This is a genomic window from Pseudothermotoga thermarum DSM 5069, assembly GCF_000217815.1.
Classification (GTDB): Bacteria; Thermotogota; Thermotogae; order Thermotogales; family DSM-5069; genus Pseudothermotoga; species Pseudothermotoga thermarum.
In genome coordinates this window covers 1,499,459-1,557,129 of the sequence record NC_015707.1, presented here as the reverse complement: position 1 = coordinate 1,557,129, position 57,671 = coordinate 1,499,459, and the positions used below count along the sequence as shown (strand labels likewise).

At 39.6% G+C, this 57,671-nt stretch carries 56 protein-coding genes and 2 pseudogenes (1 of these 58 cut by a window edge); 22 read left to right on the top strand and 36 right to left on the bottom strand.

The annotated features are described in order from the left end of the window. The 8 genes in view from carB to THETH_RS07780 are tightly spaced (at most 20 nt apart) and all read right to left on the bottom strand, a layout consistent with a single transcriptional unit that may run on beyond the window. Nucleotides 1–1,209, bottom strand: partial view of a carbamoyl-phosphate synthase large subunit gene (gene carB, locus THETH_RS07815; protein ID WP_013932811.1) — the start only. The gene continues 2,061 nt to the left of window position 1, outside the view; the window shows 1,209 of its 3,270 coding nt (coding positions 1–1,209); its start codon is at nucleotides 1,207–1,209; the stop codon falls past the left edge of the window. Continuing rightward, nucleotides 1,209–2,363, bottom strand: coding sequence for a glutamine-hydrolyzing carbamoyl-phosphate synthase small subunit (gene carA / locus THETH_RS07810; protein WP_013932810.1), 1,155 nt, complete (start codon nucleotides 2,361–2,363; stop codon nucleotides 1,209–1,211). The genes carB and carA overlap by 1 nt, the downstream gene beginning before the upstream one ends. Nucleotides 2,364–2,383: 20 nt before the next feature. Next, on the bottom strand, nucleotides 2,384–3,577 hold the full coding sequence (locus THETH_RS07805; RefSeq protein WP_013932809.1) for an acetylornithine transaminase: 1,194 nt from the start codon (nucleotides 3,575–3,577) through the stop codon (nucleotides 2,384–2,386). 2 nt (nucleotides 3,578–3,579) lie between these two features. Beyond that, on the bottom strand, nucleotides 3,580–4,413 hold the full coding sequence (gene argB, locus THETH_RS07800) for an acetylglutamate kinase (RefSeq protein ID WP_013932808.1): 834 nt from the start codon (nucleotides 4,411–4,413) through the stop codon (nucleotides 3,580–3,582). Then, the gene (gene argJ, locus THETH_RS07795; protein ID WP_013932807.1) at nucleotides 4,410–5,603 is read right to left on the bottom strand and encodes a bifunctional glutamate N-acetyltransferase/amino-acid acetyltransferase ArgJ; all 1,194 of its coding nucleotides are present in this window, start codon (nucleotides 5,601–5,603) and stop codon (nucleotides 4,410–4,412) included. The genes argB and argJ overlap by 4 nt, the downstream gene beginning before the upstream one ends. A gap of 16 nt (nucleotides 5,604–5,619) precedes the next feature. After that, on the bottom strand, nucleotides 5,620–6,642 hold the full coding sequence (gene argC, locus THETH_RS07790; RefSeq protein WP_013932806.1) for an N-acetyl-gamma-glutamyl-phosphate reductase: 1,023 nt from the start codon (nucleotides 6,640–6,642) through the stop codon (nucleotides 5,620–5,622). Next, on the bottom strand, nucleotides 6,639–7,838 hold the full coding sequence (gene argH, locus THETH_RS07785; RefSeq protein WP_013932805.1) for an argininosuccinate lyase: 1,200 nt from the start codon (nucleotides 7,836–7,838) through the stop codon (nucleotides 6,639–6,641). The genes argC and argH overlap by 4 nt, the downstream gene beginning before the upstream one ends. Continuing rightward, the gene (locus THETH_RS07780; protein WP_013932804.1) at nucleotides 7,831–9,090 is read right to left on the bottom strand and encodes an argininosuccinate synthase; all 1,260 of its coding nucleotides are present in this window, start codon (nucleotides 9,088–9,090) and stop codon (nucleotides 7,831–7,833) included. The genes argH and THETH_RS07780 overlap by 8 nt, the downstream gene beginning before the upstream one ends. A gap of 381 nt (nucleotides 9,091–9,471) precedes the next feature. Here THETH_RS07780 and THETH_RS07775 point away from each other — a divergent pair, with 381 nt between their 5' ends. The 7 genes from THETH_RS07775 to THETH_RS07745 all read left to right on the top strand — a co-directional run bounded on the left by THETH_RS07775 (nucleotide 9,472) and on the right by THETH_RS07745 (nucleotide 15,888). Continuing rightward, nucleotides 9,472–10,710 (top strand): aminotransferase-like domain-containing protein, encoded by a 1,239-nt coding sequence (locus THETH_RS07775; protein WP_013932803.1) that lies wholly within the window; start codon nucleotides 9,472–9,474, stop codon nucleotides 10,708–10,710. A gap of 107 nt (nucleotides 10,711–10,817) precedes the next feature. Continuing rightward, entirely contained in the window at nucleotides 10,818–11,192 is a 375-nt protein-coding gene (locus THETH_RS07770; protein WP_013932802.1) for a Fur family transcriptional regulator, read from the top strand. A 2-nt stretch (nucleotides 11,193–11,194) separates the two neighbouring features. Then, nucleotides 11,195–12,046 (top strand): metal ABC transporter substrate-binding protein, encoded by an 852-nt coding sequence (locus THETH_RS07765; protein ID WP_013932801.1) that lies wholly within the window; start codon nucleotides 11,195–11,197, stop codon nucleotides 12,044–12,046. Between the two features lie 5 nt (nucleotides 12,047–12,051). Next, nucleotides 12,052–12,774 carry a metal ABC transporter ATP-binding protein gene (locus THETH_RS07760; RefSeq protein ID WP_013932800.1) on the top strand — a complete coding sequence of 241 codons (723 nt, stop codon included), beginning with the start codon at nucleotides 12,052–12,054 and terminating at the stop codon, nucleotides 12,772–12,774. 5 nt (nucleotides 12,775–12,779) lie between these two features. Next, nucleotides 12,780–13,580, top strand: a complete 801-nt coding sequence (locus tag THETH_RS07755; RefSeq protein WP_157723337.1) for a metal ABC transporter permease — start codon at nucleotides 12,780–12,782, stop codon at nucleotides 13,578–13,580. A gap of 98 nt (nucleotides 13,581–13,678) precedes the next feature. After that, nucleotides 13,679–14,203, top strand: a complete 525-nt coding sequence (locus tag THETH_RS07750; protein WP_013932798.1) for a hypothetical protein — start codon at nucleotides 13,679–13,681, stop codon at nucleotides 14,201–14,203. Then, complete coding sequence (locus tag THETH_RS07745) at nucleotides 14,200–15,888, top strand: carbon starvation CstA family protein (RefSeq protein ID WP_013932797.1); 1,689 nt, start codon at nucleotides 14,200–14,202, stop codon at nucleotides 15,886–15,888. The genes THETH_RS07750 and THETH_RS07745 overlap by 4 nt, the downstream gene beginning before the upstream one ends. A gap of 52 nt (nucleotides 15,889–15,940) precedes the next feature. Here the strand turns inward: THETH_RS07745 and THETH_RS07740 are convergent, their stop codons facing one another. From THETH_RS07740 to speE, 13 genes are all read right to left on the bottom strand, one after another. After that, nucleotides 15,941–17,413 (bottom strand): proton-conducting transporter transmembrane domain-containing protein, encoded by a 1,473-nt coding sequence (locus THETH_RS07740; protein WP_013932796.1) that lies wholly within the window; start codon nucleotides 17,411–17,413, stop codon nucleotides 15,941–15,943. Nucleotides 17,414–17,425: 12 nt separating this feature from the next. Further along, nucleotides 17,426–17,926, bottom strand: a complete 501-nt coding sequence (locus tag THETH_RS07735; RefSeq protein ID WP_013932795.1) for a Na+/H+ antiporter subunit E — start codon at nucleotides 17,924–17,926, stop codon at nucleotides 17,426–17,428. Continuing rightward, entirely contained in the window at nucleotides 17,923–18,321 is a 399-nt protein-coding gene (locus THETH_RS07730) for a sodium:proton antiporter (protein WP_013932794.1), read from the bottom strand. Before THETH_RS07730 ends, THETH_RS07735 begins: the two co-directional genes overlap by 4 nt. Before the next feature lie 2 nt (nucleotides 18,322–18,323). After that, entirely contained in the window at nucleotides 18,324–19,085 is a 762-nt protein-coding gene (locus tag THETH_RS07725; protein WP_013932793.1) for a Na(+)/H(+) antiporter subunit B, read from the bottom strand. A gap of 11 nt (nucleotides 19,086–19,096) precedes the next feature. Further along, nucleotides 19,097–19,357 carry a hydrogenase subunit MbhD domain-containing protein gene (locus THETH_RS07720; RefSeq protein ID WP_013932792.1) on the bottom strand — a complete coding sequence of 87 codons (261 nt, stop codon included), beginning with the start codon at nucleotides 19,355–19,357 and terminating at the stop codon, nucleotides 19,097–19,099. Next, nucleotides 19,332–19,688: a monovalent cation/H(+) antiporter subunit G gene (mnhG, locus tag THETH_RS07715; RefSeq protein WP_052295987.1), complete on the bottom strand. Its 357-nt coding sequence runs from the start codon at nucleotides 19,686–19,688 to the stop codon at nucleotides 19,332–19,334. Before mnhG ends, THETH_RS07720 begins: the two co-directional genes overlap by 26 nt. A gap of 1 nt (nucleotide 19,689) precedes the next feature. Continuing rightward, a complete protein-coding gene (locus THETH_RS07710) occupies nucleotides 19,690–19,965 on the bottom strand; it encodes a monovalent cation/H+ antiporter complex subunit F (RefSeq protein ID WP_013932790.1) in 276 nt (91 codons plus the stop codon). Between the two features lie 4 nt (nucleotides 19,966–19,969). Beyond that, nucleotides 19,970–21,205: a complex I subunit 4 family protein gene (locus tag THETH_RS07705; RefSeq protein ID WP_013932789.1), complete on the bottom strand. Its 1,236-nt coding sequence runs from the start codon at nucleotides 21,203–21,205 to the stop codon at nucleotides 19,970–19,972. A 7-nt stretch (nucleotides 21,206–21,212) separates the two neighbouring features. Beyond that, nucleotides 21,213–23,054: a proton-conducting transporter transmembrane domain-containing protein gene (locus tag THETH_RS07700; RefSeq protein ID WP_013932788.1), complete on the bottom strand. Its 1,842-nt coding sequence runs from the start codon at nucleotides 23,052–23,054 to the stop codon at nucleotides 21,213–21,215. Between the two features lie 74 nt (nucleotides 23,055–23,128). After that, complete coding sequence (locus THETH_RS07695) at nucleotides 23,129–24,883, bottom strand: proton-conducting transporter transmembrane domain-containing protein (RefSeq protein ID WP_013932787.1); 1,755 nt, start codon at nucleotides 24,881–24,883, stop codon at nucleotides 23,129–23,131. Between the two features lie 46 nt (nucleotides 24,884–24,929). Further along, nucleotides 24,930–25,574, bottom strand: a complete 645-nt coding sequence (locus THETH_RS07690) for a ThuA domain-containing protein (RefSeq protein ID WP_013932786.1) — start codon at nucleotides 25,572–25,574, stop codon at nucleotides 24,930–24,932. Between the two features lie 12 nt (nucleotides 25,575–25,586). Then, entirely contained in the window at nucleotides 25,587–26,126 is a 540-nt protein-coding gene (locus THETH_RS07685; protein ID WP_407635675.1) for a VOC family protein, read from the bottom strand. A 5-nt stretch (nucleotides 26,127–26,131) separates the two neighbouring features. Continuing rightward, complete coding sequence (speE, locus tag THETH_RS07680) at nucleotides 26,132–26,974, bottom strand: polyamine aminopropyltransferase (RefSeq protein ID WP_013932784.1); 843 nt, start codon at nucleotides 26,972–26,974, stop codon at nucleotides 26,132–26,134. Between the two features lie 54 nt (nucleotides 26,975–27,028). Here speE and THETH_RS07675 point away from each other — a divergent pair, with 54 nt between their 5' ends. Then, entirely contained in the window at nucleotides 27,029–27,970 is a 942-nt protein-coding gene (locus THETH_RS07675) for a hypothetical protein (RefSeq protein ID WP_013932783.1), read from the top strand. 9 nt (nucleotides 27,971–27,979) lie between these two features. On the opposite strand, the gene THETH_RS07670 is transcribed toward THETH_RS07675, so the two are convergent. The 4 genes from THETH_RS07670 to THETH_RS07655 form a co-directional block, all read right to left on the bottom strand. Further along, a complete protein-coding gene (locus THETH_RS07670) occupies nucleotides 27,980–28,918 on the bottom strand; it encodes a YbgA family protein (protein ID WP_013932782.1) in 939 nt (312 codons plus the stop codon). An 89-nt stretch (nucleotides 28,919–29,007) separates the two neighbouring features. After that, nucleotides 29,008–29,250 (bottom strand): hypothetical protein, encoded by a 243-nt coding sequence (locus THETH_RS07665; RefSeq protein ID WP_013932781.1) that lies wholly within the window; start codon nucleotides 29,248–29,250, stop codon nucleotides 29,008–29,010. A 64-nt stretch (nucleotides 29,251–29,314) separates the two neighbouring features. Next, nucleotides 29,315–30,226, bottom strand: a complete 912-nt coding sequence (locus tag THETH_RS07660) for an L-lactate dehydrogenase (protein ID WP_013932780.1) — start codon at nucleotides 30,224–30,226, stop codon at nucleotides 29,315–29,317. A 28-nt stretch (nucleotides 30,227–30,254) separates the two neighbouring features. Then, nucleotides 30,255–30,977, bottom strand: coding sequence for a PHP domain-containing protein (locus THETH_RS07655; protein WP_013932779.1), 723 nt, complete (start codon nucleotides 30,975–30,977; stop codon nucleotides 30,255–30,257). Nucleotides 30,978–31,241: 264 nt separating this feature from the next. Between THETH_RS07655 and THETH_RS07650 the strand changes: the two genes are divergently transcribed. Continuing rightward, nucleotides 31,242–32,294 (top strand): bis-aminopropyl spermidine synthase family protein, encoded by a 1,053-nt coding sequence (locus THETH_RS07650; RefSeq protein ID WP_013932778.1) that lies wholly within the window; start codon nucleotides 31,242–31,244, stop codon nucleotides 32,292–32,294. A 49-nt stretch (nucleotides 32,295–32,343) separates the two neighbouring features. Here the strand turns inward: THETH_RS07650 and THETH_RS07645 are convergent, their stop codons facing one another. The 5 genes from THETH_RS07645 to THETH_RS07625 all read right to left on the bottom strand — a co-directional run bounded on the left by THETH_RS07645 (nucleotide 32,344) and on the right by THETH_RS07625 (nucleotide 38,870). Further along, a complete protein-coding gene (locus THETH_RS07645; RefSeq protein ID WP_013932777.1) occupies nucleotides 32,344–32,898 on the bottom strand; it encodes a hypothetical protein in 555 nt (184 codons plus the stop codon). A 403-nt stretch (nucleotides 32,899–33,301) separates the two neighbouring features. Next, the gene (locus THETH_RS07640) at nucleotides 33,302–35,191 is read right to left on the bottom strand and encodes a cobalamin-binding protein (RefSeq protein WP_013932776.1); all 1,890 of its coding nucleotides are present in this window, start codon (nucleotides 35,189–35,191) and stop codon (nucleotides 33,302–33,304) included. A gap of 21 nt (nucleotides 35,192–35,212) precedes the next feature. Continuing rightward, a complete protein-coding gene (locus tag THETH_RS07635) occupies nucleotides 35,213–36,133 on the bottom strand; it encodes a D-alanine--D-alanine ligase family protein (protein ID WP_013932775.1) in 921 nt (306 codons plus the stop codon). Continuing rightward, nucleotides 36,130–37,212 (bottom strand): NAD/NADP-dependent octopine/nopaline dehydrogenase family protein, encoded by a 1,083-nt coding sequence (locus THETH_RS07630; protein WP_013932774.1) that lies wholly within the window; start codon nucleotides 37,210–37,212, stop codon nucleotides 36,130–36,132. The genes THETH_RS07635 and THETH_RS07630 overlap by 4 nt, the downstream gene beginning before the upstream one ends. 104 nt (nucleotides 37,213–37,316) lie before the next feature. Further along, nucleotides 37,317–38,870, bottom strand: coding sequence for a PatB family C-S lyase (locus tag THETH_RS07625; RefSeq protein WP_013932773.1), 1,554 nt, complete (start codon nucleotides 38,868–38,870; stop codon nucleotides 37,317–37,319). A 79-nt stretch (nucleotides 38,871–38,949) separates the two neighbouring features. Here THETH_RS07625 and THETH_RS07620 point away from each other — a divergent pair, with 79 nt between their 5' ends. From THETH_RS07620 to THETH_RS07610, 3 genes are all read left to right on the top strand, one after another. Beyond that, nucleotides 38,950–40,425 carry a phospho-sugar mutase gene (locus THETH_RS07620; protein ID WP_013932772.1) on the top strand — a complete coding sequence of 492 codons (1,476 nt, stop codon included), beginning with the start codon at nucleotides 38,950–38,952 and terminating at the stop codon, nucleotides 40,423–40,425. Between the two features lie 212 nt (nucleotides 40,426–40,637). After that, a complete protein-coding gene (locus THETH_RS07615; RefSeq protein ID WP_013932771.1) occupies nucleotides 40,638–40,832 on the top strand; it encodes a hypothetical protein in 195 nt (64 codons plus the stop codon). A 16-nt stretch (nucleotides 40,833–40,848) separates the two neighbouring features. Next, a complete protein-coding gene (locus THETH_RS07610) occupies nucleotides 40,849–41,058 on the top strand; it encodes a DUF2922 domain-containing protein (RefSeq protein ID WP_013932770.1) in 210 nt (69 codons plus the stop codon). Nucleotides 41,059–41,099: 41 nt separating this feature from the next. Here the strand turns inward: THETH_RS07610 and THETH_RS07605 are convergent, their stop codons facing one another. The 4 genes from THETH_RS07605 to THETH_RS07590 form a co-directional block, all read right to left on the bottom strand. Further along, on the bottom strand, nucleotides 41,100–41,843 hold the full coding sequence (locus tag THETH_RS07605) for a tetratricopeptide repeat protein (protein WP_013932769.1): 744 nt from the start codon (nucleotides 41,841–41,843) through the stop codon (nucleotides 41,100–41,102). A 119-nt stretch (nucleotides 41,844–41,962) separates the two neighbouring features. Continuing rightward, entirely contained in the window at nucleotides 41,963–42,805 is an 843-nt protein-coding gene (locus tag THETH_RS07600; RefSeq protein ID WP_013932768.1) for a carbohydrate ABC transporter permease, read from the bottom strand. Further along, nucleotides 42,802–43,701, bottom strand: coding sequence for a carbohydrate ABC transporter permease (locus THETH_RS07595; protein ID WP_013932767.1), 900 nt, complete (start codon nucleotides 43,699–43,701; stop codon nucleotides 42,802–42,804). Before THETH_RS07595 ends, THETH_RS07600 begins: the two co-directional genes overlap by 4 nt. A 71-nt stretch (nucleotides 43,702–43,772) precedes the next feature. Beyond that, nucleotides 43,773–44,999, bottom strand: coding sequence for an ABC transporter substrate-binding protein (locus tag THETH_RS07590; RefSeq protein WP_013932766.1), 1,227 nt, complete (start codon nucleotides 44,997–44,999; stop codon nucleotides 43,773–43,775). A gap of 229 nt (nucleotides 45,000–45,228) precedes the next feature. On the opposite strand from THETH_RS07590, the gene THETH_RS10560 reads away from it, so the two are divergent. After that, nucleotides 45,229–45,873 (top strand): DDE-type integrase/transposase/recombinase, encoded by a 645-nt coding sequence (locus tag THETH_RS10560; protein WP_013931788.1) that lies wholly within the window; start codon nucleotides 45,229–45,231, stop codon nucleotides 45,871–45,873. 38 nt (nucleotides 45,874–45,911) lie between these two features. Here THETH_RS10560 and THETH_RS07585 read toward each other — a convergent pair. After that, a pseudogene (locus THETH_RS07585) lies at nucleotides 45,912–46,910 on the bottom strand (ROK family transcriptional regulator); the annotation flags it as partial. A gap of 323 nt (nucleotides 46,911–47,233) precedes the next feature. On the opposite strand from THETH_RS07585, the pseudogene THETH_RS07580 reads away from it, so the two are divergent. The 5 genes and pseudogenes from THETH_RS07580 to THETH_RS07560 all read left to right on the top strand — a co-directional run. Further along, nucleotides 47,234–48,004, top strand: a pseudogene (locus THETH_RS07580) (KaiC domain-containing protein); the annotation flags it as partial. A gap of 2 nt (nucleotides 48,005–48,006) precedes the next feature. Then, nucleotides 48,007–48,498: a hypothetical protein gene (locus THETH_RS07575; protein ID WP_013932763.1), complete on the top strand. Its 492-nt coding sequence runs from the start codon at nucleotides 48,007–48,009 to the stop codon at nucleotides 48,496–48,498. 261 nt (nucleotides 48,499–48,759) lie between these two features. Further along, the gene (locus THETH_RS07570) at nucleotides 48,760–49,047 is read left to right on the top strand and encodes a hypothetical protein (RefSeq protein WP_013931582.1); all 288 of its coding nucleotides are present in this window, start codon (nucleotides 48,760–48,762) and stop codon (nucleotides 49,045–49,047) included. Nucleotides 49,048–49,429: 382 nt separating this feature from the next. Then, nucleotides 49,430–50,836 (top strand): sodium-dependent transporter, encoded by a 1,407-nt coding sequence (locus THETH_RS07565; RefSeq protein WP_013932762.1) that lies wholly within the window; start codon nucleotides 49,430–49,432, stop codon nucleotides 50,834–50,836. A 148-nt stretch (nucleotides 50,837–50,984) separates the two neighbouring features. Continuing rightward, nucleotides 50,985–51,722: a queuosine precursor transporter gene (locus THETH_RS07560; protein WP_013932761.1), complete on the top strand. Its 738-nt coding sequence runs from the start codon at nucleotides 50,985–50,987 to the stop codon at nucleotides 51,720–51,722. Nucleotides 51,723–51,784: 62 nt separating this feature from the next. Here the strand turns inward: THETH_RS07560 and THETH_RS07555 are convergent, their stop codons facing one another. Continuing rightward, on the bottom strand, nucleotides 51,785–52,063 hold the full coding sequence (locus THETH_RS07555) for a hypothetical protein (protein WP_013932760.1): 279 nt from the start codon (nucleotides 52,061–52,063) through the stop codon (nucleotides 51,785–51,787). Between the two features lie 331 nt (nucleotides 52,064–52,394). On the opposite strand from THETH_RS07555, the gene THETH_RS07550 reads away from it, so the two are divergent. From THETH_RS07550 to THETH_RS07535, 4 genes are all read left to right on the top strand, one after another. After that, entirely contained in the window at nucleotides 52,395–53,561 is a 1,167-nt protein-coding gene (locus tag THETH_RS07550) for an ATP-binding protein (protein ID WP_013932759.1), read from the top strand. Nucleotides 53,562–53,614: 53 nt separating this feature from the next. After that, nucleotides 53,615–54,142 carry a flavodoxin gene (locus THETH_RS07545; RefSeq protein WP_013932758.1) on the top strand — a complete coding sequence of 176 codons (528 nt, stop codon included), beginning with the start codon at nucleotides 53,615–53,617 and terminating at the stop codon, nucleotides 54,140–54,142. A 174-nt stretch (nucleotides 54,143–54,316) separates the two neighbouring features. Next, the gene (locus tag THETH_RS07540; protein WP_013932757.1) at nucleotides 54,317–55,456 is read left to right on the top strand and encodes an aldo/keto reductase; all 1,140 of its coding nucleotides are present in this window, start codon (nucleotides 54,317–54,319) and stop codon (nucleotides 55,454–55,456) included. Nucleotides 55,457–55,518: 62 nt separating this feature from the next. Continuing rightward, nucleotides 55,519–57,510 (top strand): methyl-accepting chemotaxis protein, encoded by a 1,992-nt coding sequence (locus THETH_RS07535; protein WP_013932756.1) that lies wholly within the window; start codon nucleotides 55,519–55,521, stop codon nucleotides 57,508–57,510. The last annotated feature ends 161 nt before the right edge of the window (nucleotides 57,511–57,671 follow it).

Sequence of the window (57,671 nt, the reverse complement as noted above, 5' to 3'; positions counted from 1 at the left end):
CAGTTCTAACGCTCTTAAAGCTTTACCTATAGCTTCCTTAAAAGTTCTTCCAATTGCCATAACTTCACCAATCGATTTCATTTGAGTTCCAAGTCTTTCATCTGCTCCAGGGAATTTTTCCATTTGAAATCTTGGTATTTTCACCACAACATAATCAATTGTTGGCTCAAAGGCTGCAGTCGTTTTACCAGTTATGTCATTAGGTATTTCATCAAGCGTGTAACCAACAGCAAGTAGAGCAGCTATTTTGGCTATGGGATAACCAGTTGCCTTGGAAGCCAAAGCTGAGGATCTTGAAACTCTTGGGTTCATTTCGATGACAACCATCCTACCATTTTCAGGGTTTACAGCAAACTGAATATTCGCTCCACCAGCAGTCATTCCTATTGCTTTCATTGCAGCTTTTGCCCAGTTGCGCATTTTTTGATATTCAACGTCTGTAAGGGTTTGCGATGGTGCTACGGTGATGGAATCACCGGTGTGAATACCCATTGGATCGAAGTTCTCTATCGAACAAACGACTATGAAATTCCCTTTGGAATCTTTCATAACCTCAAGTTCGTACTCTTTCCATCCGATCACGGATTCTTCTATCAAAACTGTTCCCACAGGGCTGGCCGCAATTCCCGTTGCCACTATTCTTTCAAGATCTTGCCTGTTGTATGCGATTCCTCCACCGGTTCCACCCAACGTAAAACTTGGTCTTATCACAACGGGATATCCGTATTCTTCAACCACCGCTAAAGCTTCTTCAACGCTTGAAACCAATCTGCTTCTTAGAACCTCTAAACCTGCTTCAAGCATGGCCTGTTTGAAAAGCTCTCTATCCTCGGCTTTCTTTATAGATTCAAGGTTTACACCTATCAACTGTACACCATATTTTTCAAGAATACCTTTTTCCGCCAATTCTGCTGCAAGATTTAACCCCGTTTGACCACCAAGAGTTGGCAAAATTGCATCTGGTCTTTCTTTCGCTATGATCTTTTCCAAAAATTCCACGGTAAGCGGTTCTATGTACACTGCATCTGAAAGTTGTGGATCAGTCATAATTGTGGCGGAATTTGAGTTTACAACAATAGTATAATATCCTGCTTTTTTCAGGGCTTTCAAAGCTTGTGAACCAGAATAATCAAATTCAGCGGCTTGGCCTATAGTTATGGGTCCTGAACCTATCACAAGAATTCTTTTTATATCATTTCTTCTTGGCATCAACAATCCCCCCTCATTAACTTGGCAAAGTCCTTGAAAAAGTCTTTACTGTCGTGTGGACCTGGGGATGCCTCGGGATGAAATTGAACACAAAAGACCGGCTTGTCAATCAATCTGAGGCCTTCCACAGTGCAATCATTTAAAGAAATGTGCGTTATTTGTACCTGACCAAAACCTTCCAAGCTTTTTCCAACGAAAGATTTCGAAAAATCTATTTTCCACACTTCCTCGGGAAGATCTATTCCAAAAGATTTTGGATCCACAGCATAACCATGATTTTGAGTAGTTATCAAAACCTTTTGAGTTCTCAAATCCTTTACAGGATGATTTATCCCTCTATGACCAAATTTCATTTTGTAAGTTTGTCCGCCTACGGCGAGAGCTATAAGTTGATGGCCGAGACAAATACCAACCAAAGGTACCTCGAATTTCAGCAAATTGCGAATATTTTCGACTGTTTTCTTAAGAATCTTTGGATCTCCAGGACCATTTGAAATCAAAACTCCATCTGGTTTTATCTTTTTAATCTGATCAACTTCAAAATCGTATCTTAAGCGAATCAACTTTGCTCCAAGTTGCTCAAGCTCCCTAATAATCCCATACTTAACACCACAATCTATTACAACTATCTTTGCCCCATCAAAGTCTTCAACTGCTTCTTGCTGACAGGTAACTTTTTTTACAAGATCAAGTTTTCCTATATCTGCTGATTCTCTCACCCTTTTTACAAGAGAACTTGGTTCAAGATCTAGTGTTGAAATCGCGGCTTTCATCGTCCCTTTGGATCTTATCTTTTTGGTTATCGCTCTTGTATCCACTCCTTCGATGCCAATCACGTTGTAACGCTTTAAAAATTCATCTAAAGTTGTTGTCGCCCTGAAGTTAAAAGCTTCTTTTATCGCACGAAAAACTACAAAACCGTTAACTTTAATTCCATCGGACTCAAAATCTTCGTTGTTAATTCCATAAATGCCTATTTCTGGATAAGTCATGATCACTATTTGTCCAGCGTAAGAAGGGTCCGTCAAAACCTCCTGATATCCAACCAAGCTGGTGTTGAAAACCGCTTCTCCAAAGGTTTCTCCACTGGCACCAAAATTGGTTCCGAAAAAATAGCTTCCATCTTCAAACGCGAGCAAGGCTTTTTTACCCATTTCAATTTCCCTCCAACTTATCAACCAGCCGCTTGCAAATTCGATTGCATGACTTTTTGTAAGCAACTTTCGAATATGTTCAACCCATAACTTATTTCTTTAAACGAAATTGTCAAAGGTGGAAGAAATCTTAAAGTGTTGTTCCCAGCAGGCGCAAGAAGAAGTCCTTCCTTAACACATGTTGAAGAAAACTCCTTTGCAGAGATTTTATTCAGCTCAACCCCTATCATCAAACCAATGCCCCTCACATCTTTTATCAATTCAGGATATTTCTTTTTCAATCTTAATAAACCGTTTTTCAGCCTTTTTCCAGCCTTCTCAACTTTGGACAAAAACTCTGGCTTTGAAATTTCCTGAAGAACACTGATTGCAACTGAGCAAACCAGCGGATTACCCCCAAAAGTAGAACCATGATCACCTGGTTCCAAAATATCCGCTTTTTCGTTGACTAAAACAGCTCCTATTGGTAAACCTCCTCCCAACCCTTTTGCAAGTGTTAAAACATCCGGTTGAACATCGTAAAGTTGATATGCAAAAAGCTTTCCTGTTCTACCTACTCCACATTGAACTTCATCGAATATAAGTAATGCGTTGTACGAATCACAAAGATTTCTAACCTGTTGCAAAAATTCTTTTTTTGCAGGCACAATTCCGCTTTCTCCTTGAATGGGCTCTAAAATCACCGCACAAATGTCTTCAGACATTTTCTTTTTCAAATCTTCAATGTTGTTGAATTCAAAGTACTCAAACCCATCCACAAGAGGAGTAAAAGGTTTTTGGTATTTCTCCTGAGCAGTTGCACTGAGAGAACCATAAGTTCTTCCATGGAAAGAATTAGTAGCAGATAGAATTTTAAATTTAGTTTGTGAAAACTTCTTTCCGTATTTCCTTGCAATCTTGATAGCTGCTTCATTTGCTTCTGTTCCGCTATTTGCAAAAAAGACTTTTCCTTTTCCAAAGGACTTTTCAATCAAAAGTTTTGCAAGTTCCATCTGTGGTCTTGTCCAATAAAGATTGGAACAGTGTATCAGCTTTTCAGCCTGGGTTTTGAGGGCTTTCAAAAGTTTTCTGTTGGCATGTCCAAGTGAATTAACCGCTATTCCCGCCGCAAAATCAAGGTATTTGTTGCCATTTTCATCCCAAACCCATGAACCTTTACCGTGATCAAGCACTATAGGATATCTACTGTAGGTATTCATCAAATATTCGTTCATAGTTAACCCTCCTTTATGATTGTTCCAAGCGTCATTCCAAAAATCTCAAGTAAAACCGCATGCTCAATCTTTCCATTTATTATGTGCACACTCTTTACCCCATCTTTGACCGCATCTATGACACCTGTTAGTTTTGGAAGCATTCCTTCCTTTGCTACACTTGTTTCAATTAAATGCTGAGCTTGAGAAATTGTAAGCGATTTGACAACTTCCCCGTTCACCAAAACACCATCTACATCCGTGAGAATGATCAGCTTTTCAGCCTTTAAAGCTTTGGCAAGATAAGCTGCCGCCACATCTGCGTTTATGTTGTAAATCCCATCCTTACCACTCCCCACTGTTGCAATAACAGGTATATATCCTTTGTAAAGAAGATCTAAGACAAAGTCACAGTTTACTGAAACGATTTTTCCAACAAATCCTATGTCTCCAAAGGTTAAATCTTTTTCACATTCGAATAAATTTGCATCAACTCCGCATACACCAACTGCATTCGCTTTAAAATCGTTTAATATTTTCACCAAATGTTTGTTTGTTTTTCCCGCCAAAACCATCAACACCACTTCCAACGTTTCTTTATCTGTTACCCTGTATCCACTTTGAAATTTGGTTTGAATTCCTAGTTTTTCTAACATTTGATTTATCTCAGGCCCTCCACCGTGAACAACTATCGGCTTTATTCCAAAAGCTTTCATCGTTGCAATATCTTTGGCAAAGCTCTCCAAAGTTTCTTTGCTCCTCATAACACTTCCACCAATTTTCGTAACGATTATTTTCCCCTTCAAATCGGTAAGCATTGGTAGTACATCCAAAATCGTTGGTATTCTATATGTCATCTTTTGTACCTCCCAGATATTTCGATGAATTTTTCTGTTAAATCGCAACCAAGCGCTTTAGCACTTGCCTGACCTTGCTTAAGATCCAAAACGATCTTAACTTCTTTCTGAGCAAGGATTGATCTTGCTGTTTCCTCGTCAAAGCTGCATCCACAACCATTTTCAACTAGTTTTACCATCTTTCCCTCCGCCAAAAGGTAAAGATCAACTTTTGAATAATCAAATATGACTCCGGAATACCCAGCGGCAGCTAGTATTCTTCCCCAGTTTAAATCCTCCAAATGAATTGCCGTTTTAACTAGATTGGATGAAGCTATTGTTCGTGCAATTTTCCTAGCTTTTTCAATATCTGGTGCCCCAAGTACTTCAACTTCTATCACTTTGCTTGCCCCTTCACCATCCTCAACTATTTTCCTTGCCAATTCCATGTTTATCTGGTTTAGGGCTTTGAAAAATTCCTCACATTCCTTTGTCCCTTCGTTTATTTCCACATCGCTAAAACCGTTTGCCAAAATCAAAGCCATATCGTTTGTGCTTGTGTCACCGTCAACGTCGATCATGTTGTAAGTTTGATCAACAGATTCCTTGAAAAGTTTTTTCAACAACTGTGGAGAGATCTTTGCGTCAGTCAAGATAAAGGCAAGCATTGTAGCCATGTTTGGATGAATCATCCCGCTACCCTTTGCAATTCCCAAAATTTTCACCTTTTTACCGTTCAAATTCAAACAAACCGAGGAAAGTTTCAAAGTGGTATCGGTTGTCGTTATTGCCTCCGCAAAGCCAAGTGGATCCGTTGTAAAATTTTCAACGGCCATTTCTATACCGTTGATTATCTTGTCCATAGGAAGTTGAACACCGATCAAACCAGTGGAAGCAACTAAAACGCTATCTTCGTCAAGCATCAGCTTTTTTGCCAGAAACTCTGCCGTTGCAATGGCATTTTTCAAACCAAGTTCGCCGGTGCAAGAATTTGCAACACCACTGTTGACAATCACTGCTCTAATGTTTGTGTTATTTCTTTCAAGCACGTTTGAAGTGTACACAACCGGTGCGGCTTTGATCGTGTTGGTTGTGAAAGTACCCGCTGCACTGCAAGGTGCAAGGGAATATATTATCCCAAGGTCCTTTCTTTTTCTTCTTATTCCACAATGAACGGAGGAGAATAAAAATCCTTCAGGAATTTGCTCCATGCAACCTCCTCCTTTCTCACGGGAAAATTGGATTTTCAACAAGTCCTAAATCTTCTTCAAGGGAGAACATGACGTTCATGTTTTGAACGGCTTGTCCAGAAGCTCCTTTCACTAAGTTGTCTAGAACACTGATCAAAACTAAGGTATCGGTTCTTTCATCCTTTGTCATAGATATGAAAACGTGGTTTGAACCAACAGTCCATTTGGTTGAAGGAAAAACATTTGGTTCCAACACGTGCACAAATTTTTCCTTCTCGTAGAATTTTTTATACAAATGATAAACATCTAACAGCGAAGCTTTCGTCTTAACATAAATCGTGGAAAGGATACCGCGCGTCATCGGTGCAAGTTGAGGAGTAAACACCAGTTGCACTTTTTCACCAAAAAGTTTTGAAAGTTCTTGTTCCATTTCAGGTACATGTCGGTGGTTGACCACGCTGTAGGGTTTCATGCCTTCGTTGAGTTCGCAGAAAGAATATTCAGCGCTGTCTTTTCTTCCAGCTCCAGAAACTCCCGATTTCGAATCGACTGTTATCGTCTGGTCCAGCAAAAGTTTCTCCTTCAGCAGCGGCGCCAAAGCCAAGATAACCGATGTGGGATAACAACCTGGGTTTGCCACGATTCTTGCATTTCTAATTTGCTCGCGATAAATTTCCGTTAAACCGTAAACTCTGTCGAATTTTTCGTAGTTTTCCAATTTCTTGCCGTACCACTGTTCATAAACCTTTGGATCGTTGAATCTGAAATCCGCCCCAAGATCTATGATTTTTGGTTTTGAAAGCTTGTTGGCTATTTCGTAAGATACACCAGTTGGAACAGCTAAAAACACCACATCACTCTCTTGAGCTAATTCGATGGATCTTTCAAGATCTTCAATCATTTTTTCTTCGAAGCTGAACGGAAAATGGTAACTTAAACTCTTACCGGCATGGCTTTTTGAGGATATCACCTCGAGATTTACGTATGGGTGTCTTTTGAGTATCCTCAAAAGTTCCAAACCTGTATAACCTGTTACTCCAACGATGCTGACCTTTATCATACTTGACCTCCCTTTGAATATTGGATAGCAACCATTTTGTAAGCTTCTCTAAAAGGAATTCCTTGTTTGACCAGCTCGTAAACTTTGTGGGTGGAGAATACCTCTTCTGTCAGACTTTTCTTGCATTTTTCTTCATCAACTTTCAAACCATCGACGATTACTTTCATCACAACGATCATCTGTTTGACCGTTTCAAAACTGTCAATCAATGGTTTCTTCAACAGTTGAAAATCCCTATGATAACCAGATATCAAGTTGGATGAGAGAGAAAGTATCTGCATCAAATTGCCAATCAATCTGTGGTAATTGGCTCTTAGCAATTCCAAGGGATCTGGGTTGAATTTGTGCGGCATTATAGAACTACCAGTGCAGAACTGCTTTGGTAGCACAACGTAACCTATTTCTTCTAAAGAGAAGAAAATCAAATCCGTAGCCAATTTATTCAAATCGTATCCAATTTGCAGCAAAGTTTGAACAATAAGTGCATCAAACTTTGCTCGGCTGTTTTGGGCGTATATTGGATTTTCTTGAACCTTTTTAAATCCAAGTTCTTTCGCGGTAAATTCCCTGTCGACCTCGATCGGTACACCATAACCAGCGCCAGTTCCCAAGGGGCATTGATCGATTATTTCGTAAATTGCTTTGAGCAATTTTAAATCGTCTTGTAGAGCATCTACAAAAGCATAAGCATAAATTTCAAAATTCGTTGGCATAGCTTTTCTTGTATGTGTGTACCCAGCAAATTGCACCGAACGATATTTCTTGGCAAATTTTTTCAAACTTTTTTGAAGATCCTTTATTAGACTATAAATTTGCATTAGCTCATCTTTTTGATAAAGCCTTATGGCAGTTAAAACTTGATCATTTCTAGATCTTGCAGTATGGATCTTCTTTCCAATTTCCCCGATTTCTTGAACAAGGAAATTTTCTATTGCTGTATGGCAATCTTCTTGCTCTTTTTTTATTTCAAATTTTCCAGCTTCGACCAAGTTCAACAACTTTTTCAAAGCATTTTCGATTGCTGAAAATTCTTCAACCGTTAGGAGATTTTTCTTTTGAAGCATTCGAGCGTGTGCTATGCTTGCCAATATATCGTATTCGATCAATTTCATATCTAGCAAGTAATCTTCCCCTACGGTGAAATCTTCAATCAAACTGTCAAGTTGATAACCTTTATCCCAAAGTTTCTCAGACATCCACAAGCCCCTTTCTCCATTCAAATGGATCTTTTGATCCAAGAACTACGTTGTGTGCTTTCAAACGAATCGCGTGAATGTTTATGAATCCTTTTGAGTCAGTTGAATCAAACCCACCTTCCACATCCATGCTCGAAAGATTTTGATCATACAGCGAGGTTGGAGAATACCTTGCGACTGGCCAGACATTTCCTTTGTATACCTTCACGATCACCCATCCATCGATTTTCTCTTGAGCTTTTTTGAAAGCAGCCAAAAGAAAATCCATCTCAGGAGAAAACCAAAAGCCGTTGTAAATCAATTCGGCGAATTTCGGTGCCAACATATCTCTAAGGTGCATGACTTCTTTGTCCATCGCTATGCCTTCAAGGTCTCTGTGGGCAATCCAAAGTATCGTTGCTCCAGGAGTCTCATACACACCTCTTGATTTGATTCCGATGAACCTATTTTCAACCATGTCAACTCTTCCTACGCCGTTTTTTGCACCTATTTCGTTCAAGTACATGAAAAGCTCCAAAGGCGTTGTTTTCTCGGTGCCATCTTTTAGGTTAACTACTTTTATCGGTATACCATCTTTAAAGTGAATTTGAAGCAGCGTTTCCTCATCGGGGGCATCCTTTGGTGAAATAGTCCTGGTAAAGATAGACTCATCTGGCACATAAGCTGGATCTTCAAGTTTTCCAGCTTCATGGGAAATATGCATTAAGTTCTCATCTTCACTGTATGGTTTTTCAATAGTTGCTTTGACTGGTATACCTTTCTCCTTGGCATATTTCAGCAAATCAGTTCTTCCTTTGAACTTACTCAAAAATTCTGGATCTTTCCAAGGCGAGATCACCTTGAGCGTTGGATCCAAGGCGGCGTAGGTCAACTCGAATCTAACTTGATCGTTTCCCTTACCCGTCGCACCGTGTGCAACGTACTTGGCACCTTCTTTGTGAGCTATTTCAACTTGCTTCTTGGCTATCAAAGGTCTGGCAAGGGCTGTTCCAAGAAGATATCTGCCTTCGTACATCGCATTACCCATCAAAGCAACAAAGATGTAATCTCTTACAAACTCTTCTTTTAAATCTTCAACATAAACTTTTGAGGCTCCTGTTGCAAGCGCCTTTTGCCTGATGTAATCAAAATCGTCCTGCTGCCCAACATCGGCAACGTAGGCGATGACTTCAAATCCTTTTTCGACCAACCATTTCAGGATGACCGAAGTATCCAATCCTCCACTGTAAGCAAGAACTACTTTTTCACCCATAAGTTCACCTCCTAAAGGTTGCCATAGTATAAAAAAAGCGGCCATATCTTTCGATATGGCCGCTGGATGCAAAAAGGCAACGAAGGGCTTAGGTGCCTTCTTGCACCCACCGGCCCTTCGTTCGCCTTATGTTCTTTGTTGGAAACATTGATTTTGTAACTTCAAGTATCCTCTTCACGATATACTCCCACCTTGTTTGGCAAAATTATAACAAGATAAAGACTTAGTTTGTGGTTAAAATTCCTTGCAAATTTATTTGCGATCAAGTGAAAAAACATGATGTAACAAAGTATTGGATACAAGTTTGTAAAGACAACACAAAATCAGTTTGTGGTACAATGCTTAAAACACAAATTGATAACTGTCTCAGGAGGGATGCAAGTGAACTACAAAGAACTTTATTCGGACTTTGGAAAGAATTTGAATCTTTCCATCGTGAAAGAACTGTTGAAGTTTGCAGCAATTCCTGGTGCGATATCTTTTGGTGGTGGGGTACCGGATCCTGAAACGTTTCCGAGAAAAGAGCTTGCTGAAATAGCCAAAGAAGTGATTGAAAACGAATATTACTACACTTTGCAGTACAACAGCACCGAGGGCGATTCTCTGCTTGCCGATCAAATGATTAAATTCTTCAAAAAAGTTTATGGTGTGGACAACCTAAAACACGAAAACATACTTTTTACCAATGGTTCGCAACAGGCAATCGATCTTGTGACACGCGTTTTGTTGGACAAAGAAAGCATATGCATAGTTGAAAATCCCGTCTACTTTGTGGCGTTTGCTTCGTTTAAGACGGCCTTGCCAACTATCATCGGTATACCTTTGGAAGATGATGGGATGAACCTTGACGTTCTTGAAAACGTTCTTCAAAACCTAGACATGGGAGGAAAGATTAAGAAGGTGAAGTTCATCTACACTGTTCCAAATTTTCACAATCCAGCAGGTGTAACGATGTCACTTGAAAAGAGAAAACGTCTTTTGGAGATTGCGGCAAAATACGATCTTTTAATATTGGAAGATGATCCATACGGTCTTCTTAGATTTGAAGGAAAGCATCTTCCAAGTTTGTTTTCGCTTGCAGGTTGTGAAAGAGTTTTGTTGTTGAACACCTTCAGCAAAGTTTTGACACCAGGTTTAAGAATAGGAACTATAGTTGGCCCGAAAGAACTTATAGAAAAATTTGCCGATGCCAAACAAATTGTGGACCTTTGCAGCCCTAGTTTGAACCAAAGGATAGCTGCCAGGTACCTTCAAAGATATGATTTGATCAGTCAACTTGAAAATGCTATACAGATTTACAAAAGGAAGCGTGATATCATGGTTGAAGCGCTTGCGAACGAATTTTCTGATATACCAAACACCAGGTGGGTAAAACCCGAAGGAGGTTTGTTCGTCTGGCTTACTCTTTCAGAGGGTTTTGATACATTGGAAATGCTTCACTTTGCCAAGGAAAAAGGTGTTTTTTACGTACCAGGTCAATTGTTCACCGTGGATGAAAAGCCAAGTTCTTCAATGAGACTTTCTTACTGTCTTCCACCAGAGGAAAAGATAATCGAAGGGGTAAAAAGGTTAAAACAAGCGGTTGTTGAATATGGCGTGAAAAAGGGTTTGCTGAGATAGCTTATATCTATCAACAATTAAAAAACTTGGGCTTCCAAATAATCCGTGGTTTTTTCTTTCGGTGTATAATGATTATGATAATCATTATCGATCAAGGGGGCATCAAAATGAAACCGAAGCGAGAACACCTTACAAAAACTGCCATGACAATCCTAAAATTGCTTGAAAATACCTATCTTCCCTTGAATGCATATCAAATTTCGAAAAAAGCAAAAATACCTGTGCCCAGTGTTTATAGAAACATAAGCGTTCTTGAGGAAGAAAACCTTGTAAAGTCTTTCGAGTTTCGTGGTTTTAGCTACTACTATCCGGCGGACAGGCACGTGCATTACTTTGTGTGCAACAATTGCGGTGCAATATTACCGGTTATGCCCTGTCAAATTAAAGAAGCAGAGATCGAAAAATCAATAGGAGGAAAAATTTTAGATCACACCGTAATCTTTCAGGGAATCTGTAAAGATTGTCTGCGAAAGGAGGTTTAAATGTGAGAAAAATCATTCCTTTCATCATGGTTATTTTGACTACAACACTTTTTGGCTTAAATCTTGTGGCAACGATAAATCCATATTATCTTCTTTTGAAAGACTTAGTTGCCTCAACCAATTGCGGGATACATTTGCTTATAAAACCAACCAGCAATCCACATACCTTTTCTCCAACAATTTCAGACGTCAAAAAACTTTCTGCAGCTGATTTCGTGTTGGCAAACGGACTTGATTTGGAACCTTATCTTAAAGGGTACAAAAACGTGATTTACGCAAGCGATTTTATCCCGAAAGAATTTTTGATAGAAGCCGACGAACATCAAGAAGATCATCACGATCATGGAAAGTTCAACCCGCACATCTGGCTTTCTCCAAAGCTTGTTAAGGATTTCATCATTCCTAAAGTGGTAGAAGTGCTATCTCAAAAAGATCCGCAGAACGAGGAAATCTATAGAAAAAACGCATTTAATCTGATTAAACGTTTGGAAGATATTCAAGTACGACTGGATCAAACCTTAAGAAATTTTGAAAACGGTGTTTTGGTGATAACCCATCCCTCCACGGTTTATTTGACTAGCGAATACAAGATAAAAACTCTGGCACTTGAAGAGGGACACGGAAAAGAACCAAGTGCAAAGAAAATCAAAGAAATCATAGAGGAAGCAAAACAGAGAAAGCTTTTGGGTATATTTGCCGAAAAACAGTTCAACCCAAAACTGCTTGAACAAATAGCCAAAGAGTTGAAGCAAAAAATAATCGTCATAGACCATCTTGGCGTCGAAGCAAACAATATTGTTGAGTACTACGAGAATCTTCTTAAAGCTTTTCAAGAAGCGGTGCAAGCGAGGTAACTATCATGGTGAAAATCAAAGTTGAAAACCTCTGCGTTAAATTTGGAGAATACTACGCTTTGAAAAACGTTTCCTTCGAGGTAAAAGAAAAAGAATTCGTTGGGATAATAGGGCCCAACGGAGCTGGAAAAACAACGCTTTTAAAAGTTTTGGTTGGTGAGATAAAGAACTATTCTGGAAGAGTGGAGATAAATGGAAAAATAGGTTATCAGCCGCAGTTTCATACTGTTAACAGAGAATTTCCCATAGATGTTTTAACCTACGTTTCTTTGCCTTTGTACGTGAAACACAGAAAATTTTCCAAGGAATTAAAAGCCAAAGCTGTTGAAATGTTGAAAAAGGTTGGACTTGCTGAGAAAGTCAGCTTTCCTGTTGGCAGCCTTTCGGGAGGAGAACTTCAAAGACTATCACTTGCGAGGGCTTTGCTTTCGGATGCCGACATACTTTTGCTCGATGAACCAGATTCTGGGGTCGATGAAATGGGCAAAAGCAGTTTCTACGAATTGCTTTCCGAATTGAAGAAGGAAAGAAATTTGACGATCGTAATGGTTAGTCACGACATAGGGTTGATTTTCAAAGAATGTAGTACCATTATGTGCTTGAACAAAACTTTGCACTGTCATGCCCCAACTGAAAAGATAAGTCCAGAAAAGTTGAAAGATCTGTTTGGTCAGTTCGACATATGGATACGTTCCAACGGCCATTATGAAATCGAGCATCGAAGGTGATGAACATGCTGGCGGATCTTGTAAAATACGAGTTTCTCAGAACGGCTATTCTTGGGACAACGTTGGTATCTGTTCTTTCGGCTTTCGTTTCTCCGATAGTTGTCTATCGGAAGATGGAGTTCATAGGAGATGGTGTTGCACACGCAACTTTTGCAGGACTTGCGGTTGCATCGATCTTATCTTTAAGTCCCATACCACTGGTAACAGTAACCAGCGTTGTTTTTGCAGCGTTCGTGTGGTATTTTTCAAAAAAAGGCAAATTCTCCGAAAGTAGCACCATTGGAACACTTCTTCCAGTTTTCATGGCTTTGGGTGTGATAACGTTATCCAAAAGTAAAAGTTACACTACCGATTTATCCAGCTTTCTTTTCGGTAATGTACTTTTGATAAACAAAAGCGATATTGTTTTTGCCTTTATTGTTTTTAGTTTGACGTTGATTTTCTACTTATTTTTGTGGAAAGATTTGATTTACTATCTTGCCGATGAAAAAGCTTCGCAGTTCTATGGAATAAACGTTAATTTACTCAGCCTTTTGATCATGATCCTTGTATCGTTGACTGTGGTTACCACTGTGAAAATCTCCGGAATAATTCTCATGGGAACTTACATCGTCATGCCTGGGGTTTTTGCAAAGACAGTATCGAAAAACTTGAGGGAAATTCTCCCTAGTTCCATTTTGTTTTCGACCATAAATTCACTTGTGGGATTCATTCTTGCATATCATTTCGATTTACCCCCAGGACCGACTATAGCCCTTACAAGTTTTGCATCTTTAGCTGTTGCAATTTTGATTTGTAGAAGATGAATCATTAGCTTTATTTGTGACTTGTTTGTTTTAAATGTTATATGCTAAAATGGAATTAAAGCATTCATACAAGTTTTGTCAATGAGTGCTAAACAATTATGGTTGATGAAGAAAAATTCATTCAAAAACTGTACGATTCGCTTTCCAACAATTTTGAAGTTTACCTTGATGTAAAGGTAAATGATTTTTATTGCGATTTATTTGGAAAATTTCAAGATACAAAGGTAAGAACCTTCATTACTTCGAAGGACGTAATAGATCAATACACGAACTATGAGTATTTTGTGGTTAAGAGATTTCAGGAGCAATCTCTTTCCCACCTCATCGAATATGTAAATCAAGTGGTTTCTCTGCATGAAAATTACACCAAACCAGACGAATACCACATGTCCACTGTTACAAATTGCGTTCTTTTAATCCCTTTAGTTGACGATAGCGTCGAAAAATTCATCAAGAGGTTTAAGTACAAAAAGGTGTACAAGTTCTACCTTCATGGCTGGAGTGAGATAAGACTGTGCGCTGTCGATCAGAGCACTGGAAGAATTTTCAAAAGCCGCAATGCTGGGATTCTCAAGAACTTTCTTGAGAAGCTCATATCAAAAACACAGGAGGTGTTGCGATGAACGCAGTGTGGTTGGTACTTTTGGGAGGATTGTTCTTTTTCCTCGCGTACAGATTCTACGCCAGATTTCTGGAAAAGCAGTGGGGGGTGGATCCAAGTAGGAAAACACCTGCCCACAAGAAGTACGACGGAGTAGACTACGTACCAGCTAACTCAAAAGTTGTTTTAGGCCATCACTTTTCATCCATCGCTGGAGCTGGTCCAATAGCCGGTCCAATTCAGGCATCGATGTTTGGATGGTTTCCAGTGTACTTGTGGATAGTGCTTGGAAGTATCTTTGTTGGTGCGGTTCACGACTTTGGGGCTTTGTTCTCATCGCTGAGACATGGTGGAAAAAGCGTTGGAGAAATCATTCAGTACAACGTTGGCAAAAGGGCAAAGATTCTTTTCAACCTTTTTGCATGGTTTGCCCTTGTCTTGGTTGTGGCGGCATTCACTGATATTGTCGCCTCGTCGTTTGCCTACAATCCACAAGTAGCAGGTTTTCAACCTGGTCCGGCTGCCGCAACTTCATCTGTTTTGTACATTTTCCTGGCAATTTTGTTTGGATTTTTGGTTTATCGCCGCAAAACGAAGCTTTCCATTTCAACAATAGTTGGAGTAGCTCTTTTAGCTTTAACTATTTATATCGGTTATGTGGTTCCCTTCATGGCTTTTTCCAAGCAAACTTGGTACTACATTCTGGTTGTATACATATTCCTTGCTTCAGTTTTGCCAGTTTGGCTGTTGCTACAACCACGTGATTATTTGAGTTCATTCTTGCTGTATTCAATGCTTGCTGGAGCGATTCTTGGACTTTTCATCACAAGACCGACTCTTCAGCTTTCAGCATTTAAAGGTTTTACAGTCACAACAGCGGCAGGACCGCAATATCTTTTCCCAATACTATTTGTCACAGTCGCTTGCGGTGCAATTTCTGGGTTCCACTCTCTTGTTAGTTCTGGAACAACAGCAAAGCAAATTGACAAGGAAACAGACGCCAAACTTGTTGGCTATGGTGGAATGTTGATCGAAGGTATGGTGGCAATAGTGGCTTTGATATCGGTTGCTTATGTTGCTCGGGCTCAAGGTGCACCTGCAACTATTTTTGCCACAGGAGTAGCTACATTCATGAAGAGTTTCGGAATACCTTTTGAAGTTGGTAGGATTTTCGTTCTTCTTGCTTTCACAGCTTTTGCCTTGACAAGTCTTGATACAGCAACACGACTTGGCAGATATCTTTTACAAGAGCTCATGGAAACTGTGTTTGGAAAGAACTTTTTCCTGAACAACAGATACGTCGCGACGGCTTTGACAATTGGAGCTGCTTGGGGACTTTTGAGTTACGGTTACACCAAGATCTGGCCAATCTTTGGTAGTTCAAACCAGCTTCTTGCCGCATTGGCATTACTCTCTCTCAGCGCATGGCTTGTAAGACAAGGCAGGAAGATTTTCTACGTCGTTATACCTATGGTCTTCATGTTCTCGGTAACTTTGAGCGCCTTGGTGATTCTAATTAGAAACAACTGGATTGCAAAGAACTACTTGCTCGTCACAATAGCAACCATCTTGTTCATACTTGCTGTTGTGTTGATTATCGAAGCAACAAGAGTTCTTGTGAAAAAACAATTTCCAGCTAAGACGTATGAGGAACTTGAACTGGCAGCTGAAACAGGCTATAAAGACAGCAAAAGAGGTCCTTGTTAATTCGAAAACTCATAGATCAAAAAGAGCAGGGCATAACCCTGCTCTTTTAATTTTACCGAAATTGCAAAAGCTCAGATACTGCCAACTGAATTAGTTCAAACAACCTGAGACCTAAGATCCCAGTTATTGCACTGAAAGAAGTCAAGATATAACTTGCTATAGGTATCGAGATCTTTTCAGTTTCATGATGCTGTCCAGATGAAACCCTTTGATAATGCCAAAGATATCCAACAAGGGAAACAATCGCAACAAGCAAGACCAAGAGCAGTCTAAACAATTGTCCTTCCCTTACAAAGCCCATCGCTATGAAAAACTTGCTGAAAAATCCACCCAACGGTGGAACACCGCCTATTTGTAGCAACCCAACCAAATAGATTGCGGATAACAATCGATTTGATTTGAAAATAGCCGACAATTTCTCTATATCCCTGCTTTTGGCTTTATCACTCACAATTCCAGCCAAAATGAAGAGCAGACTCTTACCAAAAGAATGGCTTATCATCAAAAAGATTGCTGCGGATATTCCGACGACGTTGTTCGAAGAAATGCCCATCAATATCATTCCAACATTGACCAGAGAGGAGTACGCCAGAAATCTTTTTATATCTCTTTGCAAGAACAACTGCATCGAACCATAGAAGGATGTTGCTGCACCAATTATGAACAGAGTCAACAGCACTCTTTCCATGCCTGATTTACCCAGAAAAGCCGGAAAAAGCGTGTACACATACCTTACAACAACAAAAAGCCCAACTTTGATCGTCACGCCAGAGAGCAAAGCAGAAACAGGTGTGGGTGCTTCAGAGTGCAGATCCGGCAACCAGAAATGATTTGGAAAGATAGCCGATTTGAACAAATAAAGAACAAGTGCAAGCGCAAATCCTATGGTCAATGTCAAGGCATTTATTGATCTAACTGTCAACAGGCGCTTAATAAAATCTTCCATATTCACTGTCCCAACGGCGTAGTAAATTACCACCAAACCCAGGAAGGAGAGAGAAGAAGCGATGGAGGAGAAAACCGAATACTTTATCACAGCCTTCAAAGCATTGACAGAATCTTTACCAAAGACGGCTATTCCAAAAATTGAAACTGACAGTACTTCCATGATAACGTATTGATGAAACAAATCCCCAGCGTAGATCGTTCCAAGAACTCCTCCAAAAGCACCCAAAAGCAAAACGTAGTAATAAGCTAGATTCTTTTTTGCTTCTTTATAATATTCAATACTGAAAAGCATTATCGCAAAGATTGTGATCGAGAATGCAAAAGCAACAATTGCAGCCAATTTATCTATTCGATATTCCACACCGTAAGGTGCTTTCCATCCGCCAAAGGTATACCTTAAAAGTTGGTTGTTCCAAATTTTAATCAAAATATACGTGGATATTGAAAATACCATAACCGAAACGATGGCAGAAAAAATGTGATAATAGATGTTTTTTCTTATCACAAAACTTGTTGCAAGAAGAAAAAAGGCAGCTCCAACAAGCAGATAAGGTCCTAAACCGATGATATTTTCCATAACTTTTTCACCCTATTCGAAAATCTTTTTGATGTATTTTTCAAAAGGTTCTGAAATCTGTTTTTCATCGTCTTTTGCATTTATCCAGTGAACATAAAGTATCTTTTGTTTTTTGTCCACATCAACGACCACAGTACCCGGTGTGTTGGTTATACAAGTAGAAAGCAAAAAGACAGAATATTCATTTTCCACGTCGTATTTAAGCTTGACTATCTTGGGATTTGTTATCTTCGAAGGCTTGAGAATTAGATGAATTACCTCCAAATGAGCTTTGACTTCATCGATCAGAAAATACTTGAAAATAAACACCAAAAAATGCCAATACCTTTTAAGCTGAAGAAATTTCCTTGCACTGCGAACATAGTTTTTTCCGAATGCAAATCCCATCACCAGCGCGATGAAAATTCCAGATACAATAGCCAAAGGACTTGTATTAGCTGAGAAAGCTATGTATATTGCAAAGATAAATAAGGCAAAAATCAACGCTGCCATCGTAATGGAAACTTTTTTCACTCATTTTCACGCCTTTCAATGCTATCGTAATTCAGAGTCTTTGTAAGAATGTAGAATTTGAGAATGAAAAAGACTATGACCATCAGAATGGCAAGCTCTATAACTATCGAAGTCAAAACGAAAGCCTGTGGAAGTGGATCCACGGCTCTTTTTGCAAGTTCTTCAACTTGGTTTAAGTTTGGATAAAGGTTGTCAAAAATCGGTACCTCTGGAGAAGTTTGTTTGTCAATCCATTTGCGATAACCCACAAAAATGGCAAGAAGGTTTATCGAATCGGTTGCAATCGTAAGCAGTATCAGTTTCTTGATCAAGTTCTTCTTGACGATGAAGAATATCAAGGCAAGAAGAAAGTTGAGTATCACGAAAGACGCTGTCAAGGAAAGCGCCCAATCCATTTTCATTCACCTCTGTCCAATTCAACATGGCTCAGGATAATTGTCACCAGCGAAAAACCACCAAGAACTGCCAAAAACTCGAACAAATTGTAGAGAAATATGGAACCACTTATGTGCATTCCAAGTAAGGTTGCTGGAAAGCCAAAGTTTTCCTGGCTTTTTGCAAGATTCTGGAATATATATCCACCTTTTCCAAAGATTCTTCCAATCAGCGGTAAAAGTGATACCACAAATATACCAGTTAGCCCAAACATGCGAAGGTATATAAACTTATCCAAAGTGATACCTTTTTCTTTTACCAAAAATTCCAAAGAATAACCTACAACCAAAACAAGAACAGCTGTAGCAGCAAGTGTACCTCCTTGAAAACCACCACCAGGTGAAATGTGACCAAAAATTGTCAAAGAGAAACTCATCACAAGCATCAACAGAAAGGTTATCTTCAAACCCGTCTGAGCATAAATGCTGTCACATTGCTCTCCTGAACCGATTTTTTCCTCTTTGAAAAGAACCAATATTCCAACCAAAGAGAAAAACAGCGTGGCAGTTTCGAAGAACGTATCAATTCCCCTAAAATCCCAAACTATTGATGCAACTGTCTGTGGAGACATACAAGATTCATAGCGATTCTCTGGGTTAAAAGCTGCTTTGAAATACCAGATTGACACACGTTCTTCCACATCCAATCCAGTTAAAGAATGCACAAAAAAGCTCAACAAAACGGCGCAAGCTGTCAACACTGTTATGTGAACAAGTCTTTTCATTGTCCCTCTCCTCAGTCTTCAAATCTCTTTGTTTTGTAAATCAGAAAGAGTATCACCGCCGAATAAATACCACCGGAAACTGCGATGTAAACTAAGGCGATGTCGGGTGCTTTCAAGAGGAAAAATATCACCGTGTACATAAGACTCTGAAGAGCAGATATTATCAAAGCTTTTAGCAAATCTTTCTCAACTATGCAAAAGTAAACCGCAACCAACGAGAAAAACGCCATCGATACAAGTGTAAGATCAAATATCAACTTTGGTGTTAGCATCGCCACACTTCCCCTTTCTCAATTTGTACACAGATCTTGTCAGAAGATGAGTACCAAGTGGACCTACGATGAAAAAGACAGCAGCTGTCAAAAAAGAATTGGATGCGATTACATATCTTCCACTTCCAAGTTTGTCATCAAAGAGTGCAAACAGAGCAACTCCAAGAAGTGGTACCACAGATCCCCATATCGTTCCAACCGTACTTGCATGGATTCTCAAAAAATAGTCTTTGAACCTGAACATTCCGATGGCAGACATTAAACTTGCAAACGCACCAAGGATTATGAGAAAAGAGCTGAAGATTAAAAAAACATTTTTGACAATTTCCAAATCATTCATCCCCTTTGTCGGAAAGATATCTGGCTACGTAGACATCGACGCAGAATACAACTATGCTCAAAACCAACGGCACTAAGGATAACTTCCAAGAGTTAAGCAAGAGCGATATAAGCGCAATTATAACCCCGGCTTGGAAACTCATGTTGTCCAAAGCAAGCAAACTATCGTACACCTTTGGACCTTTCACTATCCTTACAACAAGCAGCAAGAAAGCAAAAACATAAACCGGAATACAAAAAACAAGCACTCTCAACAATAGATCGATCATACTCTCACCTTCCCAACAACTGTTCAACTGTTTTTGAAATAAACTTTATAACGAAATTCGGCGTCAAACCTACAAGCAGCGATAATCCGATAAGTCCATAGATTGGAAAAAGCATGAGCTTGTTTTCCTTTGGTTTTTCACTGACTTTCTTTTCACCAAAAAAGATGTTCTTCATGAGAATAATCGCATAAACAGATGTGAAAATCGAGAAAAGTATTGCCATCACACTGAGTATAAAGAAACTTAGACCGCTTTGCAAACCTCTTTTGATTAACCCTATGAAAACGAATATTTCACCCCAAAAGCCAACGAAAGGCGGAACAGCTGAAAGTGAAAGAAGCGACATTATTCCTGCAGTTGAAAAACTTGGCATAACATTTCTCAGATCCTTCAGCTCGGTTATCTGTCTGGTACCAAACTTTTTGTGAACGGCACCTGCTATCATGAATAAAGCTGCCTTTGCAAAAGCGTGGTTGACGTAAACTATGATACTGCCAATTATGCCGTAGTAGTTTGCACTTGCGATTCCAAGGAGCATATAACCCATTTGACTCATACTCGAGTAGGCTAAGTATCTTTTCAGATCAATTTGTCTTGTTGCAAGAACTCCGCCGTAAACAAGGTTGAACATCCCACAAACTGTCAAGAACAACAAAAATCTTTCGTTTGATACAACAGTAGGGAACACTCTAAAGACCACTCTGAAAATTGAGTAATTTGAAAGGCCTATCATGACAGGTGACAAAAGAGCACTTACCGGTGTCGGCGCTTCAGCATGAGCATCGGGCATCCAACTGTGAAATGGAAAGATGGCGCTCTTTATGAAAAGAGCTAAGGTTATCAAAACTGCTACGTTCTGCATATCTTTGGTAAACAAGCTGAGCTTTTCAACGTCAAAGGTAGAATAGGAAGCAAACAAAATTGAGAAGGCTACAAAAAGCATCAAAGCACCAATCTCGGTGTAGATGAAGTATTTCAAAGCAACTTTTTGTCTTTCACCACTTCCCCAGAAATTGATCAACAGCCATGAGAAAACAAGCGTCAACTCAAAAGCAATCAAAAACATAAGCAAATTGCCGAAGGAAAAAGCAAGAAGTATCATCGACAGAACATATCCTGCAAAGAGAAAATAATAGCCTTTGCTAACCCCTTTCATATATTCAACTTGGTAAATCCATACAAGAACCGAAACAACAACAATTGTTCCAAGGATGAGCATATCCGGATTTAAAACGATCATATCATTTTCACCTCACCATCAAAAAGACTACAAACAGAACCAAAAACAAAACAGTTGACATAAACATGATGGTTGCATGGTTCAATTTATATTCGAGTTTCTTAAGGCATCTAAAAGTTTGTAACAACGGCACAATGGCTGATTTGTTCATCTGTTCAACAGATTTCTCAAACACAAGAAAAAGCGATGATACTTCATTGAACACTCTAACTGCAAGAAAGTTCATGCCATCCATGAATTTTTCAACCAGTAAAAGAAAGCTTGATGTAACTTTCAAAAACTCTTTCCCTGCCTCAGAAATCAATCCGATTCCTTTGTTTACCATCTTTTCAAAAACTGAAATATGTGAAAAATCAGACAGTCTTGAAATAGAAACAGCCAAGCTGATGCCAATCCCGTAGGCAAGTATTGGCAAAACAGGAAGCAAAGCCGAATGGTGAACTTGGTGAGGAACATGTAAAAGTTCTTCTATTTGATGTTCCAACTTGTGACCAAACAAGTTGTTTTCGACAATTGCTGCAGCCAAAAAGATTATGGTAGGCAAACCAGAAGATAACTTCATCAACGGCGAATATCCTCTGCTATTCAATGTGTCCGTATCATTTTCCAAATACTCGAAATACAATCTCGTCGAATAAACAACTGTCAAAGTTGCCGAAATCAACATCAGCCCGAAAATGGTTATACTGTGCGCTTGCAACGCAGACTCTAGTATGAGTTCTTTGCTCCAAAAAGTACCGGATACAAACGGCAAGCCTGTGTATACCAGTACTGAAATCAAAAACAGCAGTCTTTGAAATTTGCCGTTTCTCATGCTGTATGCAAAAAGCAAGGCAGATTTGCTGAACGAATACGTCATCAGATGAAAAAGAGCACCAGTCAAACCAACTGCAGGATTTTCAGAAAGACCAGCCAACCCTAAGCTTGCAAAAATCAACCCGTACTGGCTTGCCGAAGAAAAGGCAAAAAGTTTTAAATGATTCCCTTGAATCAACGCGCATAAACCGGCTAAAACCGAACCTATAGTTCCAACCCATGCCATGGTTTGCCAAATGAGATTCATGTTCTGAAAATCTTGTAATACCATGAGCAAGGGAAGTGTTCGAAAAGCAATCAAAACACCAGATTTGAAAACCATTATGAAGGTGAAAACTTCAATTGGTGCCACGGTCGAATTGTAAAGCCACTCGTAAAATGGAAACTGTGCCGCCTTCACAAAAGCACCTGCCAGCAACAGCATCAAGGCTATCGGAACAACCAATAGATTTACCGATGAAGCATCTAAGCTATATGGCAAAAAATCAAAACTGCCAAAACAGGCGAAAAGTATCAAAGCACCAGTTATATACAAAGCATCGGCAAACTTGAAATAAAGATAGATGTTAACTGTTTCTTTCTTATGCTTCAGCCCATCGCTGATCAAAAAAACTTCTGCAATAGCGACAAGCTCTATGCCAACAAGAAGCTGAAGGTAATTTTGCGACAAAGCAGCAAAGGAAGCTGAGAGCAACAAGAAGTCAAGCAGAAAAGACCTTTTTTGATTGTGAACGATTTTGTCAAAATAACGCATCAAGATTCCAAAATACACGATCGTAAGAACGCTCAAAAAAACCAGCGAAAACAGATCAATCAAAATCCCAAAACTAAAAGGCAACGCACCAACGAGGTTTAAATCAAGAAAAACAAATTCTTCTTCAGCTTTAAAGAATTCAACAAGTAGAAACCCAAGCACTAAAAGTATAGTCAATCCAGAGACTATTTTGAAAATCTTTCTCAAACCAAGAGAAAGAAGGTTGGAAAACATATTCAGTCCATGACATCCAAACATCATTCCGACCAGCATGGACATCCAAAAACACCTCATCCACTTACTATTATCACTAATTTTTGGATCAATTCAAATCGCACCGGCAATTCTCACAGTCATCTGAACAAAAGAAGCACGGTGAACAGAATCAGGGCAAACAAACCTATGGTGAACATAAGCGTACTTTGATTTAGTTTCGATTCACTTTTTCGAAGACAGGAGAAAATCTCATTCACAAATGTTGCCACACCGATGTTGAATCCATCAATCGATGATTCCAGAGAGCCAAAACCGTTTGAAACTGACTGAAAAACTTTCTTTGCCATATTCGAAAGCAAACTCATGTTTTCATTCAATATTGTACCAACAGATGATGCGTGCAACGTACTTGTTTTTCTTGCAAGAACCACACTCATGAAAATACCGAAAACGTAAACTGTTATCGGAAGAATTGGTAACAACAGAGTATGATATTGATAGGTTGGAAAGCCGAATAAATAACCAATCAGCTTTTTGAGAGAATACCCGAAAGATTTGTTTGCAAAAACAGCAGCCATCATCAGGATTAGCGACGGTAAAACCATAGAAAATCCAATCAATTTACCCTTATCCCTGTTGAAGTCATATTCCCAATAGATCCTCAACGAGTAACCAATGGTTAAGATTGTCGAAAGCAAAACCAGTGTGAAAATAGCCAAATTCTGCGTCTCCAACGCCAATTCAAGTATAAACTCCTTGCTCCAAAAAGTACCGGATGCAAACGGCAGACCCGTAAAAATCAAAACCGTACTTAAAAGCAGTACTTTGTGAACTTTATAGTTGAGAGCCTTTACATCGTAAGAAAAAATCAACGCAGACTTACTAAACGAATAAGTCAAAACATGAAAAACCGCTCCAGCTACACCAATCGTTGGATTTCTGGAAAGTCCAGCTAAACCAAAACTTGCAAAAATCAAGCCGTATTGACTGGCAGAAGAGAACGCAAAAATCTTCATGTGTTCTCTCTGAAAAAGACCGTGGACACCGGCAACAATCGAGCCAACTGCTCCAGTCCAAGTTAAAGTCCGCCAGACAAAGGTTGTATCGTGAAAACTCTGCCACGCCATAAGCAATGGGAAGGAACGTAAGATTATAAGAACACCGCTTTTGAAAATCATGATGAAAATGAATGCCGAAATTGGTGCTGCTACTGAATTGTAGAGCCATTCATAAAATGGAAACTGTGCTGCCTTTATAAAAGCGGCAACTATCAGAAACAGCCAAGCAGCAGAAACAGCTATCAAGTTGTTTGCTGAAAGATTGGCAAAGGATGGCAGAAAATCGAAAGAATCAAACAAGGCAAACAGAATCAACATTCCCGTTATATAGAACACATCCGCAAACTTAAAGTACAGATAAACGTTTGAAGCTTGCCTTTTGTTCCTCAACCCATTGCTGATCAAAAACACCTCTACAATACCGACAAGTTCCATACCAACAAGAAGCTGAAGATAATTCGGAGCCAAAACCACAATCGATGCGAAGAGTATAAAAAGATCCATCAAGAACGAATAACCACGATCTGATACAAGTTGTGGGAGATAACGAATCAAAACAAGCAAATACACAATCGAGAGGATCGATAGAAAAATTATCGAAAAAAGATCAAGCAAAATGCCGAATCGAAAGGAGTTTAGAACAAACAAATCAAAATAGAAGACTTTGCCCTCAAATCTTAGAAACTGAAGCAACAAAAAACCCAAGCCAAAAACGAGCAAGGCGCTGACAAAGACCTTCACGAACTTTCGAATATTTCTGTGAACAAAGTTGGTGAGCAGATTTAATGCTTGACAAGATAAAATCAACAAGACCCACTTCAACACATCATCCATCGCACTCCTCCCGAGAATAACATCATACTGTGACCCCGCGGATGACTTAGTCAAAAAGTTCTTCGACCACCATTTTCAGCAGAATCTGAAAGTTTTCATCGAAAAGTCCGTCTTTGCTATGCGCAGGTGTAAGTACTACCACCTTTCCTTTTCCAAAGTTATGCCACCAACCAGCTAAGGATTTTCCATCCTCCGACTCTGAGTACAGATAAACATTGGTGCTTTTTTCATCGCAGTAAACAAAATAGTGCTCATCCAAGATCGAAAAGTTCACCTTCTGTTTGCCAAAAACAAGTTTGCCATCGGAATGATACCGAACGAGCTTTTGTTTGTCTGGATGATATTTGAAATAACCTTTAACCAAAGAACAATACACGCCGTTTTCCGGATAAGAAGCCAAGCCGGAATGCCACACGAAAAGCCTCCCACCGTTTTGAACATAATCTTTTATCTTTTCTTCAATTTGTTGAGTCATCCAGTATTTGACATCTTTCTCCTCTGGATTTATTCTGTTTTCCCTTGCTATGACAACAACGGTTGGTTGCTGATCCAAAAAAGATTCAAAGTCTTCAACAGTTGTATCGACTAATATCCAATCCTTGACAGCCACTTCAAGAACAGTCCTGAAGGCGTTGAAGAGATTCTCACGGTCGTGGTAATGATCGCCAAACAAAGTCAAAATGGTCTTCATTGACAACACCCCTCAATAATTCTCCAAAAGTTCCAATATGAATTTCAGCTTCTCAACGCTGTTCACGTAGGCATACCTACCACCTTCGTAATCACCTTTTTGAAGAACACCGATTCCGATCTTCTTGAGGCTTTCCAATTTTTCATCCATGTTCTTCACCAAAATAGCTACATGGTGAATTCCTTCTCCATGTTTGTCCAAAAATTCTCTCCACGTAGAAGGATTTTCATTCGGTTGAATCAACTCGATTTCGATGTTTTTGAAATTTTTGAAAAAGACAAGCTTTGCACGAGCTTTCGTTGGATGACCATTGTATTCGGTGTGAGCTTTCTCCCACTCATCGGTTTCAATTATCTGCGGAACCTCGACCCCGAAAAATTCCGCATAATCTTTTGCTGTTTTCTCTATATCTTTGACCACAATTCCAATCTGCACTAAGACGTCTGCGCCAAGTATGCCTTGCGTCATTGTTGTCATCCCTTGATCAATTTTAGCTTTTTTCAGAACAAAAACAGCAGGACTTAAACCCTGCTGTCTTTTCAAATCTTCCACACTCTTTATGGATTGTATTCTCCACTGAGCAATTTTTTGTAAAAACTTTGCGGCAAAAACGCGTGTTTGTGCATATCCGCGCTGTAAAGTTTCGTCGGTGCTTTTAATTCCCTGAGTGGCTCTCTCACTTGGTATTTTTTGGAACCAACAGATATCGTCCACCAATAACCAGCATATCCTGGTATAACGGCTGTATAAAGATCCACAACTGGAAAAACTTTCTTTAGCTCGTGCTGAATTTTTCTAACTATTTCCAGATGGTAATATATCGACTCGGTTTGACCGACGTATATTCCATCATCTTTCAAGGCTTCGTAAACGTATTTGAAGAACTGTTCCGTCGTCAAACTGCTTGCAATTCCAACTGGATCGGTTGAATCAACGATGATAACGTCAAATTCGTTTTTGTGTCTTTGCATGTAGGCAAAACCGTCTTCACAAAGAATTTCCGTTCTTTCGTCTTCAAAAGCCACAGCGAGTGTTGGGAAGAATTTTTTCGATGTTTCTATCACTTCTTTGTCGATATCCACAAGGACAGCCCTTTTAACTTCCGGGTGTTTTAGAACTTCCCTTAAAACTCCTCCATCCCCTCCTCCGATTATCAACACCGTTTCGGGATTTGGGTGAGCGCACAAAGGAACATGCGCCATAAATTCGTGGTAGATGAACTCAAACTTTTCGTCGAATTGGGCAACCCCGTCGAGTACTAAAACCTTTCCAAACTTTGGAGATTCAAAGACCAAAATGTCTTGATATTCGCTCTTTGCCTCGTACAAGACCTTGGACACAGGATAACAATGTCTTATCGGCGCATAAGGATCCCTTTCGATAAAATAGACATCTGACATCCCTTCACCCACCCTTTTGAAATTTTTGGCAACCAATATATAATACAGGGTGATATGAATCGATATTGGTTTATCTTTATTTTACCAACAATTCTTTTGCTTACAACATGCGTTCAGTTGCAGTATACACCAGCTTTGGACGAGCATCTTGTTCGATGTATTGCCATCGCGTACAACAAGGGGCATAATTGGTCCGTCGAACAACTTGTCGGATTGATCGATGAAACCAACTACGATGACGATGTGTGGAACAGTTACCTCTATTTTTTAGGAAAAATTGACTTGCCAACGTTCGTAGCACTCAGAGAACCCACAGTTTATGATACAAGAATTATTGATTATTTTAAATCGGTGCTTTTCTCGAACAACTCCTCAACCGACTTTGTGGATTATTTTAACAAGCCTCTGCCTTTGGACCATCTAAACCCACAGAAAGTTAGCAATGAGGACCTGTCAAAGAGAGTCTATGAACTGATAAAGCACGATTATTCAACGATTGGATTGTTTCGAACTTGGTACGAGAAATACTTCGAGGATGAGCTTTCTGAAAAGGCAATTTATGAGTATGCCAAAACACTTGTGGAAATAGCGGAGAGTTATACCTTTGAAATGCAATCTTACCAAAGTGGTTCAGGGTTCTTCACATCGAGGGTAAATCTCAACTCGATACCAACCGAACTTGTTCTTGCAATCATGTACAAAGAATCAAGACTTTTTCCAGCCTCTTTCAGAGCTGAAATAAATGGTGGAAAAATTCTTTCTATCTCGCTTGGACTTGGTCACATATTGGTTGATGCAGACAGCTTCTCATTCCTAGCAAAACTGTATGATGATATTGGTAACGAAAAGCAAGATCTTTACACCTTTGAATTGCTGAGGAATTATTACTTTCCAAATCTATCTGCCGAAGAGCTTCTTCAAATAAGAGGATCGGTTCTCTTTGTTCGTACATATCTTGCGTTGTTGAGACAGAAGGTAGAACCAAACCTTCGTTGAAAGTCATTTCTATTCCAACTCCTGCGGGTATGGATTCAAGTAAACTTGTGAAAGCACGTATTTATCGTCAAATCTATATGCCCAACTTCTGAGAATTTCCCTTGGGACGGTGATGGGAATTTTTCCTTCTCTAAGTTTTTGCAATACGTTCAAAAAATGCCTTTTTTCAGATTGGTTGATAAAGTCTGAAAAATGCCCAAAAATGTGCATCATAACGTTGATGTGACTACCAACCGTTGGCTTTTTGCAAAGAGCCAACTTAAACATTTCACCATACTCATTTACAATCTTTTGCAAATCTTGTTCTTTGCTGTAATTTGCCAAAAGCTTTCCCATTTTTCTCAACATCTGCTGGCTGTGAACCATGAGCAGATACTTGTACCTTCTGTGAAATTCGTAAAGATCTTTTATGCTGTTAACCTGTTTGCTGAAAACCCTCCAGTGTGCGAGCGAAAAAAGCCTTGTGAGAAAATGGTCCTTTATAGAAGGATTTTTCAACCTTCCTTCATCTTCTACTGGAACAAGTGGAAAAGTCTTCAAAACCTTCATCGCAAAAAGTCCTTTGCCTTTGCTGTGGAAAAACAAACCTTGAGAATCTTTGTAAACCAACGTGTTTGAAACCCCGCAGGAAGGTGATTTGCTCTTCAGCAAAAAGCCATCTACTTCTTTCAAATTTTCTATAAATTTTTCGGCAAAGTCGTTCAGTTCATTTGTCAAATCCCTTCCAGTTGCTGGCTGGGAAACTTTATAAATGCCATCTTCAACGTACACGATGATTTTTTCCCTAGGTACTCCAAGTCCAATTGAAACTTCTGGACAAACTGTTATAACTTGACAAAAATCTCTCAACTTCAAAACAAACTCATCTTTCACTAATTGACCGTTGTATCTGACTGGCTGAAGGTCCAAACAGGCACTCAGCACCAAGATGGGTTTTTCAAAATTCACATGAAATCCCCCCATGTTTTATGATACACAAATATATCAAATGAAAAAAGGGTTGCCAAGGCAACCCCTTTCAATTAACACTAAATAGCTCAAAACATTTTGTCGATCCTATTTTCGTCGTCTTCATCATTCTTTTTTCCTCTTGCTCGCTGGATTCTAACGTATTCGAAAACACCCAACATACCTATGAACAAGCCTGCAACGGAAGCTCCATAGATGACAAAGCTCAAGACAAAAGACAACGGTATTATCCCCAAAAACATCAAAACAACTAAGATCCAGCTACCCACAAGCAGCGAACCACCTACGATTAACTTCGTTTTGAAGTTCATACTCCACTCCCATAAAAGCAACAGAATATCATGTGATTTTCCTCCTCAAAAAGCTACCACATCGCTAAGCCTTCAATTGCCTCAGCGTGTTTCTTATTATCTCACACGAGTGAATGAATTTCTGCTCTTCCTCCCTTGATAACTGAAGAGGAATTATTCGTTGTACACCTTGTCGCCCCACTATGGCTGGATAACCTATGTAGATATCTTCGTACAATACCGAGGGAGTCCAGACTCTTTGTTCATCTTTTAGTATGCTTTCAACAAAATTAGCAGTTGCTTGTGCAATTGCGTAATTTGTCGCACCTTTTCGTTTTATTATTTCGTAGGCAGCATTTCTTACTTCTTCTTCTATTTTTTCTAAACCTAAACAATTTTTTCGATCACAACAATTACAAAATTCTTTAATCTTAACTCCTCCAATTGTAGCGGCTGACCAAGCAACTACCTCTGAATCACCATGTTCTCCTATCACATATGCGTGAACACTAACTGGTGAAACCTGGCAATTAATACCTATTAAAGATCTCAAGCGTGCTGTGTCCAAGATAGTACCGGTTCCCAAGACTTTTGCTGAATCTGTTTCCAATCTTTTCCACAAGACATAGGTGAGTACATCCACAGGATTTGTGACATTTATCACGATGCTCTGCGGTGAATATTGTTTTATTTCATCTGCTATCTTTTGAATTATGCCAACGTTTCGATCAAGAAGCTGTAATCTGGTCTCACCTTCTTTTTGAGACGCTCCAGCGGTAATTATTATGACATCGCTGCCAGTTATATCCTCGGCATTTCCAGAACGAATGATCGTCCTTTTCAAAAAAGGTGTTGAGTGAAGCAAATCCATAGCCTCGCCTTCAGCAAGACTTTTGTTGATGTCCACTAAAACAATTTCATCAAACAATCGCTTTTCAAGTATTGCAAAAGCAGTTGTTGCACCAACCCTTCCTGCTCCGTAAATGCTTAACTTCATGAAAAACCTCCTTTCCAATTCAACGTTCTTATTTCAACTCAACAGCCTCCCAACCGTTGTTGAAAACCATCATGTATCTAAAACCCACGCTTTTGATCATCTCAAGTCCCTGCTGTATCCCCAACCCAATGTTTTCTATGTAATGCGCATCTGAACCAAGTGTAATCATTTCACCACCAAGCTCTCTATAAAGTTTCAAAATCTCCACACTTGGATTTGGCTCGCCAAACATACTTATCGAACGTGTATTTACCTCAAGAAATTTTCCTTCTTCGATCAAATATTTCAATATTTCCTTGATCAAATCGTAGGTATCTTTTGAAAACGGTTCGTAGTCTTTGTTGTACCTTCTTGGAAAATCCAAATGAGCCAAGCAATGAAAATGATCGATTTTACGAATTAATTTGTTAAGTCTTTCAAGATATTTAACATAGCTTTCTTTAGTAACCGGCTCATCCAAATCGTGGTGTGAAAGAAGCACGTAGTCGAATATTTCAAGATCTATGTTAATCGGCGCAATACCGTCCCAACCAAGTTCTATCCCAACTGGCAGAGAATATTTTTCCATCTGCTTTTTGTACTCATCAACATTGAACACCCAATCTTTCCACACATCCTTGGTTGATACCTCGTAATGATCCGTTATTATGAAACTTGTTATTCCCTTTTCTCGACATGCAAGAACAATTTCAGAAATTGAGGATTTACAATCTAAAGAAAAATTGCTGTGTATATGGTAATCTGTAAGCATAAAAAGCACCTCTCTTTCCCTTCAGAAACATTTGCTTTTCGCTTCAAAACAAACTCATGAGTGGTTAGCGTTTTTTATTTTACCATGGACCTACCAAAACCATTTTCAATCTGATGTTTTGAGAGTAATAAACGCAAAACATTGTTTACAAAAGTTTAAATCTCACATTTGAGTCATCTTTTTAAATATGGTATTATGTTATGATGTGGTACAAGTTAAGGAAACAACTTTGGCAAATGATGCCGCAAAAAGGAGGGATGCAGAATGAGAGAGATTGTAGAAAGAGTTAGGCAAAGAACCAGTATACCTATTTATGAAAGAAAAGTTGAAAATATTTTGAGCGCTCTTTGCACTTCGAATGATCCTTGGAAAATAGCAGATTTAAGTGAAGAACCCTTCCCTCTTGTTATGGCCGTTATCAACGTTCTTTCAGAAAAAGGATATGTAAAGTTGAACGAAGGGATTGAATTGACCAAGAAAGGCAAGGAACTGCTTAAAGAATTTAGAATAACGAGCAAGAAAGATTTTACTTGTAAGCATTGTAAAGGAAAAACCGTTGATCTTGATGAATTTAAAGACCTTCTTAGAAGATTCACGGAAATTGCGAAAGATAGACCTGAACCAAAGCATGAATTTGACCAAGCTTATGTAACGCCTGAAACGACCGTGGCCAGGGTTGTGTTCATGCATTCGCGTGGTGATGTTGAAAACAAAGAAATCTTCGTTTTGGGTGATGACGATCTCACAAGTGTTGCTTTGATGCTGTCAAAACTCCCAAAGAAAATTTCCGTTCTCGACATAGACTCAAGGCTTACAAGATTTATAGAAAGAGTCGCAGAAAAGCTTGGATGTACAAATGTTGAAATATTGACCTTTGATCTTAGAAAACCTCTACCGGAAGAATTTTCAAAAAAGTTCGATACTTTCATAACTGATCCACCAGAGACTATTGACGCAATAAGGGCTTTCATAGGAAGAGGGATTGCAATGTTGAAAGGTCCTGGATGTGCGGGATATTTTGGCTTGACAAAAATGGAAAGTTCCGTGGACAAGTGGCAAAAGATCCAAAGAATTCTCATAGAAGAATTTCAGGTTGTGATAACTGACATAATCAGAAACTTCAACGAATATGTCAACTGGGATTACATTCAGCAAACCAGGGGATGGAAACTTGTACCAGTCAAAAGCGTCCCTGAATATAACTGGTACAAAAGTTATTTCTTTAGAATTCAAACAGTTGAAAGCTCAAAAGGTTACAAAGAAGAAGTTACCGCAAACCAAGAACTTTATGACGATGACGAAAGCTCTACAACATAAAAAGCGCCGGCATTGCACCGGCGCTAAAAATTATCAAAGCATTGTTTTTTCACTTTGCATATTCTTCAAGCGCTTTTAAAATTACTTCATCGAAAAAGTTCAAAGTTGGGACATAGCATTTTTTAAAAGTAAATCGCAACTGACTTCTTAAAAGCTCTAGTTGTTCAACCGTTACGATATCTCCTATTTTTTGAGCTGCTTCTTTCGTGATTTCGGCTCTTTTTTGATTCAACTCTCGAACAGCGTTGCGGTATTCGTTCAAAGTCATCTTGCTAGCTTTTTGTCTGAGTTCTTCAAATTCTTTCTGCAGCGCATTCAACTTTTCCTTTGCTTCGTTGATTATGTTCAAAATTTGCTGAGCTTGCTCTTTCGTAAGTTTTCCTGTTTCAAAAGCTTTTTTGTACATTTCTTTCAAAGTTTCTCTTGCCCTTTCTTTTAGCTGTTCCTTTTCCTGGAACCTAAGTTCTTCTCGAGCTTGCCATCCAAACCATGGTTTGACAGGACCATAACCTGGGCCGAAAGACTTAACTTTCATCATTGGAGCAGCAAGCACAACCGTTGAAGCAAGTATCACCACTAATAAGATTGCCAAGAATTTCTTCATATTACCACCTCCGTATATATTGTCCCCCCATAAGGTCGTTGTAGCTGCTGTTTTTAATCAAACTCTAATTTAAAATAGAACTTGAGAATAAGCTTTCCCATCTTCAGCTTTCATCTTACTTTAGGAAACTTTTGAGCATGCTTTTTATGATGAAATCTTTTGATCATGCCAATAATTGCATCATTTGCATAGTTGGAATAAATAAACTGCTGTTCTTGTCTGACAAGAAAGCAAATAGAATTTTTAGCGCAAATAATTCAACACACAAAACCAGTGAAACTAACTATAGAAGGCTTTTAAAAGGCAACTTGGCTTTCTGGCAAGCTTTTTGATGGAAGTTTTGCTTAACTCAACTTTGGCAAATGGAAAGCCTGCACTTTGGACAGATACTATAATCAAATTGCTAAAGGCTTAGATTTTTCAAGTTGTACTCGGCATCCGGCAGATGACTTTTTGCGATTTCTATTCTCTTTTCGATCGGCATTGGTTTGCCTTCGTCGTCAACCACTTTCACGCCGCCTTTTACAAACTTTGTTTTCCAATTTTTGGCGTGCTTGAACTCTTCAACCTCCAGCCAAAGATACGGTACGGGCAAAAATCCCGCTGCAAAGACTTTGTAAAAGCCCTCAGGTGTGTAAAGATCCGGAATGATTTCTTCAACTGCGTTTATCAACTTTACAGCGTCGTTGTAAAGTTCTTCCATTCTTTGTTTTACATCCTCGTTCTTTCCCATGTCGTCGACTTTTCCCTTTCGTTTAAGTTCTCTGTACTTTTGAAGTGCATGATGTGTTATCTGAATGCTTTCAATTATGACATCCGGTGTTGCAAGGTGAACTGCTTCAGAATAGCTTACGACGTGTATTATCGGTGGACTTGACTCGTTGTAAGGTTCTATGTCATCCATCAACGCTGTTACAGCAGCAAGTTGTATCTTCGCTTCGTAAAGGTCTGGTTTGAAATAATCAAGTCCTGCTCGTGGTTGAAGTATTACCCTGAAATTTTCATCCTCCAAGGTTCTAACAAGTTTGAGCATCGCCCTAGATTTTGCCAAGTCCTGTACTCCCCAAGTTGATCTTGGAGTGTTGAGCATGTTCTGGAGGATGAAGGTTTTTATTCCAAGCTTTTTTGCAAGTTTTGCGGAAAGGTATGCCGAAACGATATACGTTACGTCGTCAGCTCCCCTGAATGCAAAATGGTGCGGAACGTTCGCTTCAAAAGGTTTGTTCGTCGTTGCGATGTATTTGATAGTTTCAATGTGTTCTTTCAAATTCGTGTAAAGATCATATGGTCCTCTTCCGTCCAATTTGTTGAACCACCAAAGCGAAAGAGCATGCCAGCATATGTTTATAGTTTCTTCGTACATTTTCGCAAGCCACAGGATATTCTTTGTTCCCGCATAAGTTCTCACAAGCATCGGTCTTGAAGCTTCCCAAACCATCCTGAACTCCTCAGGTGAGTTTATGGGAACTCCTCCACCGTTTGGTAAACCCGTCCAATCTTCACCGAAATTCGACTGTGTAAGTTGTGAAGTACCTATGGAGAGTATGTCCAAATAATTCGATTTTGCAAGAATCTTACACCAAGAAATGAATTCTTGCACCGCTTCTTCTCGCTTCAGCTCGGCTCGATATGGTCCAACGTGGGCTCTTATCAACGGTTCAAAGTTGTCTTTCATGTTTGCATCGAGTCTTTTCACAACCGTGTCTTTCTTTGTGCCAAATTCTTCGTAGGTAGCCCTGTTCGGCGGTGGATACTTCAAATACTCCTGTGAATCGATAACTTCTTTTCCAAACTGCAAAAGCATCTCATCGTATTTCGCAGCCTCAACGATATCCTTCGATATTTTTGAAGGAGGAACACCCATTTTCAACAAAGTTTCACTTGCAGACTCGGCTCCTTTGAAAGTGATAACCAATCCTTCAAATTCCTTTTCTATCAGTTCGCAGGCCTTAGGAAGCCCACCGAAAAAGACAAGTTCAACTTGGCCACCTTGAAACTTGAACATCCTTTCTTTTTTCATCTGCAAGATAATGTAGCTGACCATGTTGAAAGCATCAATTGGATCTAGTCTGTAACTAAAACCAACCCTTGTGACACCATTTTGCCTGATCCATTCGGTTACAACTTTTCTTTGCCTTTCATCTTTGTAATCTGTAATCGCCTTTGAAACCTTCTCATCGGCTATCAACACATCGTAGCCGCAATCTTTCAAAAGTTCTGCAACCGTTGTCAAACCAAGTGTGTGGGCATCGTTGTAAGGTTTTACAAAACCGTACTTTATCTTGTTTGACATAAAAATTACCTCCAAAAAGTTTCAAGTACCAAAGCATTTCATCACACCGTCTTCGAATATTTTGAGTATAAGCTCATCGTAGCTGTAGCCAGTTGCTTCGGCCATTTTGATAATGTCAGAATAACCTGGTGTGAGCATTGGCAAAGAGTTGACCTCAAGAAAGTAAATCTCGTCATCCTTGAGTCTTAAATCCATCCTCGCGTAGTTTTTGAGTCTCAAAGCTTCAAAAGCTCTTTTGGCGTAAAACTCTATCTTTTTCCTAACAGTTTCATCGATCCTTGCTGGGCAGTAATATTTTGTTTTATCCCCGTAGTAGTGTTTAACCCTGTAGGAATAAAACCTTTCCAAACCTTCTCCAAGTTCTGAAAAATCTATCTCGAGTATTGGAAGGACTTCACCAGCAACGATGCCAACGCTCAATTCCTTTCCTTCTATGAACTTTTCAACCAAAGCAGGTTCGTTGAACTGTTCGTGAACCCTTTTGACAATTCTACAAAGCTCGTCGTAGTTGTGAACAACCGAATCTGCATGGATTCCCTTTGCGCTTCCCTGCCTCGAAGGTTTGACTATGGCTGGGTAAAAATCGATCTGCGGTGGAAGCTGTCCCACCTCAACGGCGACAAACTCTGGGGTTGGAACGTTGTTTTGAACAAGGATCGTCTTTGTTATAACCTTATCTATGCAAAGGGCATGAGCCAGCGCATCTGAACCAGTGTATGGTATGTTCAAAACGTCTAAAATCGCAGGAACATGAATTTGTTTGTACGCGGTTGACAAATTGAAAACCGCGTCGAATTTTTTGACCTTTTTGACAAAATCATCGTCAAACGGGAGTTTTTCCACCTCGAATTTTTTACTCAAAGCACTTGCAACTGCGTCAATCATTCTTTTTCTTTCTTCATCAAGGTTAACCATGTCAAAAACAACTGCGACCTTGATCATTCTTCACCTCTTTCCATGATGCGTTTAACTTGCTCAACAGTTTTACCTTCAAGGTGTAGTCTTTCAAAGTTTCTACCCTCTTTGAAATAGTCTACCCCCATTATCACGGAGGCAATTTGAATTATGGAATCTATCGTTGGAGTTGGGACGTTTACAAGCTTTCCAAAGGCAGAAAGCGGGACCAAACTCGTTGGAACGTCCTCGGTTATGTATCGATTATCAAGACTTGTCGGAGCCTGTATTCCTCGGTATCCTTCGTTTTTGTGTATTGCCTCGTAAAGATCTGAGCCTCTGACATCGTAAGCGTAAGCAAGCCATTGAACTGCTGTCATCGGCTCTATTCCAAATTTTCTTGCGATTTCACATCTTTCAAAATCGATAGCTTCAAGCACTTTTGCAACAGATTTGCTGATACCTTCAAAGTAAAATTCAAACTTTCCAAAAGTCGTCTCAACCCATCCCGCGTTTAAAATTATCGTTGCGGGGTGGAAAACAGCACCTATGTTGTTGAAACTCGTGTAAAGAGTGCTTTCGACTATTTCAAACTCAGGCATAACCTTTATCAAAGTCCTCTCAAGCTGAGGGTTCTTAGTCGAAGGCAACGCAGCCACTGGAACAGCGTTTTTGATGCGAAATATCCTGACAACGCCTGGGTTCGACATGCGCGAAGCGAATATGAAAGTCTGAGCTTCGGCTATAGTGATATCCTTTTTAACGTTTAATTCCTTTAAAACGTTGTAAAATTCTAAAGCGCCAGCTGTTCTTCCTGGATTTAAAACAACAACCTGTCCATCCTTTAGATGCGGAGCCATCTTTGTGGCAATTTCCCTGTGAGCGTTTGCGGGTAAAACAACCATTATCAGTTCTCTATCTTTCATGGCTTCTGCAATATCCGTCGTAGCAAAGGAAATCTGTGCAGTTGCGTTGATTTCGCCTTCAACTTTTATTTTCCTTGTTTTTATTATTGGAGCAATTCTCCATTCGCTTCTGTTGTACAAAGCCACATCGTGACCTCTTAAAGCAAGAAAAGCAGCCAAAGCCTGCCCGCCATTTCCAGCGCCAATTACGCAAATTTTCATAAATTTCACTCCTTTGAGAAAATTTTGCTGTTATAAAATAACATACAAAACATTATCTTGTCAAGTGTTGTAACTTTTGTGACAAATCGTTTGCTTAAAAAACCTTAAACCATTTTTTGCATCCTCACATGTGGTATACCGGCTTCCTCAAAGATTTCCCCCACCTTTTCATAGCCAAGTCTTTCATAAAAACCAGCAATCCAAAGTTGAGAATTTAAAACAAACTTTTTTGCGCCTTTTTGCATCAGATATTCTTCGATCTTGTTCATGATCGTTTTTCCATAACCAAGCTTTCTGTATTCTTTTAAAACGGCGACTCTTTCGATCTTGTAGGTGTCTTCCTCAATCTTGCGACTTCTAGCTGTTGCAACAGGTATTGAAAAGTGCTTTAAAAGATAGTGCAAAGCCTCTTGGTCTTTTCCATCTACCTCGAGGCTTTTGTCTATTCCTTGTTCTTTCACGAAAACTTCTTCACGGATTTTCAGACATTTCTCAAACTCTTTTGAATCGCTTCTTAAAACCAAAAATTCCATCTGCTCATCGTAGGCTTTTTTCATCCTTTTTAAAGCTTCGGACAAAATCTCAAACGAAGTTGCAAAGTTAAGTCTCACACACAAAGGATCCCCAAAAGCACTACCATCGTTCAAATAAACCCTTGCCTTTTCCAAAAAGAATTTCTGTGGATTCTCAAGTTTTGTCTTGCCGCAGTCTATCCACAAAAGGAAGGTTCCTTCCGGAGTGGTGCAATCTAAAAGTGGCATCTGTTTTTTTATAAAATCAACTGCGAAATTTCTGTTTTTTTCAAGGATCTGAAGAAGTTCGTCCACCCAGCGTTCGCATTCACTGTAAGCGACCTTCAAAGCCTCCATTCCAAAGATATTCACGTTTGTCAATTCAAACCTGGCTAGCCAAACGTTGTAAATGTTTCTCAAATGTTCATCCTTTATTATACCGTAGGAATTTGTCAAACCTGGAACGTTGAAAGTTTTTCCAGCTGAATTCAAGACAATCGCTTTATCGTAGCCGAAGTTCAAAATACTCACAAACTTATGCCCTGTATAAACGATGTCACCATGAATTTCATCGCTCACAAGAACAAGGTTGTGTTTTCTGACTATCTCGACCAACCTTTCGAGTTCTTCTTTTTTCCAAACTCTTCCAACTGGGTTGTGTGGATTACAAAGAATCAACATCTTGGTTTTCTCATCTATTTTGCTTTCCAAATCTTCAAAATCCATCGTATAGTACATTCCATCTTTTTTCAACCTGTTTTCAACGATTATCCTTCCGTTTGAGGCGATCAAACGGAAAAAAGGTGGATAAACCGGCGGTTGGATCATCACTTTATCGCCAGGTTCAGTCAAAGCGTTTAAAAGCAGTGCGAGCATCGGTATAACACCCGGTCCATCCACAATCCATTCTCTTTTAATCTTTACACCATATCTTTTCAGATACCAATCCATTATCGTTTTGTAATAATCTTCATCTTTGAAAGTGTAGCCGAAAATACCATGTTCCGCCCTCTTCTTGAGCGCTTCAACCAGCGCCGGACAGCTTTCAAAGTCCATGTCCGCAATCCACAAAGGCAGAACGTCCTCACCGTGGAGTTTCAATATCATATCCCATTTCACCGAAGAGGTTTTTCTTCTATCCACCATTCTCTTTTCCTCCTTGGCAAAAGAGAGTCTACAACTATAGTAGTATATTACTTGAAGACAAACAAAAGGAGGACGATTTATGATCCTCTTTGGAACCGGCGGGATTCGCGGAATAATGAAACCAGGCGAATTCGATGAAAAACTGGTTTGGACTGTCAGCGTTGGTGTAAGCAATTACATGAAGGACAACAACCTTAAATCTGTCGTCATAGCCTACGACACCAGGTTGAACTCGGAAAAATTTGCCGAAATCGCAGCCAACGCATTTTCAAACTGCGGTATAGATGTTTTTCTTTTTGCAGAACCGACTCCGACCCCTGTGCTTTCTTTTGCGGTAAGGTATCTAAAGACAGACCTTGGCGTTGTCATAACAGCCAGCCACAACCCACCGCAGTACAACGGCTACAAAGTATATTCCTCAAACGGTGTACAGGCTGTCCCCCAGATCACGGATGTACTTGCAGAATACGTCAAAAACGCTCCTGAAAAAGGTTGTACTAGCAGCAAAAAGGGAAAAATTACAAAGCCTGATCAGACGATTTTGGAAAAATTCGTCGAAAAATGCTTTGAAACACTTGTTCAAGAATTTGGGGAGAAAGCAGTCGATCTTTCTGGTTTGAAAATAGCCTACACCCCACTTCACGGAACTGGGGCAAAACCTGTGCCAGCGCTTTTGAAAAAGCTTGAATGTGAAGTTTTTACAGTTGAAAAGCAAATGATTCAGGATGGCGGCTTTCCAACTGTGCAAACACCAAATCCCGAAGAACCTGTTGCTTTGTGGTTGCTTGAAAAAACTTGTTTGGAAAACAACATAAACTTGGGAATAGCAACCGATCCAGACTGCGACAGAGTCGGGGTTGTTTACAAAGGTCAAAGGCTCACTGGAAACGAAGTTGGAGTTCTTTTGACTGCCCTTAGGTTTGAAAAAACGGCTTATCAAATTCCGGATAGTTCTTACATTGTGAAAACCATAGTCACAACCGACATGGTTAGACCAATGTGCCTTGAAAGGAAAGTCGAACTTGTTGAAACTCCAACTGGATTTAAATTCATAGGAGACTACATAGAAAAACATCCTGAAAAGAAATTCTTGTTTGGGTTTGAGGAAAGCTGTGGATATCTGCTAGGAGACCATGCCAGGGACAAAGATGGAGTCATCGCTTCTGCGCTGATAGCCATCGCTTTCAAACACTACGACTTTTTGGAAAAGCTTGAAGAGCTTCGCTCGAAATACGGTTATTACATCGAAGAACTTTTGAACTATTCTTTGAAAGATGTTCAAGAGGCTTTGAAACTGTATGAAAAGCTAAAAAACATAGACAATTTCCCCCAACTTATAAGGATCATCGATTATTCCAAAGGATATGAAAACGTTCTTCCAAACGAAACGATCAGACTCGACTTTACCTTTGGAAAACTCTTCATTCGACCGTCTGGAACAGAACCAAAACTCAAAGTCTACGCCATGGCCGTTGCAGAGAATAAACAACAGGCGTTGAAAAATATCGAAAAACTCAAAGAAACCGCTGAAACGTTGATAAGGCAAACCACTTGAATTTTTAACTTTCCTTTGCAAATCTGTTTCGACAAAAAGTTTTAACTGTCTAAGATTCCCCAAAGCCCTTGGCTTAAAGGTTTTCAAAAGCCAAGAGTTTCTTCAAAGCTTATAGGTGTGCTTTTTCATATTCTTCCTTCAATCCACTTTCGTATACTGTATTAATGGACAGCGCTGTCTGAGGAAAACAAACTTTTGAAAGGAGGCTGAGCATGAAACAGCTGCGCATAGTCTATGACACAGGCGAATTAGGCCAAAACGCAAGACCTATTCGAAGAAGAACAGCACTTGTGACATCCGACGAAGCGACAGCTCAAAACTGCGAACAAATAGTTCAACTTCTTGATTCATTGACAAAGTACACAGCCTTAGAAGCACACATGGTCATAGTCGAACAGGTTTATTGATGAAAGGAGGTAAAGGATGAAAAGACTTTTGCTTGACTTTGTAAACACTTTGGATGGGAAAAGAAGGAGGATAGTGATACCTGAGCCGAAGGAAGGTTTGACGGCAGAGTATGTGAGTCAGGTTATGGACCGGCTTATAGAACAAAAGGCCTTACCGGAAGGGTATGTGAAAGACAGGGCTGCGATAGTGGAAACGACGACGGATGAATTTTTCAATCTTCTTTAATTTGAACCTTTGCCCCCGCACACGCGGGGGCTTTTTGCTTTTTATTTTAACTTTTCAAGCTCTTCCTTCGCAGTTTTAATTGCTTCTTCATGAATTGCCAAAAGAAGAGGATGAGGCTCGCTGCTTATAACCTTTTCAAACATTTCAATCGCTTTTTGGGTTTGCTTTGTTTTCAAATACAAAAATCCAAGTTCAAGATAGATGTTTGGAAAGTTCGGCGTGTACTTAAGAGCTTCGAAAAACTTCTTTTCGGATTCTTTGTAATCGTTCAAAGGCCAGGGAACGTCTCTATAACGCATTCCCAAAGCTATAAGTGCGAAAGATTTATAAAGTGGATCGTCCAAAAGTTCTACCGCCTTGTTCATGTACTTGTCAAAATCTCCAAGCATGAACAAGCTGACGATGATTCCCCTGTACTGAGCAAGCCTTCCAATTGCCGCGCCAGCTACATAGTAAGCCCTTCCATTCTCCGGGTCTAACGCTATGGCCTTTTCAGCGTACTTTCTTGCCCTTTCAAAAATCCTTTCTTTTTCCTTTTCCTCTGCTCCCCAATCTCCATACTCAACAAGAGCGTCGGCTAAAAGAGTCAAAAGCTTTGGATCCTCAAAAAGTCCATCAAGATTTTCCAAAAAGTCGATAAGTTGCCTCATTCCTTCTGCATCTCGAACTTTTCTAAACTCAACAAAAAGTTCTTCAGCTTTTTCGTGGTCTGAAATTTGAAAAATAGGTTGAGCGAAAACAACTATTGAAAGCAAAACAAAAGCCAAAGCAAATCCGAATTTCATATTTTTATTCCCCCTTAAAAATTTTGGGTTCTAAAAATATTATGCCATTGATTTTTTCACAAATGACCTTTTAAACCTTTTTTAAACCTTTTTCATTCAATACAAGGTGGATAACATGACTAAGTTCCAGCTAAACTTCCCGCCAAAAGTCCTCTCATGAAGAATCTTCCAAGGAATATGTAGACAAGCAACGTTGGCAAGGCTGTGATCAAAGCTCCTGCCATTTGGATGTTCCATTCGACAAAATAACTTCCGGCAAGGTTGTTCAGCGCAACGGTTATTGGTTGAACGGCGGGATTTGGTGTCACCACAAGTCCAAACAGAAAATCGTTCCATATCGAGGTGAATTGCCAAATCATCACCACGGCAAAAGCTGGCATCGAAACGGGAAGAACGATGTTTGTGTATATTCTCAAAAATCCTGCACCGTCTATTTTAGATGCTTCGATTATGGATGTTGGAATCGTCGAATAATAATTTCTGAATATGAGAGTTGTTATTGGTATCCCATAAACGCAGTGAACGAGTATTAGCCCTGGTATCGATCCGTACAATCTGGTTTTTTGCAAAAACTGAACAAGCGGTATCAATATGCTTTGATATGGTATGAACATTCCAAACAGCAAAATTGGAAATACAACATCGGCTCCTTTGAACTTCCATTTTGTCAAAACGTAACCGTTCATTGAACCTAGGAAAGCTGAAATCAAAGTAGCTGGAACAACTAGATAAACACTGTTCATGAAATTTTGAGAAAGTCCTCTTAGACCTCTTCGTGGATCACCCTTCCACGCTTGAACAAAGCTTTGAAAACTGATCGATTTTGGGGGATTCCACATTCCCCTAAGACTTACTTCCTTAAAATCCTTCATGCTTGTGACCAATAGGACGTACACCGGCATCAAATAGTAGATTGCAAAAAGTATAAGGACAACATAAAGCAGAATTCTTTTCCAGCTCATCTTTGAACCTCCGTTTTCATTCCATAGATTAGGTATGGAATAATCAAAGCCGCTACAAATGCAAGCAGAACAATGGCTATTGCCGCACCTTGTGAGAAATAATTTCCCCTAAAGGTTGTATCGTACATGAACAAAGCTGGTACATCGCATGAAAATCCTATTCCACTACCAGTCATAGCAAAAACCAAATCAAAAATTTTTAAAGATATATGTCCAAGAACGATTATTGCCCCAAGGGTTATGGGTTTTAACAAAGGTAAAACCACGTACCTATAGACTTGAAAAGTAGTGGCTCCATCCAATTGCGCTGCTTCATAAAGTTCCGTGGGTATTCCCCTTATTCCAGCTAAATACATTGCCATCACATAACCAGACATCTGCCAAGTTGCAGCTATGACAACTGCTTTTATTCCAATCCTTGGGTCTGTGTACCAACCACTTTTCAAAAATCCAAGTCCAATTTTTTCAAGAAGGTAATTCAACCCAACGCTTTCAATTCCTGGCCCTGGGTTTAATATCCATCTCCAAACAACCCCTGTTACAACAAAGGATATCGACATGGGAAAAAGATAAATAGTTCGAAAAACCCATTCAAATCGAACTTTTCTGTCAAGCAAAATGGCTAGCAATAAACCTATAACTATGCTTGAAGACAAAAAGAGTGCCGTAAAAATAGCTGTGTTTTTCATCGATACGATAAACCGAAAGTGTTGAAACAGTCTTTTGTAATTTGCAAGTCCAACGAAAGTAAAATCCGGATGAATATCTCTCCAGTTCACTAACGAAACAAATCCTGTCCAACCTATAAACATGTATACAAATATGGCAACCAAAGCTATGGATGGAAGTATAAATAAAATGGCTAAAATTCTATCCTTACTTTTTGTAATTCTCATAGACAACCTCCCAAACTGCTGATTTTAAAACCAAGGGGGCAAGCAACCCCCCTTGGTTATAACTGAAACTTTTACTCTGGCATGCCGTGCAACCTTGCTATGCTGATCAAAGCTTTTTGGGTTGTTTTAACATCCGGCCTTGCAACAAACAGCGCTATGACATCTTTGAATTCCGTGACCCAACTTTCAGGTGCAGCTGCTCCGTGCATGACGCTTGGAACAATTTCATGCTTCAACCAATCTTCCATGGCCGATTTTTGATATGCTGGGAACAAGTCTTTGTTAACATCTGTTCTTGCTGGAATAGAACCTTTCTTGATGTTGAACGCTTCCTGTCCTTCCTTTGAACCTAGAACTTTCAAGAACGCTATGACATTCTCTCTGTTCTTTGCGCCTTTAGGCAAACCAAAGCTGTCTGAAAGTGCATCGAATATGCCTTCGTTGTTTGGTGCAAGTGTCCAACCGAAATCTTCAAAGCCTTTTGCCATGAAATAACCTGCAGCCCAGTCCCCCATTATGTTCATGGCAGCCTTTCCTTCCACGATGAGTGCACAAGCTTCATCCCAAGTTCTAGCAGCATGATCTGGGTTCACGTACTTCAACATTTTTGCAAAGATTTCAAGCGCTTGTGTAACCCTTGGGTCTGACCATTTTGTTTTACCGGTCCAAAGTCCTCTGTAACCCTCTGCGCCAAGTGTTCCTATGAGAACTGTTTCAAAAACGTGTGCTGCTTCCCAACCGTCTTTTGTTCCAAAAGCAAGAGGTATTATTCCCTTGGCTTTGAGTTTTTCAGCAACATCGAAGAATTCATCGAAGGTCTTTGGGGGTTTCAACCCGTACTTTTCAAAGATGGTTTTGTTGTACCAAAGAACATTTGCCCTGTGGATGTTGACTGGGACAGACCAATACTCGCCGTTGTAACTGATGATATCAAGAATTCCTTTTGGCATAACTTTTGTCCAGCCTTCGCTGATGAAAAGTTCTGTCAACGGTTCCATGAAGCCGGTTTTAACCCATGTGTCGATCAACTCACGTCCAGCATGGACTTGGAAAGTATCGGGAGGATCTCCACCAAGCATTCTTGTTTTCAAAACAGCTTTTGCTTGTGCCCCCGCTCCACCAGCAACCGTTGCGTTGATGATTTCCACACCTGGGTACAGTTTCGAGTAAATGTTGAAAAGTTCCTGAAGTCCTTCTGCTTCTCCTCCTGCTGTCCACCAACTGAAAACTTCGAGTTTTGAAGCGACGGCTAGTGTGACAACTAGTGCCAGCAATACCACAAGAAGCCTCTTCACCATAAAGATACCACCTCCCTTAAAAACAGTATGTGAAACGAACCTTTAAACGCTTGACAAAACTTTTTCAATCGCCGCAACGTTACAACCAACTAGTGATGGTGAAACCTCTTTGAAAATTGTGTCTCTGAATCTGATATCTTTGATAAAATGGAGGTGTCAACTTAAGCCGGGAAATACGATAAAATAAACGGGAACCAACTCTTCTCACCGAAAGGAGGTTCCCGTAAAGATGAAAGTTACAACAACAAATATCACCGAGTACCTATACCAAATTATACCAAACCTTTTTCAAAGACAAAGAGTTCCACATGAGGCGAAAGTATCTGCATTGGTTTTGTACTTTTATGGACTTGCATTAAGGAAGGCAGCAGCCATAATTGGAGTCAGTCATGAAGCCTTGAGGAAATGGTGGGCAAGAATGAAAGAAGAGATATTTGCTGAGAAGATAGAAGGCAATGCAGTAGTAGCTGTAGACGAGATGAAGGTGAACATAAACGGTTACTGCTGGTATGTATGGATAGCGTTTGAGGTTAAGAGGAAGAAAGTGATCTATGCGTTGGTCAGCAAAACGCGAGAGAAGGACAAAGCGAGCTTGGTGATGAAGATGGTGAAGAAGAGAGTGACAGGTAAGTTGAGGATAATAACGGACAAAGGGCCATGGTACTGGGAAGCGAGCGAAGAGAATATGGGATATTGGGAACACGAGCATGAGAGGTTTGGGGAGAGGAGTCTTGTTGAGAGCGTGATAGGGATAACGAGGTACAGGCTGAGGCGTTTCAACAGGAACAAGTTATGGTACAAGAGGAGGGATGAGGACATAGTGAAGTGGCTATTTCCATTTCTTCTATTAGTGCAGTTTTCCTTCTTAAGTTGACAGGTCCTGATAAAATTGTACTTATCAAGTTTTTGAAGCTTTTTGTGAATAATTTGTCCTAAATTTTCCCAAAGGTTGTTCACAATTCCTCCAAATATTACAACGTCTGGATTTACTATGTAACCTATGTTCAAAAGAGTTACTGCAATTGCGTTGGTGAATTCTTCCACAAGTTTTACTGCTAACTTGTCCGATGCTCGCCATTTTCCAATCAACCTGTCAAATTTTTCTTTTAGCGTTCCACTCAACTTTTGTCTTGAAGCTTTTTCAAACCTTTCGATCAATTGTGAAATTGACAAAAGCGATTCCACTTCGACATATCCCGAAGGCGAGACATTTACAATGCTATGTCCCACTTCTCCTGCTGCAAAATTTTTCCCTTTGATGATTTTTCCGTTTATTATCAAAGCCCCTCCGATTCCCTCGCCAAAGTATAAGAAAAAAGCGTTGTTTGATCTTCGAACATCCTGTGAAAAGAACCACTCTGCAAGCAGCGATAAATTCGCGTCGTTTTCAGCTATGACTTTAAAACCGTACTTCGAAAAGATCTCCAGCAAGTTCACGTTGCTCCAGTTCAAATTTGGTGCGCAAACCAGTATTTGTCCTTCTTGATTGACCACACCTGGCACAGATATCGTCAAAATTGTTTTGTCAACGTTGACCATTTCATCTGTCGATAACGTGGAAATTATCCTATCAACTTTTTCCAAAAACCTTTCAAGCCCATTGGTTTCAAAAGTTTCAATAATTTTCCAACTTTTGTCAAGAAAGCCAAGTGCTATTGATGAATGGGTGACTTGGACATCAACGATGATTGAACATGCAAATTTTTTTGATGGACCGTATACAACGGCTCCTTTTGTTGCTGTCTTTTTTAGGTAACTTCTTTTCTCTATTAAACTTTCGTTTTCCAGTTCTTGTACTATTCTCCATACTGCGCTGTTTGCAAGGCCTGTTGCTTTGGCCAATTCCGTTCTACTCATTGCACCAGTTTCGATGATATTGCGAAGAATGATGGCTTTGTTAATCTGTTTCATCGATTTGGGGTTGATTTTTCTTGACATGGCTTTATACCTCTATCTATCTTTCTCAGATAGATTTCCAATAAACATTTATATCACTTGTAACATACAAATGCAACGACTAAAAAAGAACCAATAGCTGAAACTATCTCTGAATTTTTCCTATTATTCCTGAAAAACATTCCAAATCGCTTTTTCTCTTTTGTTTTTTCACTCGTTTGCTTATTTTTAGCTAAAAATAACTGTTTTCGATCTTGGAACAATTAAATTGGCTGTTAAAAATTTGATTTTAAGCACTTAGCGTGCTAAAATAAAAATGAAGAAAGCCTTCTCGATTCCCAAAGGGGGGATGGGCAATGAAAAAGGTCAAGACAGGGATCCCGGGTTTAGATGAAATACTTCACGGTGGTATTCCAGAAAGAAATGTTGTTCTATTGAGTGGGGGACCAGGAACGGGTAAAACCATTTTCAGCCAACAATTTTTGTGGAATGGTTTACAAGCCGGAGAACCTGGCATCTACGTTGCGCTGGAAGAACATCCAGTTCAAGTAAGGCAAAACATGGAACAGTTTGGTTGGGATGTTAAACCCTTTGAAGAAAAGGGAATCTTTGCGCTCGTAGACGCTTTCACCGCTGGTGTTGGAAAATCCAAAGAGTATGAGAAATACATCGTTCAAGATTTAACAGATGTTCGTGAGTTTATAGATGTTCTTAGACAAGCCATAAGCGATATCGGTGCAAAAAGGGTTGTGGTTGATTCAGTAACAACCTTGTACATCAACAAACCCGCGATGGCAAGAAGTACGATTCTTCAACTTAAAAGGGTCTTGGCAGGTACCGGCTGCACCAGCATTTTCGTCAGCCAAATCAGCGTGGGTGAAACAGGTTTTGGTGGACCTGGTGTTGAACACGGCGTTGATGGGATAATAAGGCTTGATCTTGACGAAATAGACGGCGAACTTTACCGTTCACTCATAGTTTGGAAAATGCGTGGAACAAGCCATTCAATGAGAAGACATCCTTTTGACATAACCTCAAACGGCATCTTTGTACACTCTGACAAAATCCTAAAAAACACCGGTGTGGAAAAGCTTCAAGGAGGTGAGTGAGGATGCAAATACCAATCAATCCCACGGGAAGGCAAGAAATTCACCAACTTGAAAGCATACTTTTGTTTGCAACACTTTTTAGACCTGAGGTTTTGGAAATAATAAGAGATCCTGCCGAAAGGTTAACTTGGGTTGACAGCTTAGCTGTCGCAGCCGGTGCCATAGCAAGGGAAAAAGCAGGCATGACGGCAAGCGAAATAGCACGCGAACTTGGAAGAACTGATCAAACCATAAGAAAACATTTAAAAGGAGAAAGCAAAGCTGGAGAATTGGTCAGAGAAACCTATGAATTGATCAAAAGTGGTAAGTTAGATGATCTTCTCAAAACAATTGAGACAGCTGACAAAAGCGGTTTGGCTGAAGCTGTATCAAAAGAGGAATTCGAAAAGTTGAGAAGCCAAAACGAAGAGTTGACAAAAAAAGTCAAAGAGCTCGAAAATAAATATGAAACTTTGAAAGGAAAAATCAAGGAACTGGCCAACCTGCTAGATTAAAAAGTCTAAAACAACATTTTTAAACTACGTCAAGATTGTTGATTTACCTTATAAGTATTACTATTTTCATAACCTTACGTTTAAAAAACTTATACTTATAAGGGGAGGTGTCAACTTAAGCTGGGGAATAAGATAAAATAAACGGGAACCAACCTTCTCACCGAAAGGAGGTTCCCGTAAAGATGAAAGTTACAACAACAAATATCACCGAGTACCTATACCAAATTATACCAAACCTTTTTCAAAGACAAAGAGTTCCACATGAGGCGAAAGTATGAACTTGCATTAAGGAAGGCAGCAGCCATAATTGGAGTCAGTCATGAAGCCTTGAGGAAATGGTGGGCAAGAATGAAAGAAGAGATATTTGCTGAGAAGATAGAAGGCAATGCAGTAGTAGCTATAGACGAGATGAAGGTGAACATAAATGAGGTTAAGAGGAAGAAAGTGATCTATGCGTTGGTCAGTAAGACACGAGAGAAAGGCAAAGCAAGGGCCATGGTACTGGGAAGCGAGAAAAAAGAATATGGGATATTGGGAACACGAGCATGAGAGGTTTGGGGAAAGAAGTCTTGTTGAGAGCGTGATAGGGATAACAAGGTACAGGCTGAGGACATAGTTAAGTGGCTATTTCCATTTCTTCTATTAGTGCAGTTTTCCTTCTTAAGTTGACAGGTCCTGTTTGGTGAAAAGTTAACAAGTCAATCGGATTGGTTGCACTATTGAAAAAAATTATGGTATACTTTTAACGCAAACAGGTTATGGTACAAGAGGAGGGATGAGGACATAGTTAAGTGGCTATTTCCATTTCTTCTATTTCTTCTATTAGTGCAGTTTTCCTTCTTAAGTTGACAGGTCCTTTTAAAATTTTTTCGGCATATTTTTACAATAGTGTTTGCAAAAATTCGTCGCACTTTTGAAGGAGGGTAAAGCTGTGATAGAGAAGGCTCGTGAATCCTGGACGAGTAGGCTGGGATTCATCTTGGCAGCGGCAGGTTCAGCCGTTGGTCTTGGAAACATTTGGAGATTTCCGTACGTAGCAGGCATGAACGGCGGTAGTGCTTTCATCGTTGTGTACTTTTTTATTGCGCTTGTTGTTGGACTTAGCATTATGGTCGCAGAGTTTACGCTTGGAAGGTATACGAAACTTTCTGCAGTTGGCGCTTTCAAATCGATAAGCAAAAGATGGACTTTTGCTGGATTTTTGGGATTTCTAACTGCATTTATCATAATGGGTTTTTATCCTGTCGTTGGTGGTTGGACGCTGGCTTACGCGTTTAAATCGGTTACTGGGCTTTTGAGAAATGCAGAGACCTTGAGGGATGCTTTTGGAAAGTTCATAACAAGCCCAGTTGAACCGATTTTCTGGCTGGCTCTTTTCCTTGCATTCAACGTTATCATAGTAGCACGTGGTATATCCAAGGGTATAGAACTTGCAAACAAGATTCTGATGCCTTCGCTTCTTTTGCTTTTGCTTGCTATTGGTTTGAGAAGTTGGACTTTACCAGGTGCAAGTGGAGGACTTGAATTTTTGTTCAAACCTGATTTTAGTAAGATAAATGGAAATGTTCTTTTGGCAGCTTTAGGTCAAGCTTTCTTTTCACTCAGTTTGGGAATGGGATGTATGATAACCTACGGTAGTTATTTAAAGAAAGAGGAAAACATTCCAGCCAGCGCTTTTGTAGTTACCGCTATGGACACATTGATAGCTATTTTGGCAGGATTGGTAATATTCCCAGCAGTTTTTGCATTCGGCGTTGAACCTGCAACAGGACCAGGTCTTGTGTTCATTGTTGTGCCACAGGTTTTTGCAAAACTTGGCGTTTTTGGACCACTTTTTTCCTTGCTGTTCTTCTTGGCGCTATTTGTTGCGGCGTTGACTTCTTCGATTTCATTGCTTGAAGTCGCAGCAGCTTATTTCATAGACCAAAAAGGTTGGAACAGAAAGAAAGCCGTTTTAGTTTCATCTGCAATCATGTTTTTCATGAGTATTCTCTCATCGCTGTCACTCGGAGTACTTTCTGGTTTCACCATACTTGGTGTTGGGTTCTTTGATTTGTTCGATCTTTTGTCTGATAAAGTGTTTCTAACCGTAGGTGGACTCTTGGTTGCGATCTTTGTGACTTGGGTAGTTAAAAAAGAGAATATCCATATGGAAGTCACAAACAATGGAACGGTTAAATTCCCGTTTGCGCTGTGGTACAACCTTGTCAAGTACGTCATACCTGTTCTCATTGGTATAATCACCGTGACAGGAATAATCTCTGCTCATCAACCTGCTGTTATGGTCCTTGGAATTTTGATAGTGATTTTGGCCGCTATATTCTCGCATAAGTTATAAAGGTTTAAGTTATAAAGGTTATAGAAATTCCATGAAGGTCCCCAAACCGGGGACCTTTTCTTTCTAGTCGATTGTTTTTCATAGTTTTGCTGTTTCAATTTTCACAAACCACGTTTAAAATTATCCATGCAAGGAGGGATTGATCAAGATGGGTTGGAATGAACTTTTGTGGATTGCACAAGCTTTGCTGCTTTTGTCTGGCACTGTGTTGATCTTTAGGTTGTTTGGTAGATCGGGTTTGATGGCTTACGTTGTTTTAAACACCGTTTTGTGCAACATCGAAGTGCTCAAAATCGTTGAACTTTTCGGTATAACTTCAACCCTTGGTAACGCGATATATGGAACGACCTTTTTGGCAACAGATATTCTTTCTGAATTTTATGGCAAAAAACATTCGCAAAAAGCCGTCTGGCTTGGATTCATAAGTTTGATCATGATGACAGCTGTGATGCAGTTTGCCATTTTGATGAAACCCTCCCCTGTCGATACAGCTTCACCGCATTTAGAATATATTTTTGGCATGATGCCAAGAATTGCCGCCGCAAGTCTTACAGCATATCTTGTTGCACAGATGCACGATGTGTGGGCTTTTGAGTTTTGGAAAAAGGTGACAAAAGGCAAACACCTTTGGCTTAGAAACAATCTTTCCACAATGGTGTCCCAAGCAATTGACACCGTCGTATTCTGCACGATAGCCTTTGTCGGATTGTACGATGCAAGAACTTTCATGGAAATTCTGTTCACCACTTACATTTTCAAATGGATCGTAGCACTCCTTGATACGCCGTTCATTTACTTGGCTAGAAGCGCGGCAAAATCCAAAACGGTGCAGGATGATATTCGAAGAGCAACGATGAACGAAGAGGGCAAAGTTCTTGCAAATTGAACCGTTCTAATTCAGATATTCTGGAATAGTTAAAAGAGTTGATTTTTGGAACAGACAAAGGCTTATTTCTGATCAAACGAAAGCTCCATATAGTCTGCTTTCACACCGGGTAGCTTGTTCAACTTGTCGCACAATTCTTTGTGCTGTTCTGGGTTTCCAACCAGTTCGAGAACAATTAAACCGGCATCAGAGCAATTATCAAGCACGCCGTCATGCAGACCGAGTCGTGTTTTGATTAAGCATCCCCAGCCAGTCAAAATCTTTTGCACCTTCTCAGCAGTTTCCTTTCTGTTCTCCACCAATATAGCCATTATCGTTTTCACAGGTACTTTTTCAGCCATGAGACCATCCCTCCTTGTCAAAATTATATCAGAGAACAATTGACATCTACGTACCTTGTTTTTTCATAGCGAGAATCCTCGTAAGAGTCGAATTCATTCATCGGACTTTATATTTTTGAACTCCAAAGCCTATTTCTGGATGATAATGTGAACGAAACACTTGAAAACCGCAAGATGAAAGGATCTTAAAGCAAGTGTTCTGGCAGAGAACAAATTTCATGTTTATTTGTTCTTTTACAGAACAATATTTGTCAAAAATGGATTTTTTGTTTTACATAAGAACAAAATGTGATAAAATATGTTTTGAGAGAGAACACATGGGGGTGTTCACATGACTTTGACTGAATTTATTGAGATCCTTGAAAGTAGAAAGAAAAGGCTTTTTGGTTTTCTGCCGGAAATCAGAAGACCTTATTTTGATAACTTGAAAAAAGAATTTCAAAACCGTGCTATCCTCCTGTATGGTCCAAGAGGTGCTGGAAAGACCACTTTTCTTTTGATCCAAGCACTTGAGAAGAATTTGTTCTACATCTCAGCGGATGATCCGACAATTATGCTTTTTCCTTTCTTGGAGCTTGCGGAAAAAGTTTTAGCTCATTATCCGGGGATAGTGATCGACGAAATCCATGGACTACCGAATTACGGTGCCATTTTAAAGACGTTATACGATTCTTTCCCAAACAAGATTATTTATGCCTGCGACAGCAGTTCTATCATCATTAGAAAGTCTGTTGCAGATCTTTCAAGAAGATTCGTTCTTAAGAGATTGCCACTAATGTCTTTTAGGGAGTTCATTTACCTTGAAACAGGTATTTATCTGGAAAAAATAACTTTTCCATATGAAAAGTTAGATGAATTTTGCATGAGGGTGATTAAACAGCTGGATGTCTTGCATTACTTCGAACTTTATTCAGAAAAAGGTACAAGACCGTTCTACAAGGAGCCGGATTTCTCAGAAAAAGTCTTAAGGACTATGGAGAAAGTTCTTTACTATGACTTGCCTTTGATGTTAGGAAGCACCACCGAAAACTACTTTGCGGTTGTGAAAGCAATGGTTAGTCATTTGGTGCACTCAAAAATTCCTACAATAAATATTGAATCAATGAGTAAGGAATGGGGAATTGGAAGGGCAAAAATCTACGAGATCCTAAAGACCTTGGCTGAAATAGATTTCTTGAATATAGTCTACAAAAAAGGAAAAGAGAAGCCTTTTTCCAAGGGTGAAAAGATGTTCTTCTCAGATCCTGTTTTCTACAATGTTTTCAAAGGTGAAATCGGAAACTTTAGGGAAGCTTTCGTGGTCTTTGCGTTGAAAGAATTGGGACCAGTTTGGGCTTGCGATAACGAGCAAGAAGGAGACTTTGTGTTCAAAGACATAAAATTAGAAGTTGGTGGTAAGAAGAAAAAAATAAAGTCAAGCGACATCGTGATTCGAGATGATCTTGATTTGCCGTTAGGTAATAAGATTCCGTTGTGGATACTTGGAATGTTATGGTGACTTCCTATCATTCCTTAAAAGGAATGGAATTTATAATGATTGGGGTGATGTGAGTGATTTCAAAGAAAAGCTTGATAGCGTACTTCTCTCGGAAAGGTGATAACTGGTTCAAAGGAAAAATCGTTACATTAGAAGTTGGCAACACCGAGATCGTCGCAAGAAAGATCAAAGAGATCACTGGTGGGGATTTGTTTGAAATCAAGACGGTAAAACAATACCCAAAGGATTATTACGAAACAGTAGAAATAGCCAAAGAAGAGAAGAAACAAAATGCCAGGCCAGAGCTTATAAACAAGCTTGAGAACATTAGCCAGTACGAAGTCATCTTTCTTGGATATCCAAACTGGTGGGGAACGATGCCCATGGCAGTGTTTACGTTCTTGGAATCTTATGATTTTTCAGGAAAAATCATAGCTCCGTTTTGCACACACGAAGGTGGAGGACTTGGAACAAGTGAAAGAGACATACGTAAATTGTGTCCAAGTGCCGTTGTTTTGCCGGGTTTGGCGATTCGTGGCAGTCGCGTATACAATGCGGACAAAGTTATTCTCGACTGGCTCAAAGAACTAAAATTATTGTGAGAGCAAACAAGAAAGTATAGGTTTGGAAAGAATGTTCCAGAAGTTCTGCGATTTGAGCTAAGTGTACAAAATTAGTTGTCGGCGAAAAGTATGCTGGAATCTGTTAGAAGACGAGAAGTTTATCAATTCTTATGATATGTGTGATGCTAAAATAATCAATGGAGGTGCCCGAAAATGCAATACAAACAATTTGGCAAAACAGGTGTAAAGGTATCTCTTCTTGGCTTCGGTGCAATGAGGCTTCCCACAATTGGTCAAGATGCGTCTCAAATCGATGAAGAAAAAGCAATTGAAATGATAAGGTATGCCATCGACCACGGGGTAAACTACGTTGACACGGCATACCCATACCACGGTGGAAACAGCGAAAAAGTGGTGGGAAAAGCTTTGCAAAACGGTTATAGAGAAAAAGTTTTTCTTGCCACCAAATCTCCTGTTTGGGCAGTTGAAAAACACGAGGATTTTGAACGATTTCTCGATGAACAGCTTGCAAAACTTCAAACTGATCACATCGATATGTACTTGATGCACGCTTTGAACAAAGAAAGATGGGAGAAGATAAAAGCTTTGAAATTTTGGCAATTTGTGGATAAAGCAAAAGCAAGTGGGAAAATCAAGTTCATAGGCTTTTCCTTCCACGATAAATACCCCATCTTCAAAGAAATAATCGATGGTTATGATGGATGGGAATTTTGCCAAATACAGCTTAACTACATGGATATCAACTACCAAGCGGGGTTGAGAGGTTTAAAGTACGCTGCTTCAAAAGATCTTGCGATTGTGATTATGGAACCGCTCAAAGGAGGCAAATTGGCAAGGTTGCCGAAGAAGGTTCAAAATGTTCTTGAAAAATCTGGCAAGGATTGGTCAGCTGTTGAATGGAGCCTTAGATGGCTTGGAAATTTCCCGGAAGTGTCAGTGATACTGAGCGGCATGAGTACGTTGGAACAGGTAAAGCAAAACATAGACATAATGGATAAAATAGTTCCAAACAGTTTGAGTGAAAAGGATATGGAAATATTTGAAAAGCTTAGAAAAGCTTTGGAATCCTTTGCGGTTATAAATTGTACAGAATGTGGTTATTGCATGCCTTGTCCAAACGGTGTGGACATTCCAGCAAACTTTAGAAATTACAATGAAACTGTTATGTTCGAAGATTGGGAAGGTGGAAGAGGAACATACAAGTGGTTCCAAAGTCAAAAGATAGCAGCTTCGTTCTGTATCCAATGTGGAGAGTGTTTGAGCAAGTGCCCGCAGAAGTTGGATATACCCAACCTTCTCAAGAAGGTTAATGCAGAGTTGGTAAATTTATAACAAAAAGATTTAATGTCATATTGCAAAAGGTCAAAAGAAAAACGAAAAAGGAGGAGATGGTCGTGCGAAACTTAAAAATGGCTGGAAAGGTTTTGGTTGTGATCACATTTTTTGTCGCAACCTTCTTAATCGTAGGATTTTACTTTGTACAGGAGTTTAGAAGCAAACTCAAAGAAAATGTTCAAAAAAGTTTGCTAGTGCAGGCTAGTACGAATGCTGAAACTTTGGATACGTTTATCCTTAGCTACAAACAACTTGTTGATTTTCTTTCTGAAGAAGCAAACGTAAAAGGGGTTTACAGGAATATAAATGAGGAAGACAAGCAATTGTTGAAGTTTTTCAAAGCCTTGATAGGTGCCTATAAAGATTTAATGTATGTTTACATTGGACTACAAGATAAAAGGTTTTACATAGCTCCGGAAATTCAGTTGCCAGAGGGATTTGATCCAACCATCAGGCCCTGGTATACAGCTGCAATGGCAAAAAAAGGAGAAGTTGTAATTACAGAGCCTTATGCAGATATTGCAACGGGAAAAGTCGTTATAACAGTTGCAAAAGCTGTTAAAGACCATGATGGTAGATATGTCGGAGTTGTTGCACTAGATTTTGATTGTTCAAATCTTTCAAACGCTCTTATGGCAAAAGGAAAAGAATCTGGATATGTGAATGTTGTCATTTCCGAAGCCGGTCAAGTTATGCTTCATACTGATGTTCAAATGATAGGTAAAAGCGTTGTAAGTCAGGAATTTTTCAAAAAATGGCTCTCAATTGGGCAAAGTGGTATTTCTGAATACACCTATGAAAAAGAGAAGTATTTTGCCGCGCATTATAGACTTCCAAATGGTTGGATTGTGGCGGCGATGATTCCAGAAAAAATAGCCTTGGCTGAGGCTAACAAGGCAACATTGATATTGCTTTTAATAATAATCACCGGTGTTGTGGTGGCAACAATCATTGGTATGCTGATCACGGCAAGATACATTGTCAACCCTCTGAAAACTGTTGCCAAAGCAGCAGTTCAACTAGGTCAAGGAGATTTAACGGTGAAATTTGCGTACGATAGTAAAGATGAAATTGGAAAGGTTGCGGAAGCCTTGAATGTTACCGTCGCTTCATTAAAAGAAATTGCGACGAATATCAACGATAAAACCACAATCATTGAAAAAAGCGCTGCCAACGTTGCAGCTATCACAGAGGAATTGAATGCGAGCATAGAAGAGATCTCACATAAGTTTGACGTACTATCTACAAATGCAAACAGCGCTGCGGCAGCTATTGAAGAAATAACATCTGGTGTTGAAGAAGTTGCGGCAAGCGCTCAAAATATCGCAAATGCTTCACAGAAATTAAGTGAAGAAGCTCAAATGGTTAACAAGCTTGCAGTTGACGGTAAAAATGCAATTGAAAATGTTTCTACCATAATTCAAACTACGAAGGAAAAGGTCACGAACACTTATGAAATAGTGAGCAAGCTTTCCGAGAACGCTAAAAATATAGGAAAAATAGTTGAGACAATCAATTCAATAGCTGAACAGACCAACTTATTGGCTCTTAACGCTGCTATAGAAGCTGCAAGAGCAGGAGAAGCCGGTAGAGGTTTTGCGGTTGTGGCAGACGAGATTAGAAAACTAGCGGAAGAAAGCAAACAAGCAACTCAGAATATAGAAAACATACTCAAAGGTATATTCGAAGAAAGTATGATGGCAGGCAAGGCAACTCAAGAAACGGTCCAAGTTGTAGAACAAGCTACTGAAAGCGCAAAGGAAGTAACAGAAAGGTTTGAAAGTATATTAAGAAGCGTGAACAACATAACTAGTATGATTGAAAGCTTGGCTGCTAGTGCTCAACAACAAAGTGCATCTGCTGAGGAAATGAGCAGTGCAATGAACAATGCAAGTAAATCGGTTGCCACAATCGTAGAGCAAATTAGCGATATGGTGAACTCACTAAGGCAACAAACGAAAGCAACTGAATCGGCAGCAGAAACGGCTGATGAACTTGATGAACTGGCTAAAAGCCTTGTTGAAGCAGTAAAAAGATTTAAGTTATCATAATAATACGTTTTGATAATGATGCGAAAAGGCCGCTTTTTGCGGCCTTTTTTTATTTTTCTTATGTACTTTGTTATCCATAATACGAGCAACAATGAATCTGATTCACAGGAATAAATCTACTGCAAAAAGCGTAAAATTGATTAAAGGAGTGATTCGACGTG

Excerpts from the sequence above, each read along its gene's own strand:
- carA (WP_013932810.1), bottom strand. The coding sequence starts at position 2,363 with ATGGGTAAAAAAGCCTTGCTCGCGTTTGAAGATGGAAGCTATTTTTTC.
- THETH_RS07805 (WP_013932809.1), bottom strand. The coding sequence starts at position 3,577 with ATGAACGAATATTTGATGAATACCTACAGTAGATATCCTATAGTGCTT.
- argB (WP_013932808.1), bottom strand. The coding sequence starts at position 4,413 with ATGACATATAGAATACCAACGATTTTGGATGTACTACCAATGCTTACC.
- argJ (WP_013932807.1), bottom strand. The coding sequence starts at position 5,603 with ATGGAGCAAATTCCTGAAGGATTTTTATTCTCCTCCGTTCATTGTGGA.
- argC (WP_013932806.1), bottom strand. The coding sequence starts at position 6,642 with ATGATAAAGGTCAGCATCGTTGGAGTAACAGGTTATACAGGTTTGGAA.
- argH (WP_013932805.1), bottom strand. The coding sequence starts at position 7,838 with ATGTCTGAGAAACTTTGGGATAAAGGTTATCAACTTGACAGTTTGATT.
- THETH_RS07780 (WP_013932804.1), bottom strand. The coding sequence starts at position 9,090 with ATGGGTGAAAAAGTAGTTCTTGCTTACAGTGGAGGATTGGATACTTCG.
- THETH_RS07770 (WP_013932802.1), top strand. The coding sequence starts at position 10,818 with ATGAAACCGAAGCGAGAACACCTTACAAAAACTGCCATGACAATCCTA.
- THETH_RS07760 (WP_013932800.1), top strand. The coding sequence starts at position 12,052 with ATGGTGAAAATCAAAGTTGAAAACCTCTGCGTTAAATTTGGAGAATAC.
- THETH_RS07755 (WP_157723337.1), top strand. The coding sequence starts at position 12,780 with ATGCTGGCGGATCTTGTAAAATACGAGTTTCTCAGAACGGCTATTCTT.
- THETH_RS07750 (WP_013932798.1), top strand. The coding sequence starts at position 13,679 with ATGGTTGATGAAGAAAAATTCATTCAAAAACTGTACGATTCGCTTTCC.
- THETH_RS07745 (WP_013932797.1), top strand. The coding sequence starts at position 14,200 with ATGAACGCAGTGTGGTTGGTACTTTTGGGAGGATTGTTCTTTTTCCTC.
- THETH_RS07740 (WP_013932796.1), bottom strand. The coding sequence starts at position 17,413 with ATGGAAAATATCATCGGTTTAGGACCTTATCTGCTTGTTGGAGCTGCC.
- THETH_RS07730 (WP_013932794.1), bottom strand. The coding sequence starts at position 18,321 with ATGGATTGGGCGCTTTCCTTGACAGCGTCTTTCGTGATACTCAACTTT.
- THETH_RS07725 (WP_013932793.1), bottom strand. The coding sequence starts at position 19,085 with ATGAAAAGACTTGTTCACATAACAGTGTTGACAGCTTGCGCCGTTTTG.
- THETH_RS07720 (WP_013932792.1), bottom strand. The coding sequence starts at position 19,357 with ATGCTAACACCAAAGTTGATATTTGATCTTACACTTGTATCGATGGCG.
- THETH_RS07710 (WP_013932790.1), bottom strand. The coding sequence starts at position 19,965 with ATGATCGATCTATTGTTGAGAGTGCTTGTTTTTTGTATTCCGGTTTAT.
- THETH_RS07705 (WP_013932789.1), bottom strand. The coding sequence starts at position 21,205 with ATGATCGTTTTAAATCCGGATATGCTCATCCTTGGAACAATTGTTGTT.
- THETH_RS07700 (WP_013932788.1), bottom strand. The coding sequence starts at position 23,054 with ATGTCCATGCTGGTCGGAATGATGTTTGGATGTCATGGACTGAATATG.
- THETH_RS07695 (WP_013932787.1), bottom strand. The coding sequence starts at position 24,883 with ATGGATGATGTGTTGAAGTGGGTCTTGTTGATTTTATCTTGTCAAGCA.
- THETH_RS07690 (WP_013932786.1), bottom strand. The coding sequence starts at position 25,574 with ATGAAGACCATTTTGACTTTGTTTGGCGATCATTACCACGACCGTGAG.
- speE (WP_013932784.1), bottom strand. The coding sequence starts at position 26,974 with ATGTCAGATGTCTATTTTATCGAAAGGGATCCTTATGCGCCGATAAGA.
- THETH_RS07675 (WP_013932783.1), top strand. The coding sequence starts at position 27,029 with ATGAATCGATATTGGTTTATCTTTATTTTACCAACAATTCTTTTGCTT.
- THETH_RS07665 (WP_013932781.1), bottom strand. The coding sequence starts at position 29,250 with ATGAACTTCAAAACGAAGTTAATCGTAGGTGGTTCGCTGCTTGTGGGT.
- THETH_RS07660 (WP_013932780.1), bottom strand. The coding sequence starts at position 30,226 with ATGAAGTTAAGCATTTACGGAGCAGGAAGGGTTGGTGCAACAACTGCT.
- THETH_RS07655 (WP_013932779.1), bottom strand. The coding sequence starts at position 30,977 with ATGCTTACAGATTACCATATACACAGCAATTTTTCTTTAGATTGTAAA.
- THETH_RS07650 (WP_013932778.1), top strand. The coding sequence starts at position 31,242 with ATGAGAGAGATTGTAGAAAGAGTTAGGCAAAGAACCAGTATACCTATT.
- THETH_RS07645 (WP_013932777.1), bottom strand. The coding sequence starts at position 32,898 with ATGAAGAAATTCTTGGCAATCTTATTAGTGGTGATACTTGCTTCAACG.
- THETH_RS07640 (WP_013932776.1), bottom strand. The coding sequence starts at position 35,191 with ATGTCAAACAAGATAAAGTACGGTTTTGTAAAACCTTACAACGATGCC.
- THETH_RS07635 (WP_013932775.1), bottom strand. The coding sequence starts at position 36,133 with ATGATCAAGGTCGCAGTTGTTTTTGACATGGTTAACCTTGATGAAGAA.
- THETH_RS07630 (WP_013932774.1), bottom strand. The coding sequence starts at position 37,212 with ATGAAAATTTGCGTAATTGGCGCTGGAAATGGCGGGCAGGCTTTGGCT.
- THETH_RS07625 (WP_013932773.1), bottom strand. The coding sequence starts at position 38,870 with ATGGTGGATAGAAGAAAAACCTCTTCGGTGAAATGGGATATGATATTG.
- THETH_RS07620 (WP_013932772.1), top strand. The coding sequence starts at position 38,950 with ATGATCCTCTTTGGAACCGGCGGGATTCGCGGAATAATGAAACCAGGC.
- THETH_RS07615 (WP_013932771.1), top strand. The coding sequence starts at position 40,638 with ATGAAACAGCTGCGCATAGTCTATGACACAGGCGAATTAGGCCAAAAC.
- THETH_RS07610 (WP_013932770.1), top strand. The coding sequence starts at position 40,849 with ATGAAAAGACTTTTGCTTGACTTTGTAAACACTTTGGATGGGAAAAGA.
- THETH_RS07605 (WP_013932769.1), bottom strand. The coding sequence starts at position 41,843 with ATGAAATTCGGATTTGCTTTGGCTTTTGTTTTGCTTTCAATAGTTGTT.
- THETH_RS07600 (WP_013932768.1), bottom strand. The coding sequence starts at position 42,805 with ATGAGCTGGAAAAGAATTCTGCTTTATGTTGTCCTTATACTTTTTGCA.
- THETH_RS07595 (WP_013932767.1), bottom strand. The coding sequence starts at position 43,701 with ATGAGAATTACAAAAAGTAAGGATAGAATTTTAGCCATTTTATTTATA.
- THETH_RS07590 (WP_013932766.1), bottom strand. The coding sequence starts at position 44,999 with ATGGTGAAGAGGCTTCTTGTGGTATTGCTGGCACTAGTTGTCACACTA.
- THETH_RS10560 (WP_013931788.1), top strand. The coding sequence starts at position 45,229 with ATGAAAGTTACAACAACAAATATCACCGAGTACCTATACCAAATTATA.
- THETH_RS07575 (WP_013932763.1), top strand. The coding sequence starts at position 48,007 with ATGCAAATACCAATCAATCCCACGGGAAGGCAAGAAATTCACCAACTT.
- THETH_RS07570 (WP_013931582.1), top strand. The coding sequence starts at position 48,760 with ATGAGGCGAAAGTATGAACTTGCATTAAGGAAGGCAGCAGCCATAATT.
- THETH_RS07560 (WP_013932761.1), top strand. The coding sequence starts at position 50,985 with ATGGGTTGGAATGAACTTTTGTGGATTGCACAAGCTTTGCTGCTTTTG.
- THETH_RS07555 (WP_013932760.1), bottom strand. The coding sequence starts at position 52,063 with ATGGCTGAAAAAGTACCTGTGAAAACGATAATGGCTATATTGGTGGAG.
- THETH_RS07550 (WP_013932759.1), top strand. The coding sequence starts at position 52,395 with ATGACTTTGACTGAATTTATTGAGATCCTTGAAAGTAGAAAGAAAAGG.
- THETH_RS07540 (WP_013932757.1), top strand. The coding sequence starts at position 54,317 with ATGCAATACAAACAATTTGGCAAAACAGGTGTAAAGGTATCTCTTCTT.